Below are 40,477 nucleotides of genomic sequence, written 5' to 3'. Positions count from 1 at the left end.
GATCGCCCCTTTTTGCGAGATCGACCCGGGCCGGATGCCTTATCGATTCGAGGCGCAGTCTATTTTCTTGTCTCTTTCTGAAATATCAGAAATGTCTCATTTCCAAGAAACTTAATGGCAGGGGTTTTGGCAGATTTGATTGCTTTCGAAGATCAGTTTTTTGATCTGATGAGAAATACCTTTGATAGCCTTCATGTCTCTTTCATTTATCCAAACGGCACTGACCGGTATGACATGACGAACCGGCGCCGCAAGCACTACGTTCTCGACTCAGTCAATGCCAGCTCCTGCTGTCCGCACGGATATGGAGGTCCTGCCACCAGCGCTCGAAGCCATTGGTAAAATTCACCCCAATAACCGCCACTATCAGGAACCCTGATGAGAGAACTCAGCCTCGACCAGTTGCGCACGCTGGTCACCATCGTCGACCTCGGCACCTTCTCCGCTGCCGCCAATGCGCTGCACCTGGCGCAGCCCACGATCAGCCTGCATGTCAGCGACCTCGAAGAGCGCCTGGGCAGCGCCCTGCTCATGCGCGGCAGCCGTCGCGTACAGGCCACGGCGCTGGGCGCGCTGGTGATCGACCGGGCGCGGCGCCTGTTGCGCGATGCCGACGACCTCCTCGATGTGGCCAGGAAACACGTGGAAGGCAAGGTCGGCCGGGTGCGCCTCGGGACGTCGACGGGCGTGGTGGTCAACCTGCTGCCCCGCGTACTGCGCCAGCTGGAAAACAGCTTCCCCGGCATCGACGTGGAGGTCAACATCATGGGCTCCAACGAGACCATGGCGCGCCTGCAGGAAGGCACGCTCGATATCGGTCTGGTGGCCATCCCCATCCCGACGCCCAAGGAAATCATGATCACCCACTGGCGCAGTGACCGGATGATGGCCTTCCTGCCGGCCACCTGGAAATCGCCCGCCGCCATCAAGCCGAGCTGGCTGATGGACAAGCCCATGATCTTCAACGACGCCACCACGCAGATGTACCGGCTCACCATGGCCTGGTTTGCCGAGGCCGGTGAAAACCCGCGCGCGCGCATCGAACTGAACTACAACGAAGCCATGAAGAGCCTGGTCTCCGCCGGTTACGGCGCGGCCATCCTGCCGCTGGAACAGCCCCTGGCCGCCGAGCTGGACCGCCACAAGGATGTGCGTATCGTGCCGCTGTCGCCGGTGCTCAAGCGCCACATCGGCGTGGCCCATCGCGCCCTCCCCAACCTCGACAAGGCCACCGTGAACGTGCTGGAGACAATACGGCAGTTCCAGCAGACCTGATGCGGCGCGTGGACCGCAGGACGGTGCATTAAACACAGCTTAATGCTCGATTCACCGAGCATTAAGCACAGCGCAATCCCGATCTCCTATAGTCGATGCTCATCGACCTACCCTCTTCAGGAGTTCCCCATGAGCCTGGCCACCCTGCCCACGCCCGCCGCCTTGATCGACATCTCCCGCATGGAGCACAACATCGCCCGCATGCAGCAGCGCATGGATGCGCTGGGCGTGCGCTTCCGTCCGCACGTCAAGACCACCAAGTGCCAGCAGGTGGTGCAGGCGCAACTCCAGGCCGGTGCGCGCGGCATCACCGTTTCCACCCTCAAGGAAGCCGAACAGTTCTTTGCTGCCGGCATTACCGACATCGTCTACGCCGTCGGCATGGCCCCCACCAAGCTGGGCCAGGCGCTGGCGCTGCGCCGCCAGGGCTGCGACCTCAAGATCGTGGCCGACAGCGTGGCCTGCGCCGAAGCCATCGTGGCGTTCGGGCAGGCGCAAGAGGAATGCTTCGAAGTCTGGATTGAAATCGACGTGGATGGCCATCGCTCCGGCATCGCCCCGGAAGACGCCACCCTGCTGGCCGTGGGCAAGGTGCTCCACGCCGGCGGCATGCGTATCGGCGGCGTGATCGCCCATGCCGGCTCCAGCTATGACTACGACAACGACGCCGCCCTCATCGCCGTGGCCGAACAGGAACGCGCCGGATCCGTCCGGGCCGCCGAACGCCTGCGCGAAGCCGGCCTGCCCTGCGAGGTGGTCAGCATCGGCTCGACCCCGACCGCGCTACGCGCCGAACACCTGCAGGGCGTGACCGAAGTACGTGCCGGTGTCTATGCCATGTTCGACCTGGTGATGCACAACGTGGGCGTCAATACCATGGACGAGATCGCCCTGAGCGTGCTGACCACCGTGATCGGCCACCAGCCCGAGAAAGGCTGGGCCATCGTCGATGCAGGATGGATGGCCATGAGTCGCGACCGCGGCACGCAAGGACGCAGGCACGACTTCGGCTATGGCCAGGTCTGTACGGAAGATGGCAAGGTGCTGGAGGGCTACCTCATGAGCGGGGCCAACCAGGAACACGGCATCCTGTCGCGCCAGGGCAGTCCGGATGCGCAGATCGCAGAGCACCTGCCCATCGGTACGCGCCTGCGTATTCTGCCCAACCATGCCTGCGCCACCGGGGCGCAATATCAGGAATACCGGGCCATCGCCGCCGATGGCAGCGTGGCCACCTGGCCGCGCTTCAACGGCTGGTAAGCGCCCCGCCCTTGAGGCCGCTGCCAAACCAGGACTGCGCCAGCGCCACCCAGTAACGCACGCCTTCTTCGATGATGTCGTCGTTGAAGTCGTAGTGCGGGTGGTGCAGCGAATGCGAGGCGCGGTCCTGCGGCGCATTGCCGATCAGGACATAGGTGCCGGGCCGCTCCTCCAGCATGAAACCGAAATCCTCCGAGGTCATGTTGGCCGGGATGCCGGTACGGATGCGTGCATCACCGAAGGTCTGGCGAATCACCCTTTCACAGAAGTCGGTCTCGGCCGGGGTGTTGATGGTGGCCGGGTAGTACTGGAAGAATTCCACCTCGACCTTGGCCCCATAGGCGTCGGCCAGCGCATGGCACATGCGGCGGATGTCTTCCTGCAGCTTCTGCTGCAAGGTGGAGGACAGGGTGCGGATGGTGCCGCGCAATTCGGCGCGGTCCGGGATGACGTTATCCGTATCGCCTGCATGGAACATGCAGACCGAAATGACGGCAGGGTCGACCGGATCCTTGTGGCGCGCGGCGATGGTCTGGCACTGCAAGACCATGGAGCAGGCCAGCGGGATCGGGTCCAGCCCCAGGTGCGGCTGGGCCGCATGGGCGCCCTTGCCGGTGATGGTGATCTTCAGGCGCGAACCGGCAGCCATGATGGGACCGGTGCGCAAACCGAACTGTCCGGCCGGCAAGCCGGGCCAGTTGTGCATGCCGAACACGGCTTCGGTCGGAAACTGCTCGAACAGGCCGTCATCGATCATCTTGCGCGCTCCCGCCCCACCCTCTTCCCCCGGCTGAAAGACGAAGTGCACGCTGCCCGGCAAAATCGGCTGCTGCTTGAGCACGCGTGCCGCGCCCAGCAGCATGACGGTGTGGCCGTCATGGCCGCAGGCGTGCATGATGCCGTGGCTGCACGAGGCGTGCGCAAAGTCATTGGCCTCGACGATGGGCAAGGCATCGAGGTCGGCGCGCAGCACGATCCCGCGTTGCGGATCGCTGCCCGGCAGGCTGGCCACCACGCCGGTGCCGCCCAGGCCGCGCGTGACCTCATAGCCCAGCGCTTGCAGTTCCCGCACTACCACGTCGGCGGTGCGATGCTCCTCGAAACGCAGCTCGGGATGCGCGTGCAGGTCGCGGCGCAGGCCGGCCCAGTGGGCGCGGTGCTGGTGAAAGGTGTCTTGCGGATGTTCGGTGTGTTCCATGATGCTCATGTGTTCATGCCGTCGTGACGGCGGTGATGAAGGCGATCAGGCGTAGTAGCCCAGGATCGATTTCACTTCCATGTATTCCTCCATGCCTTCCACGCCATACTCGCGCCCGTTGCCGGACTGCTTGTAGCCGCCGAAGGGGGCCTGCGGGTCCCAGGCCGGATAGTTCAGGTGCACCTGGCCGGACTGGATGCGGGCGGCCACGGCGCGCACCTGGTCCTTGTCGGTGCCCTGCACGTGCGCGCCCAGGCCATAGACGGTGTCGTTGGCGATGGCGACGGCCTCCTCCACGGTGTCGTAGGGCAGGATGGCCAACACCGGGCCGAAGATTTCTTCCTGGGCGATCACCATGTCGGTATGCACGTCGGAGAAGATCGTGGGCCGGGCATAGTAGCCCTGCTCCAGACCGTCAGGACGTCCGGCACCACCGGCCAGCAGGCGCGCGCCATCCTGCATGCCGGCCTCGATCATCTGCTGCACCCGCAGGAACTGCGCGCGGTTGGCCAGCGGGCCGTGGGTCGTCGCGGCATCGGTGGGGTCGCCCACCTTCATCTGGGCCAGCGTTGCCAGCGCCAGTTCATGCACGCGATCCAGCGCCGCGCGCGGCACGATCAGGCGCGTGGGCGCGCTGCAGGACTGGCCCATGTTGCGGAAAGCGGCCGCCACGCCGGGCGGAATGGCACGTTCCAGGTCCGCATCGGGCAACACCACATTGGGCGACTTGCCGCCCAGCTCCTGGGCCACGCGCTTGACGGTGACGGCTGCGGCCTGCGCCACCAACACGCCGGCGCGGGTGGAACCGGTGATGGAAATCATGTCCACCTGCGGATGCGAGGACATGGCCGCACCGACCTCGGGACCGCTGCCATTGATCAGGTTGAAGACGCCAGCCGGAATGCCGGCCTCATGCACGATCTCGGCAAACAGCAGCGCCGACAGCGGGGAGAGTTCGCTGGGCTTCAACACCACGGTGCAACCGGCGGCCAGTGCCGGGCCAACCTTGGCGGTGATCTGGTAGATCGGCCAGTTCCAGGGCGTGATGAGGGCACAGACCCCAATCGGCTCGCGCACGATGGCCGTGGTGCCGCGCGGACGAATGAAGGGATAGTCCGCCAGGTTGTCGCGCGCCACGCGCAGGTGTTCGGCGGCCAGCGGCACGTGGGCGGTGCGGGCATAGGTGATGGGGGCGCCCATCTCCAGCGTCAGTGCCTGCGCGAACAGCTCGGTACGCTCCACCAGCAGCGCATGCACCCGGCCCAGCAGCGCGGCGCGCTCCAGCGGCGAGGTCGCCGCCCAGGCGGCAAAAGCCCGGCGCGCGGCCTGCACGGCCTGGTCCACATCGGCGGCGTTGCCCAGTGCGATCTCGCAGACGCGTTCCTCCGTGGCCGGCGAGACCACGGCAGCCACTCCCTCGCCTTGCGGGCGCTGCCATTGGCCATCGATGTAGAAGTGATCCAGGCGGCCGTTGCGCTTGAGGTGCGCCAGCGGGGAGACGGTGTCGGTGGAAGCGGTGCGGGTCATGTCGGGTTGTCCTTGTGTCGGGGTTGGTTGCGCGTGCGGCGCAGTGTCACAGCAGTGCCGTGGTCTCCACTTCGACCTGCAGGCCGAAGTGCAGCGCCGGGACCGGCACCACGGCGCGCGCCGGGCGGGCGCTGCCGGCCCAGCGTGCGTAGATCTCGTTGAAGGCAGGCCAGTGCGCCACATCGGTGAGATAGATGCGGACCTGCAGCAGCTTGCCGATGTCGCTGCCGGCCCCGGCGAGTGCGGCTTCCACATTGGCCAGCACCTGCAGGGCCTGGACCTCGAAGCTGGCCTCGGTGAGCTTGTTGCCACTGGCATCGATGGGCAACTGCCCCGAGATGAAGACCATGCCGTTGCCGATGGCGACGTGGCTGTAGTGGCCACCCGGTGTGGCCAGGCCGGTCGGGTTGAGGGTGACGGGGGTGGTGTGTGCGGTGTTGTTCATGATGGGCCAGGCTGAAGTGGAAGGAAGGCCGGTCAGGATAACCGACGCATTTCCTGTGATGGACTGTAGCCAAAACACCTTCAGCGATGTTTAATGTTCGTTCAATTCACCATTAAGAGGTTTTTAATGCTGCAACTCGATGACATGCAGCTGCTGCGTGCCCTGGGCTCGGCCAGTTCGCTGGCCGGTGCTGCCCGCCTGCTCGACCTGACGCCACCGGCGGTGACGGTGCGCCTGCAGCGCATCGAGGACCGCGTCGGCGTGCGCCTGGCCAATCGCGCCGCACGCGGCTTCGCGCTCACCGACGAAGGCCAGCGCCTGGTGCAGGAAGCCATGGACATCCTGGAGCGCATCGAATCCATCACCGCCAGCGTCTCGCGCGAATCGGATCGCGGGGCCGGCGGCAACCTGGCCAACGTCAGCGGTTCGCTGCGCGTGGTCGCACCCTTCGGCTTCGGACGCCGCTACGTGGCACCGCTGATCCGAGATCTGCACCGCAGCCATCCCAAGCTGAACATCTCGCTGCTGCTGGCCGAAAGCCCGCTGGCGGCCTCCACCGGCGCTGATGCCATCATTTCCATCGGACGCGTCAAGGGCTCTTCCTGGGTCGGGCACTTCCTCGCGCCCAATGCGCGCTTCCTGTGTGCCGCGCCGGGGCTGGCCAAACGGATGCAGCGCATCAAGCATCCTTCCGACCTGGCCGAGTATCCCTACCTCAGCCTGCGCGAGAACGACGACGACCTCAGCCGCCTGCGCTTGACGCCCGTCGACAGTGCTGGCCGCCGCACCGGCAAGGCGCTCACGGTCAAGCTCAATGGGGCGCTGTCTTCCAATGACGGCACCATCACGCGCGACTGGGCGCTCGATGGCGAAGGCTTCGTGGCACGTTCCGAATGGGACTGCGCGCATCTGGTGGCCGACGGCAGCCTCAAACGCGTGCTGCCCGGCTGGCAGCTCGATCCCGCGCCCATCATGGCGCTGCTGCCGGGCCGCCAGGGTCTCACGCTGCGCCAGCGCGTCTTCCTCGATGCCGCCAAGCGGGCCTTCCAGCCCGTGCCCTGGCGGCGCTGAACTGCTTCAGAAATCGGCCACCTTGCCCCAGGACGAATCCGAAAAACGACTGGGGTGATAGGGACGCGGATCGACGAGGGGCTCCACACCGCTGGCCAGGTCCGCGATCAGGTGGCCCGCACCCGGCCCGATGCCGAAGCCGTGACCGGAGAAACCGGCCGCCAGGATCAGGCCCGGTGTCTGCGGCAGCTCGCCGATGCCCGGCACGCCATCAGGCGTGCTGTCCACATAACCGGCCCACGTATGCGTGACCTTGGCCTGCGCCAGCTGTGGCAGCAATTCGACGGCGCGGCGATGGGTGGCGCGAATCGAGACCGGATCGGCCGACGCATCCAGGATGCGCATGCGTTCCATGGGCGTGGGCGCATCCATGCGCCAGCGCGACAAGGTCTCATGGCCGCTGCGCCAGGCTTCCAGCCCGCCCGGCGACAGGCTGCGCCAGCGCTTGGCGAACATCGGCAGGAACTGCGGCGAGAAGCGCAGGAACTGCATGGTCGGATCGACCCGCGCCCGGCCGCTGATGGCCAGCGCATACGAGCCATTGCTGCGGCGGGTGACAGCGACGCCCGAGGTGTAGAGCGCACCCGGCAAGGGCTGCTCCATGGGCGCCACGCTCATGATGGATTGCCGCACCGACGCCTGCGGGAAGCGTATCCCCAGCTGATGGCAGAACGACGAAGCCCATGCACCACCGGCCATGACGGCGACCTTGGTCTTGATGACACCGGCTTCGGTGATCACGCCCGAGACGCGGCCACCTTCGGTTTCGATGCCACGTGCGGCGCATTGCTGGATCACGTGACCACCCAGCTTCATGATGGCACGTGCCACGGCAGGTGCCGCCTTGCCCGGGTCGGCGGTGCCGTCGGTGGGCGAGAAGACACCGCCTTTCCAGGCGCGTCCGGTGGCATGGCCGCGTTCAGCAGCCTGCTTGGCATCGAGCATGTAAGTGGTCACGCCGGCGGTCTTGGCGAAGTCGCCCCAGGCTGCCCAGCGGGCGATTTCTTCATCATCGTTGGAGAGATAGAGCAGGCCGCAGCGTGTAAAACCGGTATCTTCGCCAGTCTCGGCGGAGAACTGTTCCCACAGATCGATGCTCTTGGTGGCCATGGGCAGTTCGCGCGCGTCGCGGTTCTGCTGGCGGCACCAGCCCCAGTTGCGGCTGGATTGTTCGGCACCGATGCGGCCCTTCTCGACCACTGCCACCGAGATGCCGCGCTTGGCCAGATAGTAGGCGGTGAAGATACCGATGATGCCGCCACCGATGACGACCACATCGGCCGAGGCCGGGGGAATCGTGGGACTCTGGACCTGTACGAGCGGGGGCGACATTTTACTTGCCTCCTTCGGCCGGCACGGTCTGCACCACGTAGAACTTGGCCACGCGCTGGCTGCTCTCCCAGCCGATGGCCGCACCCAGCGGCACGAAGACGGCATCACCCCGCTCGACGGCCACCACGCTGCCATCGGGTTCGGCAAAGCGCACGCCGCCATCGAGGATGTGCATGAATTCATTGACCGGATGGGCACGCACGATGCGGTGATAAGGGGTGGAATCCCAGGTGCCGATCTTGCAGCCGATGGAGCTTTCATCGATCACGTTGTCGCTGCGGCAGGTGGGTACCTCGCCCAGCAGGATTTCCTTGGGCAGCGAATTGGCCGAGGGCTTGAAATTGGCCTCGGCCACCAGCGGGAACACGCCCGGCTGCACCGGCTGCGGGCAGTCGGCGGCACAGAACACCACCAGCGTGGGCTGTCTGGCCGAAAGACGTACGGTGGCGCCGGTGGCAATGACCACGCCGCTGTCAGGTTTGAGCACCAGGGGCGCGGCGCCTTCGGTTTCGATGGTCAGCTCGCCTTGCACCACCACCAGGGTTTCCTGGTGCGGGAAGCGGGCGATGTCGAGGCTGCCTTCGAAACGCAGGCGGCCTGCGCTCATGCCGCCAATGCCCTGCCAGGCAATCTCGCGCATGGCGGCGAAGGGGTCGGAGGCGCCCAGCGCGCCCGGATGGAATGGGGTGGATACGGGGGTGCCGGAGGCACGGTACAACACCAACGCTGCAGTCATTTTTTCTCCTGTTTCCTTGGGGTGGGCGGGACCGTCCGGCCAGCTCGGCTGGTCTCTTGCAGTCCTGCCCGAATCTCTTCTTCATGTCAGACGATGCTACGGCGCCGGCATGTGGCTGTGATTAATGCTCTTCGAATCCAGCATTAAGCCTGGCTTAATGCTGTGAAGCTGCCTCACCCGCCCGGCTTGGCCAGCCGCCAGGCAGACAGAGGGTGACCACGCGGGGATCAGACCGTGATGCCGTCCACCGGCACCAGCGGCCTCTGCGACTGCTGCAGATCGGCATCCGAGCGGTGACAGAGAATCTCTCCGCCATGTTCCATATTGCGGCGGCGTGGCGGCACCACGTTGCACACACCATCGATGCGCTGCGCACAGCGCGGCAGGAAGGCGCAGATCTCGGGGGAAGGATCGACCGCACCGATGGGCGGCAGCTTGTGCTGGCCGGCGCCGGCCACCTGCTCCAGCCAGCCTTGCTGCATGGCCGGGACCGACGACAGCAGCAGGTGCGAATACGGGTGGTAAGGCGGTGCCATCATCGCTTCGCGCGGACGGTTGGCCACCATGCGGCCGGCATAGAGCACCACGATGTCGTCGCAGATGGCGCGCACGGTACTGATGTCATGGCTGATGAACATGTAGGACACCTGCAGCTCGCGGCGCAGTTCGGCCAGCAGTTCCAGGATGGCGGCGGCCACGACCGTATCCAGCGCCGAGGTCACTTCATCGCACAGGATCAGATCGGGCTTGGCCGCCAGGGCGCGGGCCAGGTTCACGCGCTGCTTCTGACCGCCGGACAGTTCGGCCGGCAGGCGGTCGATCACGCTGGAAGGCAGCTTGACCAGATCCAGCAGTTCGGCCGTACGGCGGCGCATGGCATCACCCTTCAGGCCGTGATAGAAGGACAGCGGACGGTTCAGGATGCGGCCGATGGTATGCGCCGGATTGAGCGCCGTGTCGGCATTCTGGAACACGATCTGCACACGGCGGAATTGTTCGCGGGTGCGGCCTTCGAGCGTGGGCGAGAGATTCTCGCCATCGAGCTGGATGCTGCCGCGCGCCGGCGCGATCATGCCGGCCACGGCACGCGCCAGGGTGGTCTTGCCGGAACCGGATTCGCCGATGATACCCACGGTGCTGCCGCGCTGGATGGTGAGGTTGATGTCGTCCAGGATGCGTACGCCCGGCAGGCCCAGGCGATCCGGCGCACCGTAACCGGCGACCAGGCCGCTGATGCGCAGCAGGGGGGCCTTGGCTTGTGCCGGCACGGTCTCTGGCAGGATCTCGCGCAGTTGCACCACGCGTGCAGCGGGGCAGGCAGCGGCGATCAGGCTTTGCGTATAGGTATCGGCGGGCGCATGCAGCACCTGGCCGGTGCTGCCGACTTCACGCACGGCGCCATCGCGCAGCACGATGATGCGGTCGGCCATCTGCGCCACCACGGCCAGGTCGTGGGAGACGTAGACGGCGGTGGTGCCGATTTCCTTGACCACCTTCTTGAAGGCGCGCAGCACTTCGATCTGGGTGGTCACGTCCAGCGCCGTGGTGGGCTCGTCCAGAATGACCAGCTCCGGGTCGGTGATCAGGGCCATGGCCGCCATCACGCGCTGGAGCTGGCCGCCGGACACCTGGTGCGGATAACGTTCGCCGATCTTGTCGGGGTTCGGCAGGGCCAGTGCGCGGAACAGATCGACCGCCTTGCGCATGGCGCCGGCCTTGTCCATCACGCCGTGCTGCAGGGCACTTTCGATCACCTGGTCCATGAGCGTGCGGGCCGGGTTGAAGGCGGCCGCTGCACTCTGGGCGATGTAAGCCACGTGGTGGCCGCGCATGGCCAGCAGGGCCTTCTCATCCATCTGGTCGATCTGGCGCTGACCGATGCGCACCTGGCCACCGGCAATGTGGCAGCCGGCGCGCGCATAACCCAGCAGGGATAGCGCAATGGTGGTCTTGCCGGAACCGGATTCACCGATGAGGGCCACGACTTCGCCCGGCGCCACGGTGAAGCTGACGTTCTTGACGATCTCGACCTCACTGCCGTCATCCTTGCGGGCATTCACGCGCAGGCCCTGCACCTCCACCAGTGGCCGCTGCGCTGCTGCGCCAGCCGCACCGCCGGCACCGGCGCCGTTTTCCTTGCCGAGGAAGATATCGAATTGCTTCACGGGCTTACTCCTTGGCAGCGCGCTTGCTGCGCAGGTTATCGATCAACAGGTTCACGCCGATGGTCAGCGAGGCAATCGCCAGCGCCGGCATGATCACCGCCAGGGCACCCTCGCCCAGGCCGGAAATGTTTTCGCGTACCAGCGAGCCCCAGTCGGCGTCCGGCGGTTGCACGCCCAGCGAGAGGAAGCTCAGGCCCGACAGCAGCAGCACCACGTAGACGAAGCGCAGACCGAAATCGGCCATCACGGGACGGATCATGTTGGGCAGCATTTCCACCGTCATGATGTACCACACGCCCTCGCCGCGCGCCCGTGCGGCCTGCACGTATTCCATGGCCTGCACGTTGACTGCCAGCGAACGCGCGATGCGGTAGGCGCCGGGCATGTAGGTGATGGCGGCGGTGAGCACCAGCAGGAACATGGAGGAACCGAAGGTGGCCACCATCATCAGCGCGAACATCTTGCTGGGAATGGAGATCAGGGCATCGAGTGCACGGCTGATGACGGCATCGCGCCAGCCGCCCGAGAAGGCCGCGAAGAGCGCGATGGCCGTGCCGGAGAGGCTGGCCACCAGGGTCGACAGCAGGGCCAGGCCGATGGTGGCGCGGGTGCCGAAGAGGATGCGGCTCAACATGTCACGGCCCAGGTAGTCGCTGCCCAGCAGGAACTTGTGGCTCATGCCGGAGAACACGTCGGTATCGACAATGGCGGTAGCGTCATAGGGCGAGAGGCTGGGGCCGATGATGGCCATCAGGATCCAGAAGCCGACGATGGCCATGCCGATCCAGGCCATGGTCGAGTGGCGGCGTACGCGCCTGGCCGGTGCGGTGGCCGCAGCCACAGGCGCGCCGGCTTCGCTGCCGGTAGAGTCGTGGAGAGCTTTCATCGGGTCTTCAACCTTGGATTGGAAACAATGGCCAGCACATCGGCGGTGAGCACCAGCAGCAGGTAGCCGGCGCAGAAGATCATGGAACAGGCTTGCACCAGCGGCATGTCGCGGGTGGTCACGGCATCGATCATCAAGGTGGCGATGCCGGGGTAATTGAAGATGCTTTCGACGATGATGACACCGCCCAGCAGGTAGGACAGGCTCAGCGCCACCGCATTGGCAATCGGCCCGATGGCGTTGGGCAAGGCATGGCGCAGCACGATGCGGGTGCGCTTGACACCTTTCAACAAGGCCATCTCGGCGTAGGACGAACGCAACTGGTCGATCACGGCGGCGCGCGTCATGCGCGTCATCTGGGCCACGATCACGCAGCACAGGGTCAGCACCGGCATGGCATAGGCCTTGACGAAGGCACCCAGGGTGTCTGCATCGCCCACATGCGACAGGGCCGAGAGCCAGCGCAGCTTGACCGCGAAGATCATCACGGCCACGGTGGCCACCAGAAATTCCGGCACCGACACCATCGATACCGCACTGACGTTGACGGCGCGATCAAAGAAGGAACCGCGATACATGGCCGAGAAGATGCCCAGGAACAGCGCCAGCGGCACCGACACCAGGGCCGTCACGGCGGCCAGCATGAGCGAGGCCGGCAGGCGGCCGCCAATCATCTGCGCCACCGGCACATTGTTGACCAGTGACATGCCGGGATTTCCTGACAGCAGATTGCCCAGCCAGTGCGCGTAACGCACCGGGGCCGGCAGATCCAGACCATATTGCAGGCGCAGTGCGGCCACCGTCTCGGGCGTGGCCGCCTGGCCCAGCGCGGTCTGGGCGGCGTCGCCCGGCAACAGGTTGGTGATGAAGAATATGCCGGCCGAGACCAGCAGCAGCGTCAGCACCGCCTGCAGGAGGCGACGCACGATCAGACGCAGGACCATTCCATTCATAGCTTTCCTCGGTAACGAGTGGCGGGGCCGGCCATCAAGATGGACCGGTCCCGCGCGACTTCCACTGACAGCGTGCGTCAGGCGTGAGACTTTCCCGTACTCACGCGTCCAGCCAGACGTACTCGGCGCAGGTGTAGTTCATGAACGCACCCAGCGGCACCGGATCGATGCCCTTGACCTTGGTGCTCATGCCTTCCAGATTGATGATGAAGACCGGGATGCCCAGGCCGCACTTCTCGTGGATCATGGTCTGCAGGTCGGCATACATGGCTTTGCGCTTGGTGAAATCGGTCTCGCCGCGGGCGGCCACCACCAACTGGTCGAACTGCGGATTCTTCCAGCCCGATTCGTTCCACTGTGCATCCGACTTGAAAAACTGCGTGAGCAGGATGTCGGCGCTGGGGCGCGGATTGATGTTGCCGAAGCCGACCGGCACCTTCATCCACTGATTGGACCAGTAACCATCGGCAGGCACGCGCTTGACATCCAGTTTCAGCCCGATCTTGGCGGCGCTCTGCTGCATCAGCACGGCCATGTCGACCGAACCGGTGGCGGCCACCGAGGCCACGATGGGGATGGTGCTGCCCAGCACGCCGGCCTTCTCCAGGTGGAACTTGGCCTTGTCCGGATCGTAGGGACGCTGCGGCAGGCCGGCGAAGTAGAAGCGGTTGGTCGGGTCGATCGGCTGGTCGTTGGCGGTGACGGCATAGCCACGGAAGGCGGCCATCTTGATCTGTTCGCGGTCCAGCAGGTACTTCATGCCCAGGGTGAAGTCCATGCTGTTGCCCGGTGCCTGGTCCTGGCGGATGACCAGGTCGGTGTACTGACCCGACTTGGTTTCCATGACGGTGTAGCCCGGGGTGCCCTTGACGCGGCCGGTGGAGCGGGCGTTGACGTCGTTGATCCAGTGCACGTCGCCGGAGAGCAGCGCATTGACGCGCGCGGCTTCGTCGGGGATGCCGAACAGTTCGACTTCGTCCAGGTAGGGCAGGCCCGGCTTCCAGTAATTCTCGTTGCGTACGCCGATGGTGCGCACGCCCGGGGTGAATTCCTTGAGCTTGAAGGCGCCGGTCCCGTTGGGGGTGCTGAAGTTGGTGGTGCCATCGCGGATGATGAGGAACTGCGCGGTGGCCAGGATCACCGGCAGGTCGGCGTTGGCGCTGGTGAGCTTGATCTGGACTTCGTTGGGGCCGGTGGCCTTGACCGACTCGAACTGGTCGGCCACGACCTTGACCTTGGACGCGGTGGCCGGATCCTTGTGGCGCATGATGGAATAGACCACGTCAGCCGGGGTGAACGGCTTGCCGTCGTGGAAGACCACGCCCTTCCTCAGCTTGACGGTCCAGGTGATGGCGTCGGTGGTCAGCATTTCTTCGGCCAGCACCATTTGCGGCGCGAGCTTGCCATCGAGCTTGGTCAGGCCGTTGTAGAACATGTGCACCCGGGTGTAGTCGGTGGAGTGCGCGGTCTTGGCCGGGTCGAGTGTGTCAGCGGTGGAGCTGGTCTGGGTAGCGATGCGCATCTTGCCGCCGCGCTTGCCGGTCTGCGCCATGACGCTGCCGCTGGCGGTCAACAGGCCCGTGCCGCCAACCGTCATGAGGCTGCCAGCCAGCAGGGTACGCATCATGTCGCGGCGGGTGAAGCCGCCCTGCACGTGTTCCAGCGCGTCGCCGGTGATGATGGAACCCTCTTGGGGGTGATGTCCGTTTTCCTGCTTGCTCATGAAATGCCTCACGATAAAAGTTCAACCACGAAGACCACTGGTCTGCTTTGCCGTCTGCGTTTTGCAGATCCCTCCGGAGAGCAGACCGCCTGTTGGTCCCGCCACACTCCTCGCAACATTGATACCAGGGCGGGAGCACGCCGGGGAAATGCGAGAACTGCGCGGGAGCCTTGCGCTCCCGCCGTCCCCTGTCTTACAGACCGAGTACGCCCGGCAGGCCGGAGATATCCTTGATCTCGGTGTAGCCGTAGTGCGGGGTCGAGGGCTCATGACCACGGGCCACGAAGACCTTGTTCTTGATGCCCATGTCGGAAGCCGGCATGAGGTCGTAGCGCAGGCTGGAAGAAACGTGCAGCACGTCTTCCGGATTGCAGTTCAGGTTGTCCAGCATGTACTCGAAGGCGCGCAGGCGCGGCTTGTAGGCTTGGGCCTGCTGGGCGGTGAAGACCTTGTGGAAGGGTGCGCCCAGTTGCTCGACGTTGTGCATGATCTGGCTGTCGTCGGCATTGGAGAAGATCACCAGCGGGAATTCCTTGGCCACCTTGGAGAGGCCCGCCGGTACGTCGGCGTGCGGACCCCAGGTCGGCACGGCCTTGTAGAAGGCACCGGTTTCCTCGTCATTGGTCTTGATGCCCCAACGTTCACAGGTGCGGGTGATGGCGTTCTTGCAGACCTGTTCGTAGGGCTTCCACTGGTCCAGAACTTCATCCAGGCGGTACGCCGCGAACTGGCGCAGGAAGAACGGCATGTCTTCGGCCGAGACACGGTCGGCATAGATCTTCTGGGCGGTTTCCGACATCTGGAAACGGGTCAGGGTGCCGTAGCAATCGAAGGTAATGAACTTGGGCTTGAAAATGCTCATGAAAAATCGTCCTGTCAAAAATGGGGGGGCGCATCACCTGTCGGCCCTGCGCTGGATGCTGCTTGCTTGCGGGATTGCGGGTCAGTGCATGAGAAGGATTACAACATAGCGAAACCTGCGGTTTATTCCTTTTTGACCGGGCCGCGAAACAGAAATATGTGTTTTCGGCGGTCCAATCAGCATAGCTTGCCGAGCAGTGCAGCAATGCGAGTCGGGTGCGCCGCTTTGGGGCATTTTCACCAAGCTGGTGCGAATCGTGTCCGCCCGCCGGTCCGTCTCCGGGGCTGCATTCGTACAGGCCGTTCATCATCGGCACCGGCCTGCACGCCTCGCTGCACTGCCTGGGCAGAGCCTGCGGGGCTGCACCATGCTACTGCCGATGGCGCCCAATTTTGTGCCGAGAAGAGGGGGCAGATCGCCATAAGATTGCGAATTGGCGGGTCCGAAGACCGCCGCTCTGTGCCGCACCGGGTGCATCATCGCTGGGGTAGCGTTGCGGGCCCGGCCTGCGGACAGGCTCGGCAACGCAAGAAGGCTGGAAGACAGAAACCATTTATATGATTTGGCGGAGCAGGGTCGATCTACCCCGGACTTCATCCGCCTCGCCACCGTATCGACAAGGACACGCTGCATGACCACCGAAAGCACACTCCCGGCCAGTGAGGCCATCCAGACCACCCTGCGTCCCATGCGCCCGGAGGACCTGCCCAGTTGCCACGCCATGAGTCTGCACCTGTACTGGCCGCATCGACTGGCCGACTGGCAGTTCCATCATCAGGTCAGCAGCAGTTGGGCAGTCGAACTGGAACAGCCCGATGGCACGCGCAGCGTGGCCGGCAGCGGCATGCTCTGTCCGCTGGGTGAGGACTACGCCTCGCTGGGTCTGGTCATCATCACCGATGCCCTGCAAGGCCGGGGCCTGGGCCGTGCCATGATGCAGCGCCTGCTGCAGGACGCCGGGGCGCGCAATGTCATCCTCAATGCCACCGAGGCCGGACGCCCGCTCTATGAAAAGCTGGGCTTTGTCGTCACCGATACCCTGAGCCAGCACCAGAGCACCACCGCACGGGCCACCCCGGTGCTGGCGCCGGATGCCCGCATCCGTGCGCTGCGCAAGGAGGAATTGCCGCTCCTGCTGGCGCTGGATCGTCAGGCCAGCGGCATGGACCGCAGCGCCCTGCTGGAGCCGCTGCTGGCAAGCTCGGAAGTGGCCGTGCTGGAACAGGCGGGCCAGGTCAAGGGCGTGGCCTATCTGCGCGAGTTCGGTCGTGGCCGCGTGATCGGTCCGGTCATCGCCAGCAATGTGGAGGATGCCAAGACACTCATCGCCCATTGGGTCAACGCCTGTCCGGGCGCCTATCTGCGCATCGACGTGCCGGGTCGTACCGGACTCAAGCCCTGGCTGGAGGAGATCGGCCTGACCTGCGTGGACAACGTGGTCAGCATGTGCCGTGGCACCCCGCCCGCACCTGCGACACAGTGGCGCACCTATTCCATGATCAACCAGGCACTGGGCTGAACGGCCCCGACAAGACCACCATGACTTTTCTCTACAAGGCCGATCCGGTACGCGGCGCCGAATGGGCGCAACTGTTTGCCGAGAAGGCACCCGAACTGCCCTTCCAGATCTGGCCACATGAAGGCGATGGCGCCAGCGTGCGCTATCTGGCCGCATGGACGCCGCCGGACGATATCGCGCAACGCTTTCCCAACCTGGAAATCCTGTTCTCGGTGGGGGCCGGCATCGACCAGTTCGACATGTCCACCCTGCCGCCGGAGCTGCCCGTGGTGCGCATGACCGAGCCCGGCATTGCCGCCGGCATGGTGCAGTACGTGACGCACGCCGTGCTGGGCCTGCATCGCGACAGCCGCATTTACGCGCGCCAGCAGCGCGACCAGGTATGGCGCGCCCATCGCGTGCGCCCGGCCTCGGCCTGCCGCGTGGGCGTGCTGGGACTGGGCATGCTGGGTCGCGCAGCGCTGCAGCAGTTGCACGGGCTGGGCTTTCCCTGCGCAGGATGGAGCCGTTCGGCGCACCAGATGGACGGCATCGATTGCTACAGCGGCAGCGATGGCCTGCGCGACTTCCTGGCCCGCACCGATGTGCTGGTGTGTCTGGTGCCGCTGACCGAGGACACGCGCGGCCTGCTCAATGGCGCGCTGTTTGCGCAATTGCCGCGCGGAGCCGCCCTGGTCAACGTCGGACGCGGCGGCCATCTGGTGGAAGACGATCTGCTGGCCGCCTTGAATGACGGCCAGTTGAGCGCCGCCGTACTGGACGTGTGCGAGACCGAACCCTTGCCGCAGGGCCACCCGTTCTGGACGCATCCCGACATCGTGCTCACGCCCCACATCGCCAGCATGACCCAGCCCGATGGCGCCGTCGATGCGGTGCTGGAGAACCTGCGCCGCCATCGCGCGGGCCTGCCCCTGTTGGGCCTGATCGACCGCCGGCGCGGTTACTGAGTCCAACTGCCCCCGACCGGAGATGCCGCATGGCAAACAAAATGCCGAACGCCCCTGACACAACGGCACGCCATGCCGCAGGCCGCGGGCAGTTCGCGTCACCTCTCTGGCCAATGCGTTCTATCCTTGATGGCATGGCGAAGTGCGTCAGCGCCCCTTCCCTGCCCCCATTCACTTCCTGACCCTGAAGCCCCGACCATGAAGCTGGAATCCTACTGGACCGATTCTGCACCGCTGTTCATCTCCCCCACGCGCGAGCTGCCCAGGCAGGTCGACGTGGCCATCGTCGGCGGCGGCTTCACCGGCTTGTCGGCCGCTCTGGCACTGGCAAAACGCGGCGCCTCGGTAGTCGTGCTGGAAGCCGGCCCGCACGTGGCCGCCGAAGCCTCGGGGCGCAACGGCGGCCACGTCAACAACGGCCTGGCGGTGGACTATGCGGAGGTCGCGGCCAAGGTCGGCGTGGAGCGCGCGCGGGCCTGGTATCACGCCTATGACGACGCGGTCGATACGGTGGCGCGGCTGGTGGAGGAAGAACAGATAGCCTGCGATTTCCTGCGCCACGGCAAGCTCAAGATGGCCACCAAACCCTATCAGATGGAGGCCCTGCAACGCAGCGCCGACCGCCTCATCGCCGATGGCGTGGACAGTGACGTGGAAATCCTCGATGCGGCCCGCGTGCAGGCCGAGGTGCAGAGCGAGCGCTTCCATGGCGGACTGCTCTACAAACGCAGCGGCCAGATGCACATGGGCCGCTTCGCCTACGGCCTGGCCACGGCGGCAGAGCGCCATGGCGCGGCCATCCATACCGGCACCGAAGTGCGGCGACTGGAACGCATCGGTGACACGCACGCGCATCGCGTCCATACCGCGCGCGGCACCGTCATCGCCAAGCAGGTGCTGCTGGCCACCGGTGCCAGCCGTCACGGTGCCTATGGCAGCTTCGGCTGGCTGCGCCGGCGCATCGTGCCCGTCGGCAGCTTCATCGTGGTGACCGAACCGCTGGGTGCCGAACGCGCTGCGGCCCTGCTGGCCAAGCAACGTACCTACACCACGGTGGCCAACATCCACCACTATTTCCGCATGACGCCCGATACCCGCCTGGTCTTCGGTGGCCGGGCGCGCTTTGCGATTTCCAGCCCGCAATCCGATGCGGCCAGCGGCGAGATCCTGCGTCAGGGCCTGCACCAGACCTTCCCGCAACTGGGCCAGGTGCGCCTGGACTACTGCTGGGGCGGGCTGGTCGACATGACCCGCGACCGCCTGCCGCAAGCCGGTGAACGCGATGGCCTGTATTACTCCATGGGCTACAGCGGCCATGGCACCCAGATGTCGGTACACATGGGCCAGTGCATGGCGCGGGTGCTGGCCGGCGACACGCTGGCCAACCCCTGGCGTGAACGCGAGTGGCCGGCCATCCCTGGTCACTTCGGCCCGCCCTGGTTCCTGCCGGTGATCGGCCTGTATTACCAGATCAAGGACAAGTTGGCGTGATGACGCGCCGCCGGCTGCATTAACTTTTATTGAATGCTCGTTGATAGCTGCATTAACTTTTGCTGAATGCTCACCATGACCTCTCTGACTCTGACTCTGCAACGCCAGGACCTGATGCCCGGCACCCAACTGATCGGCGCCGAGTGGCGCGCTGCGGCCGATGGCCGTGTGCTGGAGGTGACCGACCCGGCCACCGGCCAGGTGTTCGCCACCGTCCCTGACGGCAGTGCTGCCGATGCCCGCGCCGCCGTCGATGCCGCCGTCGCCGCCTTCCCGGCCTGGCGTGCCACGCCGGCCAAGCAGCGCGCCACCATCATCAAGCGCTGGAACGACCTGCTGCTGGCGCACCAGGAAGACCTTGGTCGCCTGATCTCGCGCGAGCAGGGCAAGCCGCTGGCCGAAGCCAAGGGTGAAGTGGCCTATGCCGCCAGCTATGTGGAATGGTTCGGCGAGGAAGCCACGCGCGCCAATGGCGACATCATCCCGGCACCGGTCAGTGGTCGTCGCATGATGGCGCTGAAGGAACCGGTCGGTGTGGTGGCGGCCATCACGCCTTGGAATTTCCCGGCGGCGATGATCGCCCGCAAGATCGCCCCGGCCCTGGCTGCGGGCTGCACGGTGGTCTGCAAGCCGGCCGAGGATACGCCGCTGACCTCGCTGGCGCTGATCCGCCTGGCGCTGGAAGCAGGCGTGCCGGCTGGCGTCATCAACATCGTCACCGCCTCGCGCGAACGCACCCCGGAAGTGGTCGACGTGTGGCTGGCCGACGGGCGCGTGCGCAAGATCAGCTTCACCGGATCGACCGCCGTGGGCAAGCACCTGGCGCGTCATTCGGCCGATACGCTCAAGAAACTCTCGCTGGAACTGGGGGGCAACGCGCCCTTCATCGTCTTTGACGATGCCGATGTGGATGCCGCCATCGATGGCGTGATGGCCGCCAAGTTCCGCAATGGCGGCCAGACCTGCGTGAGCCCCAATCGCATCTACGTGCAGGACAAGGTCTATGAAGCCTTCGTGGCCAAGCTGGGCGCGCGGGTCGCAGCGCTCAAGGTCGGTCCGGCCACCGATGCTGCCTCGCAGATCGGCCCCATGATCAATGCCCGCGCCATCGCCAAGATCGACCAGCACGTGCGCGATGCCATCGAACGGGGTGCGCGCGTGATCACCGGGGGCAAGCGCCTGCAGGGTCCCGGCTTTGAAAGCGACAACTACTACGCGCCTACCGTGCTGGCCAACGTCACCGGCGCGATGCAGTGCAGCTGCGAAGAGACCTTCGGACCGGTGGCGCCAATCACCCGCTTCGCCACCGAAGAGGAAGTGATCCTCGCCGCCAATGCCACGCCCTTTGGCCTGGCGGCCTATTTTTACTCGACCGATGTGCGCCGCATCCATCGCGTCACCGATGCCCTGGAAAGCGGTATCGTGGGCGTCAACGAAGGTGCGCTGGCGGCGGAAGCCGCGCCCTTCGGCGGTGTGAAGGAATCCGGTTATGGCCGTGAAGGTTCGGTACATGGCCTGGATGATTACCTGCATACCAAATACGTTTGCCAGGGCCAGCTCTGAGGCAGGCTTTGCACTGCCGCCCCTCCCACTGAAACCAACAGGAGTCCCCATGCCCGCGCTGTCCACCCACGATCCCGAGACCGTCCGCGCGCCCTTGCCCGATCTGCTCTTGCGGCCCATGGCCGCAGATGACCTGGGCCACTGCCACCGGCTGTCGCTGCGCTTCAAGTGGCCGCACCGGCTGGAAGACTGGAATTTCCTGCTGCAGATGGGGCAAGGCTACCTGCTCGAAAATACGGCATCGGATGCCCCGCTGCGCACGGTGGGCAGCGTGGTCTGCACCACCTATGGCGAGCACCACGCAGTCATTGGCATGTTGCTGGTGCAGACCGAGTTGCAGCGGCGCGGCCTGGGACGGCGGCTCATGCAGCACGCCGCCAGCCAGGTCAATGGCCGCAGCCTCATCGTCAATGCCACGGCTGCCGGCATGCCGCTCTACAAGCAACTGGGTTTCGTGCAGCAGGATGTGCTGCACCAGTTCCAGGGATCCTCGGCGCAACCGGTGCTGGTCTCACTGCCACCGGGCGAGCGCGTGCGGCCGATGGGCAAGAATGACGTGCATCGCCTGCTGGAACTGGATGCCCAAGCCACCGGCATGGATCGCAGCAAGCTGCTGCTGGCACTGCTGGAGATGTCGGAAGGTGTGGCACTGGACCGTGATGGCGAGATGCTGGGCTTTGCGCTGGTGCGCCGCTTCGGCCACGGGCGCGTGATCGGGCCGGTGGTGGCGCCGGACGCGGAACGTGCCAAGGGATTGATCGCGCACTGGATCAATACCTATTCGGATTCGTTCATCCGCATCGACGTATTCGAATCGAGCGGCCTGCCGGCCTGGTTCGACAAGCTGGGCCTGACCTGCGTGGACCACGTCACGCGCATGTGCAAGGGTGAAGCGCCGGCGCGCGATGCGGGCATGCAGCTGTTTTCCATCGTCAATCAGGCGCTAGGCTGAGGTGGTCGTGCTGCTGCCGCAGAAAATGCCGCAGCAGCGCGCAAAACCCATGAAGATGCTTTTTCAGGCCCGCATCTTGCGCATCGGCTGCGAGGCCAGGGGCATAGGATAGAACACATGCCGGTTGTGCCGTTTGCCTGCACGGCCTTGTTCAACGCATCTTCAGCGAGTCCATCTCTATGCAAACTTCCGCCCTGGCCGCGCTTGACCGCAGCCACCTGATCCACCCTGTTGCCAGCTTCCGCGAACATGAAGAGCTGGGCCCCATCATCCTCAAGTCCGGCCAGGGTGCCTACCTGACCGACCACCAGGACAAGCAGTTGCTGGATGCCTTCTCGGGCCTGTGGTGCGTCAATACCGGGTATGGTCAGCAGAGCGTGATCCGCGCGGCCACCGAGCAGATGCAGCGCCTGCCGTATGCCACCGGCTATTTCCACTTCGCCTCGGAACCGGCCATCCTGCTGGCCAAGAAGCTGGTGGACATCAGCCCGGCATCGTTGAAGCACGTCTACTTCACGCTGGGCGGCTCGGACGCGGTAGATGCGGCCATTCGCTACATTACGCACTATCACAATTCCATCGGCAAGCCGGGCAAGAAGCATTTCATCTCGCTGCAACGCGGTTATCACGGCTCGTCTTCCGTGGGGGCGGGCCTGACGGCGCTGCCCAATTTCCATTTCAATTTCAACCTGCCGCTGCCGACCCAGCATTACCTGCCCTCGCCTTATCCCTACCGCAGCGAGCTGCAGGGTGACGAAGCGATCATCGCGGCCTCGGTGCAATCGTTGCGCGACAAGGTCGCCGAACTGGGCGCGGACAATGTCGCCGCCTTCTTCTGCGAACCGATCCAGGGCTCGGGTGGCGTGGTGGTGCCGCCCAAGGGTTGGTTGAAGGCCATGCAGCTGGCCTGCAATGCACTGGACATTCTGTTCGTGGTGGACGAAGTCATTACCGGTTTCGGGCGCACCGGTCCGATGTTCGCCTGCCTGGATGAGGACGTGCAGCCCGACCTGATGACCATGGCCAAGGGCCTGACCGCGGGTTACGCGCCCATGGGTGCGGTGATGATGTCGGACCGCATCTACAACGGTATTGCCGATGGCGCGCCGATGAGCACCGTGGTCGGCCATGGCCAGACCTACTCGGCCCATCCGGTCAGTGCGGCGGTGGCGCTGGAGGTCCTGCGGCTGTATGAGGAAGGCGGCCTGCTGGAAAACGGCCGCCGTCTGGAACCGGTGTTTGCCGGTGGCCTGCGCGCGCTGCTGGATCATCCGCTGGTGGGCGATGCCCGCAGCCGGGGCCTGCTGGGTGCGCTGGAACTGGTGGCCGACAAGACGACCAAGGCGCGCTTCGCGCCGGAACTGAAGCTGCATGATCGCATCTTCCAGGTGGCCTATCGGCACGGGCTGGTGTTCCGCGCCTTTGGCGACAACATCCTCGGCTTCGCACCGGCGCTGTGCTATACCGAAGACGATTTTGCGCTGATGTTTGCGCGTCTGCGGGCCATCCTCGATGAAGTGCTGGCCCAAGCCGAGGTTCGCCAGGCCGTGCGCTGAAGCGGCCAATGCGAGTATCGCCTCCTGTCCGATGGGGAAATCACGGCGGGAGGGGTTAAAATGCCCTGCTACATCCTGCCGGACTTCGCTGCGTGACACACGCGCGCAAGACCGGCAGGCTGAGTCGAATAACCCGAGGCAACATGATGACTAACGGCGCGTTGAAACTGGACCGGATCGATCTGAGGATTTTGTGTCACCTGCAGCAAAATAGCCGCATTACCAATGTAATCCTGGCCGACGCCGTCGGCCTCTCCCCCAGCCCCTGCCTGATCCGCGTCAAGCGCCTGGAGAAGGCTGGCTACATCAGCGGCTATGGCGCCTATATCCGCCTGGAAAAGCTGGCCGACGTCCAGATCGTCTTCACCGAAGTGACGCTGTCGGACCATCGCCGCGAAGACTTCGCCAAGTTCGAAGCCACCATCCGCAATGTCGATGAGATCATCGAATGCCATCTGGTCAGCGGTGGCTATGACTACCTGCTCAAGTTCATGACCCGCAGCGTGGTGCACTACCAGAGCGTGATCGAGTCGCTGCTGGAACAGAACCTGCGCATCGAGAAGTATTTCAGCTACATCGTCATCAAGTCGCCGTTCATCAAGCACCACTACCCGCTGGAAAAGTTCATCCAGACCTGAGTCCGCTGGCGGGCCATCGCCCGTTGGCGGGCCGCGCGGCCCCTTCTGCGCAAGTTCCTTCATTTCGCCCCGCAAGCGCCGTCCCCGCGCGCCTGCCCCTGGCGGCTGCCTGAGCCGCCATCACGACAGGCCGCAACGGCCCGCTTGCAGCATCTCCATCCAATCTCCACAAAAACCCCCGGAAATCCCCACCATCGGTCAGCAAACTGCCCTTTACTTTTGTAAAGATGCGCCGTTAACCTTCGGGTGTGCTGACGGACCGTCAGTTTCTCAAATTACTAGAAAATCATCGTTATTCAGGGGTCAACATGGCAACTTCCACGGGGACGGTATCGACATCGGCCGGTCCGCTTGACGTCGCGACGCTGGTCAATCAGCTCATTGCGGTGGAGAGCAAATCCAGACTCACACCACTGAAGGCCAAGGAAAGCGGGTTCAATACGCTCATCTCCGCCTATGGTTCGCTCAAGAATGCGCTATCGAGCTACCAGAGTGCGTTGAAGCTCATGACGGCCGCCAGCTTCAGCGCCCAGAAGACTACCGTCTCCAACGCCGGCGCCGGCAGCAACCTGACCACCGATCCGTTCACGGCCGAGGCCAACAGCGACGATTCGACCAAGGTCCTGGCGCAGAAGCTCAAATCCGGCGGCTATGCCAGCGGCACCACCTTCAATGCCGGCGACTCCATCGCCATCAAGGTCGGCACCGGCTCGCCCCGCTTCATCACCTTGCAGGCCAATGCCACGCTGGCCGGGGTGCGTGACGCCATCAACGCCGCCAAGGCGGGCGTGTCGGCCTCCATCGTGACCGATGGCAGCGGCGCCCATCTGGTGCTGGAAGCCAATACCGGCGGCACGGCCAACACCATCAAGCTCACGGCCAACAACTCGCTGGCGGGGCTGAACTACGACCCGGCGGTCGCGGGCTCGGTCACCCAGATCCAGGCCCCGCGCGACGCCACCAAGGCCGCCGCCGGCAAGTACAGCATCGGCGTGAACCAGCTGGCGCAGGCGGTCAAGGTCAGTTCGGCCGGCATCGCACCGGGCACGACCTTCGACAATGGCGTGCTGGCCATCAAGACCGGCAACGGCTCGACCACCCTGATCCAGCCCAAGTCCAACACCTTGGCCGGCGTGCGCGACGCCATCAATGCCAGCGAGGCGGGCGTGAATGCGGCCATCGTCAGCGACGGCAGCAACGACCACCTGGTGCTGACCGCCAAGGACAGCGGTGCGGCCAACAGCCTGCGGGTGAGCGGCACGGGCAATTTCGCGGTGTTCAACTTCGACCCGAGCGGCACCGTCACCACCACCGGCGTGGCGACCAACCAGACCTATGGCACGGGCAGCCTGACGCTGCAGGTGGGCAGCACGTCCTTCACCATCACCCCGAGCGATCTCGACAACAGCGGCGCGATCGGACTGAACGACGTGATGAAGGCCATCAACGATGCCGGCACCGGGGTCACCGCCAGCATCAGCAATGACGGCAGCAAGGACCATCTGGTGCTGACCCCGGCCGGCAATGCGCCCATCAAGCTGGTCGGCAGCAATGACTACGCCGACCTGGCCGGCAGCAGCATGGGGCAGTTGGCCAAGGCGCAGGATGCCCGGCTGACCATCGATGGCGTGGCCGTGACCAGCACCACCAACAAGGTCAGCAATGCGATTTCGGGGGTGACGCTCAATCTGACCAAGCTCACCACCCCGGCCGACGACTTTTCGCTGTCCGTCACCAACGACACCAGCGGTCTGACCACGGCGGCCAACAGTTTCGTGAGCGCCTACAATACGCTGGCCAAGGCGGTCGCCAACCTCACCAGGCAGACCCCGTCCACCACCAAGGGCCAGGCCAGTACCGGCTCCCCGCTGGCAGCCGAGTCCTCGGTACTGAGCATGATGGCGCAGATCCGCAGCACCATGCTGGGTGCGCTGGGCGCGGACGGTCGCATGAATCTCTCGCAGGTGGGGATCTCGTTCCAGAAGGATGGCACGCTGGCGCTGGAGGCCAGCAAGCTGACGGCGGCGGGCAACAAGGATTTCGAGGCGGTCAGCAATCTCTTCAGCGGCGCCGGCGGCGTGGTACCCAAGCTGCAGAAGGTGATGGACAGCATCCTCGGCGACAGCGGCACGCTGGCCGCCAAGACCCGCGGGCTGCAGGACAGCCTCAAGATCGTGACCGACCAGCAGAGCGCCGCCAATACACGACTGCAGAACCTGAAGGACAACTACACCAACCAGTTCAACCGGCTCAATCTCACGCTGGCGACCATGCAGTCGCGGCAAAGCTATCTGACGCAGCAGCTGGCGAAGTTGTCCAAGTCGTCGTGATGAACAGGGTCGCGCCAGATGGCGTGGCCGGGGAAGCGGTGACACCCGTTTGCAGGGAGCGCGTCGCCGCTGCATCGAAGAAATCCCAAGTTGCTCCGCTTCATCCGAAGCCCAATGGATTCTGGCAACGCATGTTCGCGGCACGGCATGATGGAAGGCTATGGAACCCTCACCTGCGACGCGTCTTCCCGCATCTCGATGCGCACCGCTCAGTGGCACAACATCGCAAGGCCATCCATGATGCACTGGAAACGAACCGGCAATTGCGTAACCGCATCGCCCATCACGAACCGATATTCCATCGTGCGCTGGAGGCCGAGTATCGATTGATCGGCCAACTGATCGCGTGGCGTTCACCACAGACCTTCTGCCGGATGCACCAGCACCAGCAAATCACCACCTGGCTGGCCGCCCGTCCATAGATGGCGCGGTATCGTTATACTGGTTGTCTACCTCATGACGACAACAAGCACCTTGCAGCGTGCAAACCAGGAATGGAGACACAGTGACCACCCTCAACTACCTCGATGACTTCCAACCCGGCCAGGTATTGCGCTCGCCGGGCACGCTCACCGTGAGCGCCGAAGAGATCAAGCAGTTCGCCCAACAATACGATCCCCAACCCTTTCACCTCGACGAAGCGGCGGCGCAGCAGACTTTCTTCCGCGGCCTGGCCGCCAGCGGCTGGCATACTGCCGCGCTGACCATGCGCCTGCTGGTCGATACCCTGCACATCCAGGGCGGCATCATCGGTGCCGGCTTCGATGAATTCCGCTGGCCGCGTCCGACACGTCCGGGCGATGTGCTGCGTCTTGAAGCGGAAGTGCTCGGCATCAAGACCTCGCAATCCAAGCCGCAGCAGGGTTTCCTCAACCATCGTGTGACCACCTACAACCAGCACGACGAAGCCGTGCTCATCATGACCGGCAACCTGCTGGTACCGCGCCGCAGCCCGGGCTGAACGCTTACGCGGCGTCGGGCTGGCGTGCCGGATGCGCCTGCTCGAAAGCGGGCAGCGCATTGCAGGCAGCCTCGATGGCGCACAGCGTCGGGTACGGTGCCATGTCCACTTCGAAACGGCGTGCGTTGAAGATCTGCGGAACCAGGAAGCAATCGGCCATGGTCGGGGCGTCGCCCACGCAGAAGTGACCACGTGTGGTATCGGCTGCCAGCTGTTGCTCCAGCGCCGTGAAACCAAGCTTGATCCAGTGCTGGATCCAGGCCGTCTTCTGCGCTTCATCCACTGCAAGCGTGTGCTTGAGATAACGCAGTACGCGCAGATTGTTCAGCGGATGAATCTCGCAGGCGATGGCCAGCGAAAGCTCACGGATGCGCGCGCGCGCAAAGGCGTCGCCAGGTAACAGCGATGGCGTGGGATAGCGCTCGTCCAGATACTCCAGCATCGCCATGGATTGCGTGAGCAAGCGGCCCTGGTCGGCCAGCACCGGAACCAGCGCATGCGGATTCAATTGCGTGAAGGCGGGCAGCAACTGCTCACCGCCCTGGTTCAACAGATGCACGGCCGCCGTCTCGTAGGCCACGCCCTTGAGATTGAGCGCGATGCGCACGCGATAGGAGGCCGAGCTGCGGAAATAGCTGTAGAGAGTCGTCATGCGCTTGCTTGCTCCAGAAAAGAAGATCGGATCATGCCAGGCTGCGCGCAGGCAGCACGGTCCCGGCCGCCTCGCCGAAACCGATGGTCGGCAGGCCATCGCGGCGCGCTACTGCGCGCAGGATGATGGTATCGCCATCTTCCAGGAAGACGCGCTTCTCGCCATTGGCCAGGGTCAGCGGCGACTTGCCGCCACTGCTCAGCTCCAGCAGCGAACCGGCCTGATCGGCTGCCGGTCCGGACAGGGTCCCCGAACCGAAGAAGTCGCCCGGACGCAGATTGCAGCCATTGACGGTATGGTGCGTGACCAGTTGCGCCACGGTCCAGTAGGCGTCCCGATAATTGCCCAGCGAAAGCCGCTGCGGCGCACTGCCGGCTTCACGCATGGCGGCGGTCTGGATCAGCACTTCCAGTTCGATATCGAAGGCGCCACTCTGGCGCAGGGTCGGTGCATCCAGATAGGGCAGCGGCTGTGGATCGTCCTCCGGACGCGTCCAGGCGCAACGGTAAGGTGCCAGTGCTTCCAGGGTCACGATCCAGGGCGAAATGGTGGAAGCAAAGCTCTTGGACAGGAAGGGGCCCAGCGGCTGGTATTCCCAGGCCTGCACATCGCGTGCGGACCAGTCGTTCAACAGGCACAGGCCGAACACCTTGTCCTCGGCCTGATCCATCGGCACCGGTTCGCCCAGGGCATTGCCGCCGCCGATGAAGATGCCCAGTTCCAGTTCATAGTCGAGCCGCTTGCAGGGACCAAAGCTGGGCAACTCCGCATCGGGGGCCCTGGTCTGGCCCACCGGACGACGGAACTGCTGGCCGGAGACGGCGATGGACGAAGCCCGACCGTGATAGCCGATCGGCACCCACTTGTAGTTGGGCAGCAGCGGATTGTCCGGACGGAACAGCTTGCCGACCGTGGTCGCGTGATGGATGGAGGTATAGAAGTCGGTGTAGTCACCGATCACGGCGGGGACGTCAAACTCGGACTGCGCCTGGGGCACCAGGCAGGCAGCCAGTTCGCTCTGGTGCGCCGAACCGCTGCGCAGCAGGCGCGACAGTGCCAGACGCAGTGCCGACCAGGCCGCCGGCTCCAGCGCCATCAGCGCATTGAGACGGCTGCCGCTACAGGCTGCATGCGCCGCTGCGCGCGTGGCTTCGTCAAAGCCGGAGAAGGCGCCGGCAGCCTGGGCCGCAGGCAGGTCCAGGATCTGGTCACCGATGGCCACGCCAGTGCGGTAACTTTCTTCACTGCCGCTGCGACGGAACACGCCGTAAGGCAGGTTCTGGATCGGGAAACTGCTGTTTTCTGCATTTGCACTCCGGACCCAGCTCCGCAGCGAGGGATCGTGGGTTTCGTTCAGTGTCAGGCTGCTCTGGCTCATGCGCGCTCCGGGTTGAAGTTCTTTTGAATGCCCAGCCAGCAGTCCTGATAATCGCGCTGCAGGGTCGGCGCGGACAAGGCGTGACGGGTCGGGCAAAGGATGTTGCGGGTCTCGAACATGAAGGCCATGGTGTGATCGACCTTGTTCGGCGTACTGGTATCGATGCGGCTGGCTTTCTCGAAGGTGGCCGCATCCGGTCCGTGACCGCTCATGCAATTATGCAGGCTGCCGCCACCGGGCACAAAGCCGCCGCCTTCCTTGGCATCGTACTGGCCGGTGATGAGGCCCATGTATTCGCTGGCCACGTTGCGGTGGAACCAGGGGGGACGGAAGGTGTCTTCCGCTGCCAGCCAGCGCGGCGGGAAGATCACGAAATCGATGGTATCCACGCCCGGGGTATCGCTCTGCGATTGCAGCACCAGGAAGATCGACGGATCGGGATGGTCATAGCTGATCGAGCCGATGGTGTTGAAGTGGCGCAGGTCGTACTTGTAGGGTGCGTAGTTGCCGTGCCAGGCCACCACGTCCAGCGGCGAATGGCCGATCTTCGCTTGCCACAGATGGCCGCCGAACTTGGCGATGAGCTGGAAGTCTCCCTCACGGTCCTCGTACCAGGCATGCGGTGTGGCGAAATCGCGCGGATTGGCCAGGCCGTTGGAACCCAGCGGACCGAGATCAGGCAGGCGCAGCAGCGCGCCAAAATTTTCGCAGATGTAGCCGCGTGCCTCGCCATCGGGCAGACGTACCTGGAAGCGCACGCCACGCGGGATGACGGCGATCTCCTGCGGTTCGATGTCGATCACGCCCAGCTCGGTGCGCAATTGCAGGCGACCCAGTTGCGGCACGATCAGCAGTTCGCCATCGGCCGAATAGAAAAAGCGATCGGTCATCGAGCAATTGGCCGCGTAGAGGTGAATGGCGCAGCCACTCTGCGCTTGCGGCGAGCCGTTGCCGGCCATGGTAACCAGGCCTTCGATGAAGTCGGTCGGCACGGTCGGCATGGGCAGCGGATCCCAGCGCAACTGGTTGGGTGGCGGCGCGACGTCGTCGAAGTGGCTCACCAGCAGGCCGCGTTCCATCGGTTCGAAGGGATGATGCACGGCAGCCGGACGGATGCGATAGAGCCAGGAGCGGCGGTTGTGACCACGTGGCGCGGTGAAGGCCGTGCCGGAAATCTGTTCGGCATACAGGCCATAGGCCACGCGCTGCGGCGAATTCCGATGCGACGGCAAGGCGCCGGGCAGGGCTTCGGTAGCAAACTCGTTGCCGAAGCCGGACTGGTAGCCACGCGTATGCACGTGGTGGCTGACGGCAGAATCGGTGACGGTATTCATGCGGAGACTCCTCGGGAAGTACGATGCAACCGGGCGATGGTCAGTGCCGAGATCAGGGCCGGCACGGCCGCGGCGATGAACAGGGAGCCATTGCTCCACTGCAACGCGATCAACTGGCCGCCGATGACCGGGCCAACCACCGAGCCGATGCGCCCGATCCCCAGCGCCCAGCCGATGCCGGTGGAACGCAGCGCAGTCGGATAGAAGGTACCGGCCAGCGCATTGACGGCCGGCTGGCCGCCGACGACGCAAAAGCCCGCCACGATCACCGCCAGGAACAGCAGCACCGGTGTGGCAGCGACCTTGCCGATCAAGGCGATGGACAGGCAGGCCAGCAGGAAGCAGCTGCCCAGCACGCGGGTGAAACCGAAACGGTTGATGAAGCGGCCCAGGGTCAGCGTACCGACCACGCCGCCCACCTGCAGCGAGGTACCGATCAGCACCGCCATGCTGGTGGAATAGCCGGCATCATGGATCAGCGTGGGCAGCCAGTTGGAGAGGAAATACAGGTTGATCAGGTTCATGAAGCTGATCAGCCACAGCAACACGGTAACGGTGCCGCGGCCATCACGGAACAGGGCCGCCACCGGCATGCCTTCGGCCTTGGCTTCCTTGACCACGATCTCGGTGCGGTCATCGATGACCAGAGCGGGCGCGAGCTTGCGTAGCCAGCGGCTCACCTGCGCGCGCGGACGGCGGTGCAGGACCAGGAACTGGATCGATTCCGGCAGCCAGACCAGCATGGCCAGCCCCAGCAGCAGCGGCACCGCGCCGCCCACCCAGAACACCGCATGCCAGCCATGCGCCGGGATCAGTGCGGCACTGACGAATCCGCCTGCTGCCGCGCCTACGGTAAAGCCGCAGGAGACCAGCATCATGCGCGTCACGCGCGAGGACTGCGGGCTGAACTCACCCACCAGCGCCATCGCATTGGGCATGATGCTGCCCAGGCCGAAGCCGGTGATGAAGCGCACGATGAGCAACTGATCGAGGGTCGTCACCAGCGGCGTCACCAGCATGCAGACCGCAAAGAACAGGGTGGAGACGATCAGTACCGGACGACGTCCGTAACGGTCGCCCACCGGCGTGAGCATCAGCGAACCAAGCAGCATGCCGAACAGACCGGCACCGAATACCGGACCCAGGCTGGCCTTGCTCACGCCCCAGTCGGCGATGATGGCCGGGGCCACGTAGCCCATGGCCTGCACGTCGAAGCCATCGATGATCAGGCACAGGCCGCACAGCAGCAGCAGGCCGAACTGGAAAGAACCGAACTGGCCCTGCTCCACCACCTGGTCCACATGGACGGTGGGGAGAGCGCCACGATTGTGGATGCTCATTGTCTTGCTCCTCGTCTGTCTTTACTTTTTTTTAGTTGTCTGGCCTGCCATTGCCGCGCCGTTGAGGCTGACAATGGCAGATTCGCATGGCCGTATGCGCAGGCGCTGCCGCGCGGCTCTTGATGGTGTTTATCGCGACGTCACTGTAGTGCAATCGTCCCTCTTTTACGATATAAATACGAAAATACGATCCATTCATTTCATGAATATTGCAGCGCACGCAGCCTTGCCGCGCGGCTGACCCGACCATGCCCCTCATCGAACCGCGTGACATCGACCTCAACCTGCTGGTGGTTTTCCAGGAGGTGTTCCAGGAACGCCAGATTTCCTCGGTGGCGCGTCGGCTGGGGCTGTCGCAGCCGGCCGTGTCCAATGCGCTGGCGCGGCTGCGGCGCAGTTTCGGCGACGAGCTGTTCGTGCGCACGGCGCAAGGCATGCAGCCCACACCGTTTGCCGAGCAGCTGGCCGAGCCGGTGGCTGCGGCGCTGCAACAAGTCGCCCGCGCGCTCAACCGGCAGGAAGGTTTTGCCCCCCAGACCAGCGAGCGCCGCTTTACCATCGCCATGACCGACGTCGGCGAGGTGTATTTCATGCCGCGTCTGGTCGAGGCCTGTGCCGAGGTCGCGCCGGGGGTGAGCCTGTCCACCGTGCGCGCCGGCGCCGTCGATCTGAAGCGCGAAATGGAAGCAGGCCGGGTGGACCTGGCCATCGGCGCCTTCGACAATCTGTCGGAGGCGCTCTATCAACGGCGGCTGTTCCGCCAGGAATACGTCAGCATGTTCCGCCTCGGTCATGTGCTGGACCGGCGTGGCGAAGTGGGTCTCAAGGAGTTCCTGGCGGCCGAGCATCTGATGGTGTCCTCGCTGGAGAGTCCCTACGACCGCATCAACCAGAACCTGGAAAAGGCCGGCATCCTGCCCAGTGTGCGCTTCCGCGTACCGCACTTCACGGCGGTGCCCTATATCGTCAGTACCACGGCCCTGGTCGTGACCGTGCCGCGCAAGCTGGCCGAAAGTGCGGCTGCGCCCTTCGGGCTGCGTTACATCAAGCCACCGCTGCGCCTGCCGGCGCTGCAGACCAACATGTTCTGGCATCGCCGTTACAATCAGGACGAGGGCAATGTCTGGCTGCGCAACCTGATCTCGGCGCACTTTGCAGAATGAATCCGGGCGGTATCTGAACCGGAACCAAGACACTGGCCGCAAGGCAAGGGAGGAGACACATGCACATCTATCGCAACTATGACCGCCAGGCGTTGGACCAGCAGTACAACGTGCGTCTGCGCATCACCGATTTCCAGGACTGGTTCGACCGTTTCGCCCGCCAGGGAGAAGCGGCGCGGCAAGCCCATCCGCACCTGGCCGATGTGCCCTATGGCGAGGACGCGCTGCAGACCCTGGATTTCTTTCCCGGAAGCACCAATGGCCGGCCGCTGCTGGTGTTCATCCACGGCGGCTACTGGCGCTCGCTGGACAAGCACCAGTTCAGCCAGATTGCTCTGCCCTATCTGGCGCAGGACATCAACGTGGCCCTCATCAATTACCGGCTGGCACCGCAGGCGCGCATGGGCGACATCGCCGCCGACTGCGGCCGCGCGCTGCGCCTGCTCTATGCCAAGGCGGCGGCACTGCGCTTTGATCCGGATGCGATCTGGCTCATGGGCCACTCCGCCGGCGCCCACCTGGCCGCGCTGATCGCCTCGCTGGGCGCAGCGCCCGTGCGCGGCGTGTGCGGCATCAGCGGCATCTATGACCTGGAACCGGTGCGACTGTCCTATCTCAATGAAGTGCTGCACCTCTCGCCCTCGGACGCCCAGCAGGCCAGCCCGCAATTGCTGGCCATGCCCAATGGCGTACAGGCCCTGCTGTGTGCGGGCGCGGAAGAGTCAGCGGAATTCCTGCGCCAGCGTGACCTCTATGCGACCACCCTGCGCCAGTCGGGGCATGCCGTGGAAGTGGTGGCGCTGCCGGGTCAGCACCACCTGAGCGTGGTGGATGTGGCTGCGGATGCGGGCAGTGTGTTGACCCGGACCATGCTGAAGATGATGCTGGGATGATGCGGCCATCCCTGTGCCTGGCTGCCCGCTGAGGAGGAAATGCTTCAGGGGGTCTTGCGGGGACGGCGGATCCTGGCGCGCGGCTTTTCAGAAACGGCCATGTTCGGACGCCCGAGCTTCACCGGTTCCGGCGTCAGGTCGAAGCTGGTCTTGTCGGGGAACGTGGCCGTCAAGACCAACTGCCCGCCCAGACCCCGCACGAAATCCATGACGCTGCTGACCAGCAGATCATCCCGGCTTTCCATCTTCGAGATGGCGGCTTGCTGCACCTGCAGGCGCTCTGCCAGACTGGCCTGCGTGACTTGCAAGCGCTTGCGCAAGGCTTGCAGCTTGATGCTGGTCTGCATGGATTCCGTTCTTGCCTCTGCCTGCAGTTGCGCCTCCGGTCGCATGCGGGCGCGCAGTTCGCTAAACTTTTTTGCCATGGTCGATTGCCTCCTTGCTCAATGTGTCGAGATGATCGTCGTAGAGCTTGTCCGCGAGCGGGACGTATTGCTCGTACCAACGCTGATTGCCGCTCTTGACCCCGCCGATCAACAGAATCGCATGCCGCTGCGGATCAAATGCGTAGAAGACGCGGTAAGGTCGCCCCCTGTGCTGCATCCGGAGCTCCCTCATGTGCGCATGCCTGGAACCGGAAATTCCCGAACTGTAGGGATACCTGAGCGCCGTTCCGTTCTTCTCCAGCAGGCCGACGCAGGCGGCAACGGAAATCTGTTCGGCCTCGTCGAGTTGCTCCCACCAACGCTCGAATTCGTCAGTGAATTCTACATCGCATTGCATCGAATATTCCTCCAAAGACATATTCCGTCAAAAGAATTTTTTGAACATGGCAGGAGAGTTACCGGCAACAGTCGCTCCTGGCGTGGCTCGCCAGCGTAACCAGTCGCGCGGGCAAATCATTTTTGGCTAGAAAATTGGCGGGGAATCTCGAAAAGTTTTGTGGACAGCGCCTTACACTGCCCCGCCCGAGACAACAATAAGAATCATTTTCATCTGAACTATAATAGCGGCCTGCCCCGCCGACCGCCCCCGCTGCGGCACGGCTGACAAGACCAACAAGGCGCATGCGCCCTCGCCGCTTTAGTGATACATGTTCAAGAAGATCTGGTTCCAGTTGCACTGGTTCATCGGCATTACCGCCGGCACCCTGTTGATGACCATCGGCGTGACCGGCGCCGTCCTGGCTTTCCGCGAGGAAATCATGGAGGCCATGAGCCCTGGCGTGATGCACGTCGAGGTACGCCAGCAAGCCACGCTCACGCCCCAGCAACTGCTGGACAAGCTGCACGAGGCCCAACCGCAGCGACGTGTCACGACCCTGACCCTGAGTACCGACGCGGGCGCCTCGGCGCGCGTGGTATTCGCCCCGCCACCGGGCGTGCGGCGCGGTGAGGCGCGCTATGCCGATCCCTATACGGGCGCGCTGCTGCCGCCGGTGACAGGCGCGGCTTTCTTCGAACTGGTCGAACGTTTCCACCGCTGGCTGCTGCTGCCTACCGAGATCGGCAAGATCGTGCTGGGTACGCTGGCGCTGTCGCTGCTGATGCTGGCGCTCTCGGGCCTGTACCTGCGCTGGCCGCGTCGCCCCTTGTCGCTGCGCGCCTGGCTGCGACTGGACTTCCAGCTGCAGGGACGCTCCTTCCTGTGGAACCTGCATTCGGTCATCGGTACCTGGTCGCTGGTGATGTATGTGCTGCTGGCCACCACCGGCGCGTACTGGGCGCTGGACTGGTTCAAGGACGGCGTCAACACGCTGGCCGGCGAGAGCCGTCGGCCGCCCATGCAGCGCGGCGAGGGCCGGAAGAACCCGGCATCGGACCAGGTCGTGCCGCTGGACCTGACCCGGGTCTGGAACAGCTTCCTCAGCAAGGCGCCGGACTACCGCAGTGCGCAGTTGCGCCTGCCGGAACAGGGCTCCCAGCCGGTGCAGATCTTCTTCCTCGATCACGCTGCGCCCCATGAGCGCGCCCGCAGCCGCATGGTGGTGCTGCCGCAAAGTGGCGAGATCCGGCAACTGGAGCGCTACGAAGACAAGAGCAAGGGCGGCAAGCTCATCGCCGCCATCTACCCGCTGCACATGGGCAGCTACTTCGGCCTGCCGGGCCGCATCATCATGGCCATCGCCAGTCTGATGATGCCGCTCTTCGGCATCACCGGCTGGCTGCTGTACCTGGATCGTCGCCGCAAGAAAGCCGCTCTGCGCGCCGAACGTGCCGGCCTGGGCGACACGGCCAACCAGGGCGACGCCGAACCGGTGCTGGTGGCCTATGCCTCGCAGACCGGCCAGGCCGAGCGCATCGCCCTGCATACCGCCGCCGGACTGCGCCGCAGCGGTACCGCCGTGCATCTGCAATCACTGGCGCAATGCACGCCGGAAAGCCTGCGCCATCACCGCCGCATCCTCTTCATCGCCAGCACCTTCGGCGAAGGCGATGCCCCGGACAGCGCGCGCGGCTTCGAGAAGCGCCTGCGCCAGGCGCCAGGCCAGTCGCTGACGCACGTGCACTACGCCATCCTGGCCCTGGGCGACCGTCACTATGCGCAGTTCTGCGGATTCGGTCACACGCTCGACCACGGTCTGCGCCAGTGCGGCGCCCAGCCCCTGTTCCCGCTGATCGAAGTCGACCGCATGGCCGGCGCGGCGCTGCGCAAATGGGAAAACGAACTGGCCGCCCACGGCCTGCAAACCCGGGTGGCCGAGCTCCTGCCCACCACGGGCCCGACCTGGCAGACCTGGCGGCTGAAGCGCCGCGTCCTGATGAATCCGGGCAGCCAGGGCGCAGCGCTGTACCACCTCGAATTGCAAGCGCAGGACAGTGCCCTGCCCGACTGGCAAGCCGGTGCCCTGGTGGAGATCCTGCCGCGCCACGCGCCGGATCGTGTCGCCCTGCTGCTGCAGCGCCTGCAACTCGATGGCGCCGCCATGGTGAAACATCAAGGGCAAGTACGGACGCTGGCCGAGGCCCTGGCCTGCAGCGTCCTGCCGCTGCATCCCGAGCGCCAGGCACAGGCCCTGGCCGACCAGTTGCAGCCGCTGGCCGCGCGTTCGTATTCGGTGGCCTCGGTGCCACAGGATGGTGCCGTGCACCTGCTGGTGCGCCAGGTCCGGCATGAAGACGGACTGGGACTGGCCTCGGGCTGGCTGACCGAATTTGCACCAAGCGATGCAGCGGTCGACCTGCGTCTGGTGGAAAACGCCGGCTTCGCTCCCGTGCCCGCCGACACCCCTGCCATCTTCATCGGCAACGGTTCCGGCCTGGCCGGCTTGCGCAGCCATCTGCGCGCCCGCCTGCAGCACGGAGAAACGAAGACGCGCAACTGGCTGCTGTTTGGCGAACGCAACGAACGTGCCGACTACTTGTATCGCGATGAATTGCAGGCCTGGCTGGAACAGGGTCACCTGGCCCGACTGGACCTGGCCTTCTCGCGCGACCAGGGGCAACGCCTGTATGTGCAGGACCGCCTGCGCGAGGCCGCACCTGAACTGCAGCGATGGCTGGCCCAGGGCACGGTGATCTATGTCTGTGGCAGCCTGGAAGGCATGGCCGCCGGGGTCGATGCCGTCCTCACCGACCTGCTGGGCGAGGCCGGCCTGCATGCCCTGATCGAACAGAACCGCTATCGTCGCGACGTTTATTGATCGCTGCGGCGGCAGGCAGACAACACCTGCCGCGCCATCCTGTAGGCAGCCCCCGCTTTTCTCTGTAGGACAGTTCCGATTCGTGCCTGGCGCCGCGCAACAGCGCGGCAGCCGGGCCTATACTCGTGCGCACGGCCCTGCCTGCAGATGCCCCTCCGCGTCGGGCTGCATGGCCGCGCCCAACCGGGATACTTCCATGACCAACAAGAAAATCCACCTGAGGAGCGGGTGCGCCACATGGCTGCTATGGCTGCTGTTGCTGCTGAGTTCGCTCCTGCTGGCCGCTTGCAGTTCCTTGCCCACCATCGTGCCCGACATGGACACGCAATCGGCCCGCAGCATCCAGATGAAGGGCGGACGCGGCGTGCTCACCGAGGCACAGGCCAAGGCCGTGCTGGACCGGCTGCGCGCGCAGAATGCCGACAACACCTTGCTGGACCGGCACGTGGCCATCGAGGGTGCCATCACCGGCGCGCCGCTGGTCACCGGCAACAAGGTGACCCTGTTGATCGATGGTCCGGCCACCTATGCCTCCATGCGGCAAGCCATCGAGGGCGCGCGCCATCACATCAACATGGAAACCTACATCATGGAAGATGACGAGGTCGGCCGCCAGTTCGCCGATCTCCTCATCACCATGCAGCGCAAAGGCGTGCAGGTCAACCTGATGTACGACAGCGTAGGCTGCATCAATACCCCGCGTGAATTCTTCCAGCCCATGATCGATGCCGGCATTCACGTGCTGGAGTACAACCCCATCAATCCCACCCAGGTCCGCAAGGACTGGGAAGTCAATCAGCGCGATCATCGCAAGCTGCTGGTGGTGGACGGCAAGACCGCCTTCGTGGGCGGCATCAACATCAGCAGCGTCTACTCCAGCGGTTCCTTCAGTACCCGCAGGAAGAAGCCGCAGCTCGACCAGCAGGGCCAGAAAATCCCCTGGCGTGATACGCAGGTACGCATCGATGGTCCGGTGGCGCTGGAATTCCAGAAACTCTTCATCGAGACCTGGGGCCGGCAGCGCGGCCCCGACCTCGGCGAGCACCGCTACTTCCCGCCGGTAGCACCGGCCGGCAACGAGATCGTGCGCGCCATCGGCAGCTCGCCCGACGATCCCTACAGCATCATCTACGCCACCTTCATCTCGGCCATCCAGCATGCGGAAAGCACGATCTACCTGACCAACGCCTACTTCGTGCCCGATCCGCAACTGCGCGACTCGCTCAAGGCGGCCGCCCGACGCGGGGTGGACGTGCGCCTGATCCTGCCTTCGCACAGCGATTCCTCGCTGGTGCTGTACGCCTCGCGCTCCTTCTACAGCGAACTGCTGGAAGCGGGCGTACGCATCTACGAACGCCAGGACGCGCTGCTGCACTCCAAGACCGCGCTCATTGATGGCGTGTGGTCCACCATCGGCTCCACCAATCTGGACTGGCGCAGCTTCGTCTACAACCAGGAAATCAATGCCGTGATCCTCAGCCCGCAATTCGGCGTACAGATGAAAAGCATGTTCGACCGGGATCTCGGCGCCTCCAAGGAAATCACCAGGCAACAGTGGGAACAGCGGCCCCTCAGCGAGCGTATGAAGGAATTCGGCGCCAGTGTCTGGTCCCGCCTGCTGTGAGCCCGACTGAAGGCGCCAGCTTATGAACGAATGTACTGAAATCCGAGAGCAGTCCGAGGTGCGGCCACCGTTCTCGCGCCTGCGCGCACGCCTCATCGTCGCCACCGGCCTGGTGCTGGCGGCCTGCACCTGGGCCCATGCCCAAACCCTGAACGGTGCGGCAGCCCTGAAGAGCCGGTACCAGGAACTGCAGGGCGAGCTCAACAACAATGCCTACCATCGCCCGCTCTACCTGAATTCGCGCGAGGACGGAGGCAACGTCAAGGGGGACATCTATGCCGTGCTGGCCTATCCCTTCGCCCAGGTACGCACCTCGCTGGACAGTCCCGAGCACTGGTGCGACATCCTCATCCTGCACCTCAACACCAAGTATTGCCGGCTCATGCGCGAGGGTGGGCAGACTATCCTGCGCATGCAGGTCGGCAAGAAGACCGAACAGGACATCGACGACACCTACCGCATCGACCTGCGCTATCACGGCGGGGTCAGTACGGCCGATTATTTCTCCTCATCGATGCTGGCCGACAAGGGGCCGCTGGACACTTCCCGCTACCGTATCGAAATCGAGGCGATTGCGCTGGACGAGCAGCGCTCCTTCCTGCATTTCAGCTATGCCTATTCCTATGGCATGGCCAGCCGGATCGCGCTGCGGGCCTACCTGATGACGGCAGGCCGCGACAAGGTCGGCTTCAGCGTCGTCAAACGCGAGGCCAACGGGCAGCCGCTCTATGTCTCGGGCAGCCGCGCGACCGTGGAGCGCAATACCATGCGCTACTACCTGGCCATCGATGCCTATCTGTCGGGCCTGACGGCACCGCCTGGCGAACGGCTGGAGAAGCGCCTGACTACCTGGTATGGCGCCACCGAACAATATCCCCGCCAGCTGCATGAGCTCAGCCGGGAAGCGTATCTCGCCATGAAGCGCAAGGAAGTGGCGCGACAGCAGAAGGCTGCTCAGCCGGAGGCTCAGTAGAACCCATTTCATCAATAGGCGTGAGATGCGTTCTAGGGCCTGTTCACATTCAATCTGTGAGTGCGAGAGGTCGCCAAGCGTTGTCTG

34 protein-coding genes are annotated in these 40,477 nt (G+C 64.6%); 18 read left to right on the top strand and 16 right to left on the bottom strand.

Translation table 11 applies throughout. The features are described 5' to 3' along the window. Positions 1-378 precede the first annotated feature (378 nt). Both HNO82_RS20215 and HNO82_RS20210 read left to right on the top strand, forming a co-directional pair. The gene (locus HNO82_RS20215) at positions 379-1,275 is read left to right on the top strand and encodes a LysR family transcriptional regulator (protein ID WP_175344906.1); all 897 of its coding nucleotides are present in this window, start codon (positions 379-381) and stop codon (positions 1,273-1,275) included. Between the two features lie 129 nt (positions 1,276-1,404). Beyond that, positions 1,405-2,535: a DSD1 family PLP-dependent enzyme gene (locus HNO82_RS20210; RefSeq protein WP_175344905.1), complete on the top strand. Its 1,131-nt coding sequence runs from the start codon at positions 1,405-1,407 to the stop codon at positions 2,533-2,535. Here the strand turns inward: HNO82_RS20210 and HNO82_RS20205 are convergent. Genes HNO82_RS20205 through HNO82_RS20195 form a run of 3 tightly spaced genes read right to left on the bottom strand, consistent with a single transcriptional unit; the run spans position 2,522 to position 5,705 of the window. Further along, on the bottom strand, positions 2,522-3,733 hold the full coding sequence (locus HNO82_RS20205) for a M20 aminoacylase family protein (protein WP_175344907.1): 1,212 nt from the start codon (positions 3,731-3,733) through the stop codon (positions 2,522-2,524). The genes HNO82_RS20210 and HNO82_RS20205 overlap by 14 nt on opposite strands. Before the next feature lie 45 nt (positions 3,734-3,778). Then, positions 3,779-5,260, bottom strand: coding sequence for an aldehyde dehydrogenase family protein (locus HNO82_RS20200; protein ID WP_175344904.1), 1,482 nt, complete (start codon positions 5,258-5,260; stop codon positions 3,779-3,781). A gap of 46 nt (positions 5,261-5,306) precedes the next feature. Next, a complete protein-coding gene (locus tag HNO82_RS20195) occupies positions 5,307-5,705 on the bottom strand; it encodes a RidA family protein (RefSeq protein WP_175344903.1) in 399 nt (132 codons plus the stop codon). 126 nt (positions 5,706-5,831) lie between these two features. Here HNO82_RS20195 and HNO82_RS20190 point away from each other — a divergent pair, with 126 nt between their 5' ends. Then, entirely contained in the window at positions 5,832-6,776 is a 945-nt protein-coding gene (locus HNO82_RS20190) for a LysR family transcriptional regulator (protein ID WP_175344902.1), read from the top strand. Positions 6,777-6,782: 6 nt separating this feature from the next. Here the strand turns inward: HNO82_RS20190 and HNO82_RS20185 are convergent, their stop codons facing one another. From HNO82_RS20185 to HNO82_RS20155, 7 genes are all read right to left on the bottom strand, one after another. Further along, positions 6,783-8,108 (bottom strand): NAD(P)/FAD-dependent oxidoreductase, encoded by a 1,326-nt coding sequence (locus HNO82_RS20185; protein ID WP_175344901.1) that lies wholly within the window; start codon positions 8,106-8,108, stop codon positions 6,783-6,785. A gap of 1 nt (position 8,109) precedes the next feature. Continuing rightward, complete coding sequence (locus HNO82_RS20180) at positions 8,110-8,844, bottom strand: cupin domain-containing protein (RefSeq protein WP_175344900.1); 735 nt, start codon at positions 8,842-8,844, stop codon at positions 8,110-8,112. Positions 8,845-9,071: 227 nt separating this feature from the next. Then, positions 9,072-11,009, bottom strand: coding sequence for an ABC transporter ATP-binding protein (locus tag HNO82_RS20175; protein WP_175344899.1), 1,938 nt, complete (start codon positions 11,007-11,009; stop codon positions 9,072-9,074). A gap of 4 nt (positions 11,010-11,013) precedes the next feature. After that, a complete protein-coding gene (locus tag HNO82_RS20170) occupies positions 11,014-11,895 on the bottom strand; it encodes an ABC transporter permease (protein WP_034349852.1) in 882 nt (293 codons plus the stop codon). After that, positions 11,892-12,848, bottom strand: coding sequence for an ABC transporter permease (locus HNO82_RS20165; protein ID WP_008326288.1), 957 nt, complete (start codon positions 12,846-12,848; stop codon positions 11,892-11,894). The genes HNO82_RS20170 and HNO82_RS20165 overlap by 4 nt, the downstream gene beginning before the upstream one ends. Before the next feature lie 100 nt (positions 12,849-12,948). Further along, the gene (locus HNO82_RS20160) at positions 12,949-14,571 is read right to left on the bottom strand and encodes an ABC transporter substrate-binding protein (RefSeq protein ID WP_175344898.1); all 1,623 of its coding nucleotides are present in this window, start codon (positions 14,569-14,571) and stop codon (positions 12,949-12,951) included. Between the two features lie 193 nt (positions 14,572-14,764). After that, positions 14,765-15,433 (bottom strand): haloacid dehalogenase type II, encoded by a 669-nt coding sequence (locus tag HNO82_RS20155; protein ID WP_008326284.1) that lies wholly within the window; start codon positions 15,431-15,433, stop codon positions 14,765-14,767. A 631-nt stretch (positions 15,434-16,064) separates the two neighbouring features. On the opposite strand from HNO82_RS20155, the gene HNO82_RS20150 reads away from it, so the two are divergent. The 10 genes from HNO82_RS20150 (at position 16,065) to HNO82_RS20105 (ending at position 27,390) form a co-directional block, all read left to right on the top strand. After that, positions 16,065-16,952, top strand: a complete 888-nt coding sequence (locus HNO82_RS20150) for a GNAT family N-acetyltransferase (protein WP_008326282.1) — start codon at positions 16,065-16,067, stop codon at positions 16,950-16,952. Between the two features lie 20 nt (positions 16,953-16,972). After that, the gene (locus HNO82_RS20145; protein WP_175344897.1) at positions 16,973-17,899 is read left to right on the top strand and encodes a 2-hydroxyacid dehydrogenase; all 927 of its coding nucleotides are present in this window, start codon (positions 16,973-16,975) and stop codon (positions 17,897-17,899) included. A 198-nt stretch (positions 17,900-18,097) separates the two neighbouring features. Next, complete coding sequence (locus tag HNO82_RS20140; protein ID WP_008326275.1) at positions 18,098-19,390, top strand: NAD(P)/FAD-dependent oxidoreductase; 1,293 nt, start codon at positions 18,098-18,100, stop codon at positions 19,388-19,390. Between the two features lie 66 nt (positions 19,391-19,456). Then, positions 19,457-20,953 (top strand): NAD-dependent succinate-semialdehyde dehydrogenase, encoded by a 1,497-nt coding sequence (locus HNO82_RS20135; protein WP_175344896.1) that lies wholly within the window; start codon positions 19,457-19,459, stop codon positions 20,951-20,953. 49 nt (positions 20,954-21,002) lie between these two features. Continuing rightward, the gene (locus tag HNO82_RS20130) at positions 21,003-21,905 is read left to right on the top strand and encodes a GNAT family N-acetyltransferase (RefSeq protein WP_175344895.1); all 903 of its coding nucleotides are present in this window, start codon (positions 21,003-21,005) and stop codon (positions 21,903-21,905) included. Positions 21,906-22,084: 179 nt separating this feature from the next. Next, complete coding sequence (locus tag HNO82_RS20125) at positions 22,085-23,461, top strand: aspartate aminotransferase family protein (RefSeq protein WP_175344894.1); 1,377 nt, start codon at positions 22,085-22,087, stop codon at positions 23,459-23,461. Positions 23,462-23,604: 143 nt separating this feature from the next. Further along, a complete protein-coding gene (locus HNO82_RS20120) occupies positions 23,605-24,099 on the top strand; it encodes an Lrp/AsnC family transcriptional regulator (protein WP_081486017.1) in 495 nt (164 codons plus the stop codon). Between the two features lie 308 nt (positions 24,100-24,407). Continuing rightward, positions 24,408-26,429 (top strand): flagellar filament capping protein FliD, encoded by a 2,022-nt coding sequence (gene fliD, locus HNO82_RS20115; RefSeq protein WP_175344893.1) that lies wholly within the window; start codon positions 24,408-24,410, stop codon positions 26,427-26,429. Beyond that, a complete protein-coding gene (locus tag HNO82_RS20110; protein ID WP_175344882.1) occupies positions 26,429-26,851 on the top strand; it encodes a hypothetical protein in 423 nt (140 codons plus the stop codon). Before fliD ends, HNO82_RS20110 begins: the two co-directional genes overlap by 1 nt. Before the next feature lie 83 nt (positions 26,852-26,934). After that, positions 26,935-27,390: a MaoC family dehydratase gene (locus tag HNO82_RS20105; RefSeq protein ID WP_175344892.1), complete on the top strand. Its 456-nt coding sequence runs from the start codon at positions 26,935-26,937 to the stop codon at positions 27,388-27,390. 4 nt (positions 27,391-27,394) lie between these two features. Here HNO82_RS20105 and maiA read toward each other — a convergent pair whose 3' ends face one another. From maiA to HNO82_RS20085, 4 genes are read right to left on the bottom strand one after another with little or no spacing between them, the layout of a single operon-like run. Next, positions 27,395-28,042, bottom strand: a complete 648-nt coding sequence (gene maiA / locus HNO82_RS20100) for a maleylacetoacetate isomerase (protein ID WP_175344891.1) — start codon at positions 28,040-28,042, stop codon at positions 27,395-27,397. Between the two features lie 31 nt (positions 28,043-28,073). Continuing rightward, complete coding sequence (fahA, locus tag HNO82_RS20095; protein WP_175344890.1) at positions 28,074-29,420, bottom strand: fumarylacetoacetase; 1,347 nt, start codon at positions 29,418-29,420, stop codon at positions 28,074-28,076. Beyond that, positions 29,417-30,754: a homogentisate 1,2-dioxygenase gene (gene hmgA, locus HNO82_RS20090; RefSeq protein WP_175344889.1), complete on the bottom strand. Its 1,338-nt coding sequence runs from the start codon at positions 30,752-30,754 to the stop codon at positions 29,417-29,419. The genes fahA and hmgA overlap by 4 nt, the downstream gene beginning before the upstream one ends. Continuing rightward, entirely contained in the window at positions 30,751-32,094 is a 1,344-nt protein-coding gene (locus tag HNO82_RS20085; protein ID WP_175344888.1) for an MFS transporter, read from the bottom strand. Before HNO82_RS20085 ends, hmgA begins: the two co-directional genes overlap by 4 nt. A 248-nt stretch (positions 32,095-32,342) precedes the next feature. Between HNO82_RS20085 and HNO82_RS20080 the strand changes: the two genes are divergently transcribed. Together HNO82_RS20080 and HNO82_RS20075 are read left to right on the top strand one after the other, a co-directional pair. Continuing rightward, positions 32,343-33,257, top strand: a complete 915-nt coding sequence (locus tag HNO82_RS20080; RefSeq protein ID WP_008326250.1) for a LysR family transcriptional regulator — start codon at positions 32,343-32,345, stop codon at positions 33,255-33,257. Between the two features lie 59 nt (positions 33,258-33,316). Further along, the gene (locus HNO82_RS20075; RefSeq protein ID WP_008326249.1) at positions 33,317-34,150 is read left to right on the top strand and encodes an alpha/beta hydrolase; all 834 of its coding nucleotides are present in this window, start codon (positions 33,317-33,319) and stop codon (positions 34,148-34,150) included. Between the two features lie 44 nt (positions 34,151-34,194). On the opposite strand, the gene HNO82_RS20070 is transcribed toward HNO82_RS20075, so the two are convergent. Next, positions 34,195-34,575, bottom strand: coding sequence for a helix-turn-helix domain-containing protein (locus tag HNO82_RS20070; RefSeq protein WP_175344887.1), 381 nt, complete (start codon positions 34,573-34,575; stop codon positions 34,195-34,197). Next, positions 34,559-34,933, bottom strand: a complete 375-nt coding sequence (locus HNO82_RS20065; protein WP_175344886.1) for a type II toxin-antitoxin system RelE/ParE family toxin — start codon at positions 34,931-34,933, stop codon at positions 34,559-34,561. Before HNO82_RS20065 ends, HNO82_RS20070 begins: the two co-directional genes overlap by 17 nt. Before the next feature lie 310 nt (positions 34,934-35,243). On the opposite strand from HNO82_RS20065, the gene HNO82_RS20060 reads away from it, so the two are divergent. The 3 genes from HNO82_RS20060 to HNO82_RS20050 all read left to right on the top strand — a co-directional run bounded on the left by HNO82_RS20060 (position 35,244) and on the right by HNO82_RS20050 (position 40,390). Next, entirely contained in the window at positions 35,244-37,793 is a 2,550-nt protein-coding gene (locus HNO82_RS20060) for a sulfite reductase flavoprotein subunit alpha (RefSeq protein WP_175344885.1), read from the top strand. 196 nt (positions 37,794-37,989) lie between these two features. Further along, on the top strand, positions 37,990-39,417 hold the full coding sequence (gene cls / locus HNO82_RS20055; protein ID WP_175344884.1) for a cardiolipin synthase: 1,428 nt from the start codon (positions 37,990-37,992) through the stop codon (positions 39,415-39,417). Between the two features lie 22 nt (positions 39,418-39,439). Beyond that, positions 39,440-40,390, top strand: coding sequence for a hypothetical protein (locus tag HNO82_RS20050; RefSeq protein WP_175344883.1), 951 nt, complete (start codon positions 39,440-39,442; stop codon positions 40,388-40,390). The last annotated feature ends 87 nt before the right edge of the window (positions 40,391-40,477 follow it).

The sequence above is a fragment of the Herbaspirillum sp. C9C3 genome, assembly GCF_013359625.1.
Lineage (GTDB): Bacteria > Pseudomonadota > Gammaproteobacteria > Burkholderiales > Burkholderiaceae_D > Herbaspirillum.
Note: the sequence above shows the minus strand (reverse complement) of the source record. Positions and strands in the feature narration are given on the sequence as shown.

Coding starts and splice junctions, on each gene's coding strand:
- fliD (WP_175344893.1), top strand. CDS start 24,408: ATGGCAACTTCCACGGGGACGGTATCGACATCGGCCGGTCCGCTTGAC.
- HNO82_RS20050 (WP_175344883.1), top strand. CDS start 39,440: ATGAACGAATGTACTGAAATCCGAGAGCAGTCCGAGGTGCGGCCACCG.
- HNO82_RS20195 (WP_175344903.1), bottom strand. CDS start 5,705: ATGAACAACACCGCACACACCACCCCCGTCACCCTCAACCCGACCGGC.
- HNO82_RS20135 (WP_175344896.1), top strand. CDS start 19,457: ATGCTCACCATGACCTCTCTGACTCTGACTCTGCAACGCCAGGACCTG.
- HNO82_RS20205 (WP_175344907.1), bottom strand. CDS start 3,733: ATGGAACACACCGAACATCCGCAAGACACCTTTCACCAGCACCGCGCC.
- HNO82_RS20075 (WP_008326249.1), top strand. CDS start 33,317: ATGCACATCTATCGCAACTATGACCGCCAGGCGTTGGACCAGCAGTAC.
- HNO82_RS20130 (WP_175344895.1), top strand. CDS start 21,003: ATGCCCGCGCTGTCCACCCACGATCCCGAGACCGTCCGCGCGCCCTTG.
- HNO82_RS20200 (WP_175344904.1), bottom strand. CDS start 5,260: ATGACCCGCACCGCTTCCACCGACACCGTCTCCCCGCTGGCGCACCTC.
- HNO82_RS20060 (WP_175344885.1), top strand. CDS start 35,244: ATGTTCAAGAAGATCTGGTTCCAGTTGCACTGGTTCATCGGCATTACC.
- HNO82_RS20125 (WP_175344894.1), top strand. CDS start 22,085: ATGCAAACTTCCGCCCTGGCCGCGCTTGACCGCAGCCACCTGATCCAC.
- HNO82_RS20215 (WP_175344906.1), top strand. CDS start 379: ATGAGAGAACTCAGCCTCGACCAGTTGCGCACGCTGGTCACCATCGTC.
- HNO82_RS20180 (WP_175344900.1), bottom strand. CDS start 8,844: ATGACTGCAGCGTTGGTGTTGTACCGTGCCTCCGGCACCCCCGTATCC.
- maiA (WP_175344891.1), bottom strand. CDS start 28,042: ATGACGACTCTCTACAGCTATTTCCGCAGCTCGGCCTCCTATCGCGTG.
- HNO82_RS20145 (WP_175344897.1), top strand. CDS start 16,973: ATGACTTTTCTCTACAAGGCCGATCCGGTACGCGGCGCCGAATGGGCG.
- HNO82_RS20140 (WP_008326275.1), top strand. CDS start 18,098: ATGAAGCTGGAATCCTACTGGACCGATTCTGCACCGCTGTTCATCTCC.
- HNO82_RS20185 (WP_175344901.1), bottom strand. CDS start 8,108: ATGTCGCCCCCGCTCGTACAGGTCCAGAGTCCCACGATTCCCCCGGCC.
- HNO82_RS20155 (WP_008326284.1), bottom strand. CDS start 15,433: ATGAGCATTTTCAAGCCCAAGTTCATTACCTTCGATTGCTACGGCACC.
- HNO82_RS20070 (WP_175344887.1), bottom strand. CDS start 34,575: ATGGCAAAAAAGTTTAGCGAACTGCGCGCCCGCATGCGACCGGAGGCG.
- HNO82_RS20160 (WP_175344898.1), bottom strand. CDS start 14,571: ATGAGCAAGCAGGAAAACGGACATCACCCCCAAGAGGGTTCCATCATC.
- HNO82_RS20150 (WP_008326282.1), top strand. CDS start 16,065: ATGACCACCGAAAGCACACTCCCGGCCAGTGAGGCCATCCAGACCACC.
- HNO82_RS20190 (WP_175344902.1), top strand. CDS start 5,832: ATGCTGCAACTCGATGACATGCAGCTGCTGCGTGCCCTGGGCTCGGCC.
- hmgA (WP_175344889.1), bottom strand. CDS start 30,754: ATGAATACCGTCACCGATTCTGCCGTCAGCCACCACGTGCATACGCGT.
- HNO82_RS20065 (WP_175344886.1), bottom strand. CDS start 34,933: ATGCAATGCGATGTAGAATTCACTGACGAATTCGAGCGTTGGTGGGAG.
- fahA (WP_175344890.1), bottom strand. CDS start 29,420: ATGAGCCAGAGCAGCCTGACACTGAACGAAACCCACGATCCCTCGCTG.
- HNO82_RS20210 (WP_175344905.1), top strand. CDS start 1,405: ATGAGCCTGGCCACCCTGCCCACGCCCGCCGCCTTGATCGACATCTCC.
- HNO82_RS20165 (WP_008326288.1), bottom strand. CDS start 12,848: ATGAATGGAATGGTCCTGCGTCTGATCGTGCGTCGCCTCCTGCAGGCG.
- HNO82_RS20080 (WP_008326250.1), top strand. CDS start 32,343: ATGCCCCTCATCGAACCGCGTGACATCGACCTCAACCTGCTGGTGGTT.
- HNO82_RS20170 (WP_034349852.1), bottom strand. CDS start 11,895: ATGAAAGCTCTCCACGACTCTACCGGCAGCGAAGCCGGCGCGCCTGTG.
- HNO82_RS20085 (WP_175344888.1), bottom strand. CDS start 32,094: ATGAGCATCCACAATCGTGGCGCTCTCCCCACCGTCCATGTGGACCAG.
- HNO82_RS20120 (WP_081486017.1), top strand. CDS start 23,605: ATGATGACTAACGGCGCGTTGAAACTGGACCGGATCGATCTGAGGATT.
- cls (WP_175344884.1), top strand. CDS start 37,990: ATGACCAACAAGAAAATCCACCTGAGGAGCGGGTGCGCCACATGGCTG.
- HNO82_RS20110 (WP_175344882.1), top strand. CDS start 26,429: ATGAACAGGGTCGCGCCAGATGGCGTGGCCGGGGAAGCGGTGACACCC.